Genomic DNA, 52909 nt, shown 5'->3' on the forward strand with positions numbered 1-52909 from the left:
ACATCAACGAATAAACCATCAACTAAAATGAACATCCTCGACAAGATACTAACCGATAAAAAAAAGGAGGTCGCGCTTAAAAAAAGTGTTGTTCCTGTTTCGCAATTAGAGGCATCGGTATTGTTTGGGCAAGAAACCATTTCATTGGCCGAAAAACTAAAAAAAAGCACTACGGGTATTATTGCTGAACACAAACGCAGGTCGCCCTCAAAAGCAGTAATTAACCAAAATCACAATGTACAAGATGTTGTTTTGGGATATGAGAAAGCAGGGGTTTGTGGAATCTCAGTCTTAACAGACGGGAAATACTTTGGTGGTTCTTTGGATGATCTTATCATTGCCAGGGCTGCTTCAAAAACCGCTTTGTTGCGGAAAGAATTCATTATAGACAAATACCAACTGCTGGAGGCAAAAGCCCACGGTGCCGACGTTATCCTGCTTATTGCTGCAGTACTCACAAAAGAAGAAATAAAAAACCTGTCAACCTTTGCAAAAAGTTTGGGACTGGAGGTCTTATTGGAAGTACACAACAAAGAAGAACTAGACAAGTCCCTAATGCCGTCACTTGACATGTTGGGGGTCAATAACCGCAACCTGAAGACCTTTGAGATAAACTTGGATATCAGTAAAACATTGGCGGAACACATCCCTGATGATTTTGTAAAAGTGTCTGAAAGTGGCATCAGCACTATAGAAGCTATCAAAACATTACAAACATTTGGTTACCAAGGGTTTCTTATAGGCGAAAACTTTATGAGAACCGATAATCCCGGAAAAAGCGCGGAGGAATTTATAAAAATAATGGAGAATAAATAATTGAGTAGTTGGCAATATGTAAAAATTAACCAAAAACCGTCACCCTGAGCGCAGTCGAAGGGTATTAACTAAAAACAAATGAAACTCAAAGTCTGTGGAATGAAATATGAAGAGAACATCAAGGAAGTGGCCATGCTGCAACCTGATTACATGGGCTTTATTTTCTGGGAAGGGTCCAAAAGATATCTAGATAACCCCATTCCAAAAGACATTCCATCCACTATTAAAAAAACAGGGGTGTTTGTTGATGCTACCTTAGAGGAAATCATTGAAAAAGTAAAAACATATACCCTTCAGGCAGTACAATTACACGGAAAAGAATCTCCTGAATTATGTAAGCAGTTAAAAACTGAACAGCCCCAAGTAGAGATCATCAAAGTTTTTTCCATTGGAAATAATTTCAGTTTTGAACAGCTTACACCTTACGAAACCATGTGTGATTTTTACCTGTTCGACACCAAAGGAAAGCTCCCCGGAGGAAATGGCGACACTTTTAATTGGGCCGTATTAGAAAACTATCCTTCACAAAAACCTTTTTTTCTCAGCGGTGGCATTGGTCTGGAACAGTTAAACGATATCGCTTCTTTCTGTAAAAAGGAAGCCTCTAAATATTGCTATGCTATAGATGTAAACAGCATGTTTGAAATAAAACCCGGATTAAAAGATGTTGGAAAAATTAAAGATTTAAAATCAAAGATTTGATATTTAAAATTGATTGCTAAAAATAGACAAGAAGAAAATTTTAAACGAATAAACTGTAAACCGTTAACTTAAAACTTTTAGCTAAAAACCGACAACTGTCAACTAAAAAAATAAAAAATGAACACATACCACGTCAATGAAAAAGGGTACTACGGAGCATTTGGAGGCGCATACATCCCTGAAATGCTCTATCCCAATGTGGAAGAACTACGCCAAAAATATCTTGAAATAACAGCAGAATCCTCTTTTCAAAAAGAATTCAGGCAATTATTAAAAGACTATGTCGGCCGCCCTACTCCGCTTTATTTTGCAGAGAGGCTCTCCAAGAAATATAACACCAAAATATATTTAAAACGAGAAGACCTTTGCCACACCGGAGCGCATAAAGTCAATAACACTATTGGGCAAATACTGCTCGCAAAACGTTTGGGAAAAAACCGCATTATTGCCGAAACAGGTGCCGGACAGCATGGTGTGGCCACTGCAACTGTATGTGCGCTCATGGGCATACAATGCATTGTTTATATGGGTGAAGTGGATATAAAAAGGCAAGCTCCCAATGTAGCCCGTATGAAAATGTTGGGTGCCGAAGTGCGCGCTGCAACTTCCGGTAGTAAAACCTTAAAGGATGCTACCAATGAAGCCATCCGCGATTGGATCAACAACCCTGTTGACACCCACTACATCATAGGTTCTGTGGTAGGCCCACACCCCTACCCTGACATGGTAGCGCGGTTTCAATCGGTGATTTCAGAGGAGATACAAGCGCAACTATTGGAAAAAGAAGGAAGAAAAAATCCGGATCATGTGATTGCCTGTGTGGGCGGAGGGAGTAATGCTGCCGGGGCTTACTATCATTTTCTCGATGTCCCTGAAGTGAACCTCATTGCCGTGGAAGCTGCCGGAAAAGGCATTCATTCGGGAGAAAGTGCTGCTACCTCAGCCTTGGGGAAAGAAGGCATTATCCACGGGAGCAAAACATTGCTCATGCAAACACAGGATGGGCAGATTACAGAGCCTTATTCTATTTCTGCCGGATTGGACTATCCGGGTGTTGGCCCTTTACATGCTCATTTGTTCAAAAGCGGGCGGGCAGCGTTTATGTCCATTACAGATGATGAGGCGATGACCTCAGGACTTGAACTGTCCCAACTCGAAGGGATTATCCCTGCTATTGAAACCTCACATGCCCTTGCAGTTTTAAACCATAAAAAATTTGATACGGATGCGATTGTTGTCATCAACCTCTCCGGAAGGGGCGACAAAGATTTGAACACCTATATCGATTATTTTAAACTTTAACCATACCCATCTCATCGCTCAATACTCAATGTTCATATGAACCGGATTAATCAAAAATTAAAAGAAGATAAAAAGCTATTGTCCATTTACTTTACGGCAGGGTTTCCAAAGTTAGAAGACACAGTGCCCATCATTCAAAAACTCCAAGAGACCGGTGTTGATATGATTGAAATAGGATTGCCTTTTAGCGACCCGTTGGCGGATGGACCTACCATTCAGGAAAGCTCCACGGCTGCATTAAGAAATGGCATGACTACTGCTGTGCTTTTTGACCAGTTAAAAGACATCCGGAAAACCGTACATATCCCGCTTATCATCATGGGCTATTTTAATCCCATCATGCAATACGGGGTAGCCGCTTTTTGCAAAAAATGCAAGGAGGTGGGTATTGACGGGCTGATTATCCCCGACCTTCCGGTGGATGTGTATCATCAAGAATTTCAACCGCTTTTTGAATCGTATGGATTGTTGAATATGTTTCTCATTACCCCTCAGACTTCTGAAGAGCGTATCCGTTATATCGATACCGTTTCTAAGGGGTTTATTTATATGGTGAGTTCGGCCAGCGTTACCGGTGCTAAAAACACCTTCGGAACAGCACAATCCGATTATTTTAAAAGAATAGCAGCTATGAACCTCAACGCCCCGCAAATTGTTGGTTTTGGCATTAGCAACGCAGACACGTTTCAACAGGCAACAACAACTACCAAAGGGGCCATTATTGGTTCGGCGTTTATAAAACTGCTGACTGAAAAAGGGTTGAACGGCATGGGAGAGTTTGTTAAGACTATACGTCCAACAACCTAGGGATTTTATACGGAACGTCTCCAGTAGCAAAGGATGCTAGTGGGAGGGCGGGGGGAGCTATAATTTCAGATACATTGTTAGCATTCGTTTTCATTCTACGTTCTATTGATTATTTCTTCAGCTAAACTTTCAAAGTCTGCTCTACAATCTCTTACTTTCCCCATATGTCCGGCATTTATTTCTGGTGGATTAAGATTAAAAATTGGTTTATTATTTGTTTGAGCTGCGGGTACGAGACTATGATAGTTCTTAACAGAAGGTAAATCATTGGTTACTCCGTCTATAATCAAATTATTCGGAAGAACATTAATCATTTTAGTTTGAATTTCATTTGGAATTTGTTGTTCCCAATGTTCGAAAGCTTGTGTCGGTCTGCCTCTACTAATATTAAATTGCTGGGAAATATATCCTATGAATTTTGGTTCACCGTTTTGAATGTTAAAAGTTAAATTGGCAGGCACTCGTTGTTTAGCCGTCTGCCAATCAGTATACCATTTACTAATACTTTTACCAACAGAACCTATTGCCATTAATGAAAATTGATCTGGAACAACTGGCACTACAAAATGATCACTCGATAATATTAACGACCTATTTAAAGGTCCAACATTAGGTCCTAAATCGTAGATTATATAATCAACATTTAAAGATCTTCCTATTTGCTCTGACAATCTATGAATAGCACTATGAGTCCTAAACCCACGTTCTAATCCTGTAAAGCATTCATTCCATGCGGTATTTAACTGAGATTCGTAATCTGTGATTTCAATATGTCCAGGAATTAGTGATATATTGGTTGTCAGCGTAATTGGATCTCCAATTTGAATATCTCCAGCTCCGCTTAATAGTTGCCCCAAAGCATCTTTAAGTGAATATCCTCCATTTTGATAAACATTTTGTAAATCAGCATCTGAAAGAGCTATTGAGGTTAAATTACATTGAGCATCGGCATCAATTAATAGAACTTTTTTACCCTTAGATTCAAGGGCATATGATAGATTATAAGTCAAAGTTGTTTTTCCAACTCCTCCTTTATGATTAAAAATACTTATTCTTTTCATATTACATTTTTTATTTTTTTTAATGAATGTTAACGTAAGGATATATCTACTGGTATATATACCTGTATTGAACATATAGCCACAAATCTAAATTATTTTTAATAAAAATTACATAACCTTACAAAAAAAGTAGTTCATTACGGTAAAATTGTAATTTTATAAAAAAGCGTCATTTCGAATCCCTCGCGGGGAGCGGGGGTGAGAAATCTAACTAAACGATAACGAGACTTTTGCTTTTTGAGATTTCTCCCCAATATGCATTGGGGTCGAAATGACTGCAATTAATTCTTTAACAACATACAGCTGTCTTTTCGAATTGAGCTTTGAGGTAACAAAGCGAACATGAGAAATCTAACCAAACGATAATGGGGTTTTTGCTTTTTTGAGATTTCTCCCCCAATATGCATTGGGGTCGAAATGACTGCGATTAATTCTTTAACAGCATACAGCTGTCTTTTCGAATTGAGCTTTGAGGTAACAAAGCGAACATGAGAAATCTAACCAAACGATAATGGGGTTTTTGCTTTTTTGAGATTTCTCCCCCAATATGCATTGGGGTCGAAATGACTGCGATTAATTCTTTAACAGCATACAGCTGTCTTTTCGAATTGAGCTTTGAGGTAACAAAGCGAACATGAGAAATCTAACCAAACGATAATGGGGTTTTTGCTTTTTTGAGATTTCTCCCCCAATATGCATTGGGGTCGAAATGACTGCGATTAATTCTTTAACAGCATACAGCTGTCTTTTCGAATTGAGCTTTGAGGTAACAAAGCGAACATGAGAAATCTAATTAAAATATGACAGAACTTTTATGTTTTAAGATTTCTCAGTCGCATAGCTCCTTCGAAATGACTCTTCAGATAGCCTTCATATAATATTGCCCGTCTTAAAGAATTCCTTATATTTAAGAAAACACACTAAAATATGGGAAAAGGAGACAAAAAAACCAGAAGAGGTAAGATTATTATGGGATCGTATGGAAAGTTACGGCCTCGTAGAAAAAAGTTTCGTATAACATCGAAACATGTAAAAGGCGAAACGGTAAACCAGAATGGTTAACTTTTAAAGAAAGAGGTGTACTGCAGCACCCTAAAATCGATGGTATTAAATTCAGGGTTCTTGCTTTTTAGTTCTTTGTATAAAGGAAGGCTTCCTACTGCCCTGTTTGCCGAGCCGGAAGGTGCTGTTAACGAAACGGTTTTTATAACGCGTGATTGTTTGTTGTAAGCTAATTGAACTATATGTACCCTAGGGACTTCACCGGAGACCAAATGGAGTGACAGACCGTATTCTTTTAGGTGTTTCCTGAAAAAATATTCAGGGCCATTTTTACTGTTGCCCCCCATAAACAAAAGCGTGTCAATTTTTGGGAAGTTCTTCAGATACCCAATTAAATCCCGCAATTGAACCTGTTGCATACCAAGATCTGTTGCATCTACTTTTTCCCGTTCACAACCTTCCACAATATCACAAATGCCTATTTTTTGCTTTTTTAGAAATGTTTTTCGTTGTTGAATGGCTTTTTCAGTAGTCTCAAAAACTAAATCCAGTTTGAATATTTTATCTAAAATCGGCCATAGCTGCCCATCACGGCTCCCATAACAAAAATTCACATCACCGTCCTTTAATTCGCCTGTCGAAAAACGTGGTGGAGGAAGCGTCCCCACAATTAGTTTTGTAGCATCTTCAGGAATAAAAGGCGGGTATGGATGTTGGTGGGTGAACATTTTGAGGTAACTTATCGTATTGAGCAGTTAGTATTGAGTATTGAGATGTTAGATTCATGGTGAAATAATTAAAAATTCGAAATTCAATATTTAAAATTAATCACATACCCCCCCTTAAACTTTAAACTACTTAACAAATAAACTATAAACTTAGAACTGTAAACCGTAAACTATCAACTACCTCACAAAAACCGGCACATCGTCTTTCGTTGTATATTCTTCACTAAAACGATAATCTTCATAATCAAACCCTTTTATATCCTCCATCGTTTTAGCACCAGTGTCAATAATATAACGGACCATAAGCCCCCGGGCTTTTTTTGCGAAGAAGCTGATCATCTTGAGCTTTCCATCTTTAAAATCTTTAAACTGAGGGGTAATGACCGGCACTTTTAAGTTTTTGGTGTCAATAGCACTAAAATATTCATTGCTTGCCAGGTTTAAAAACAATTCTCCTTCTTCCAGTTCATCATTCAGTGTTTGGGTAATTTTCTTTTTCCAAAATTCATATAAGTTTTTATTACGGCCAACGGTCAATTTCGTTCCCATCTCCAACCGATAGGGCTGTATCAAATCCAACGGTTTTATTATTCCGTACAATCCGGACAGTATCCTTAGTTGTGCCTGTAATTTGTCTAATTTCTCTGTGGGTATTGAATAGGCGTCCAATCCAATATACACGTCGCCACTAAAGGCATAAAGTGCCGGCCGGGCATTTTCTAGCGTAAAGGGCAATTCAAAATCCTGGTTACGTTGCCAATTGAGTTCTCCCAACTTCTCGGAAATACCCATCAATTTGGAAAGTTGTTTGGGCGATTTCTTACGGAGTATTTTATTTAATTTTTCGGACTCTTCCTGAAAAGCCGGCTGGGAATACTGTTTTGTAGGCAATTTGCTTTCAAAATCTAGTGACTTTGCGGGTGAGATAACGATTTTCATTTTCTTAGTTTATAGTTTACAGTTCTAAGTTTACAGTTTCAGGTTTTTGTCTAATGGTTAATTTTAAACCTCAAATTTGTAACCCATAACCCATAATTATTAATTTTCCTTTTTCTGCCACGAATCTACACGAATAAATATTTACTATTTTATGTTTTTCCATTCTCTTTTCGCTATTCGCCCATTCATTTTACTAGTTTAAATTTGAAGGTTTTTTGGTTACATATCCAATTTTAAATATTGAATTTCAAATTTTTAATCATTAAGTATTCTTCTAACTACTCAATACTAAATACTAAATTCTAACTACTCAATACTAAATACTAAATTCTAACTACTCAATACTAAATTCTAACTACTCAATTCTATATCCCCAATCATCCTGAAGAATGTTTTGAATAGTTACGCCACTTTTCAATACAAGCCTGCATATCTTCCGGTATTTCTGAATTAAATTTTATGAATTTCCCGGTAAGAGGATGTTCAAACCCCAATGTTTTGGCATGCAAGGCCTGCCGGGGCAATATTTTAAAACAGTTCTCTACAAATTGCTTGTATTTGGTAAATGTTGTCCCTTTTAAGATTTTATCCCCTCCGTAGCGTTCATCATTAAACAAAGGGTGCCCTATATGTTTCATATGTGCCCGTATTTGGTGGGTCCTTCCCGTTTCCAACCTGCATGCTACCAAAGTGACATAGCCAAACCGCTCGAGTACCTTGTAATGGGTGACAGCTTCTTTCCCGTGATCTCCTTCCTCAAAAACGGCCATCTGTAACCTGTTCTTTGGGTGACGTCCTATATGGCCTTCTATCGTCCCTTCTTTGGCTTCTATATTCCCCCAAACCAAAGCCACATATTCACGTTCACTGGTTTTGTCGAAAAATTGCCGGGCAAGATGGTTCATGGCCTGTTCTGTTTTGGCAACAACCAATAACCCACTGGTATCTTTGTCTATACGGTGTACCAAACCAGGGCGTTCATTACTGTTTTTAGGTAGGTTTTCAAAATGATAGATCAAGGCATTAATAAGTGTCCCGGAATAATTTCCATGGCCCGGATGCACCACCATCCCTGCCGGTTTATTGACTACTAAAAGCACATCGTCTTCGTAAACAATGTCTAACGAAATAGCTTCCGGGGTCAGTAAAAACTCATAGGGGGGATGTTCAAACAATACTTTTACTTCATCCCCTGCTTTTACCTTATAATTCTGCTTTACAGGTTGATCATTTACCCAGATATTCCCATTTTTGGCGGCCTGTTGAATTTTATTTCGGGTAGCATTTTCTATAAAGTTCATCAGGAATTTATCAACTCGTAATGGTTCTTGTCCTTTTCCGGCCTTAAAGCTATAGTGTTCGTAGAGCTCCTCATCTTGTTCTTCTACTTCATTTTTTTTCACGGTATTTATTTTATCAATTTAACCTACCATTTCCATTTCCACAAACGAGCTCTACTTTAGAAGTTTTGGTAAGTTTTGTGCCAGGTGTAATGTTTTTCCCTTCATGCTTTATGTAATATACCATATCTTTCCCTAACTCATTGATATAAGTTACTTTTTCTACCTCTAGCCCAACTGCTAACAACATGGATTCTGCATTTCTAAGCGTTACCTGTATGACATCCGGCACGGTAACTTTTCTGTAACCGGATGGGTTTAAGATAACATATATTTTCCTGTTTTCTTTTACTTTATCTCCTGCGACAGGGTTTTGTTCTACTATTGAAAATCTTGGATATTTCGGGTTATATTCTGATGAATCCTGAAATACTAATTTAAGATCTGCCTTTTTAAGTGCTATGGTTGCTTCCCGCAGTGTTTTTTTAGAAAGGTCAGGGACGGTAACATAATCACCATGGTTTGTAGAATACTTCAACCACTGCATAACAATAAACACTAGTATAAACACTACCAATATTGCTAATCCAACTTGTTTAAGGAATACTTTACTTAAAATGAATTTAATCAAGCCCATACCATTTCTTTACAGTAACAAATATATAAAAACCCAATACTTTTTTCTTTGCATTAAATAAATGATATTTTTGTTTAACGGTTTTTTCTATCGTTTTGTATGATACTATGAAATTAAATATCGCCATTATCATGGGAGGCTACTCTAGTGAATATAAAATTTCACTAAAAAGTGGCAATGTTGTATATCAGCATTTGGACAGAGAAAAATATAATCCTTATCGTATTCATATTCTCAAAGACAAATGGGTTTATGTGAATGAACACGATGATGAATTCCCTGTAAACAGGCATGATTTTTCCATTCAGGTTGATGGTATGCACATTACGTTCGATTGTGTTTTTAATGCCATTCACGGAACCCCCGGAGAAGATGGATACATGCAAGCTTATTTTGCATTGCTAAATATTCCACAAACCGGTTGCGGGTTTTATCAGGCAGCGCTTACGTTTAATAAACGTGATGTATTATCAGTTTTGAAACCTTATGGTATTAAAACTGCTACTTCTTTTTATTTAAATAAAGGTGATACGGTCGACCCTGATGCTATTTTAAAAAAAGTAGGGTTACCATGTTTCGTGAAACCAAACCGGTCGGGAAGTAGTTTTGGCATCTCTAAAGTCAAAAATCCTGAAGAACTTGTTCCTGCTATCCAAAAAGCCTTAAAAGAAGATTTTCAGATTATTATTGAATCTTTTTTAGAGGGTAGGGAAGTTACTGTTGGTGTTATTAAATACAAAGGAAAAATAACCGTTCTACCTGTTACAGAACTTATTACAGAGAATGACTTTTTTGATTATGAAGCAAAATATGAAGGTAAATCGAAAGAGATAACCCCTGCACAAATTCCAGATGCATGGACTGAGAAAGTTTCAACCATAGCCAAAAGGATTTATGAACTATTAGGGATGGAAGGGTTCACAAGATCAGAGTTTATTTTTGTTGACGGAGTGCCTTACCTGCTAGAAATCAACACTGTGCCGGGGCTTACAAATGCGAGTATTCTACCTCAACAAGCTGCTAAAATAGGTGTCCGTATTCCAGATCTGTTTGATAATGCTATTGAAGAAACTCTAAAAAAGTATTAATTCTTACTATCTAAAGTAGAAGTCATATATTTGTTATAGAATCAAACAATGACTGTTATTCTATGAATCGTGCTATTTTCCCTGGGTCATTTGATCCGTTAACATTAGGCCATTATGATATTATAAAAAGAGGGATCCCTCTTTTTGATGAAATTGTTGTTGCTATAGGGATTAATTCCGAAAAGGAATACATGTTTTCATTAGATAATAGAAAACAATTCATTGAAAATGCTTTTATGAATGAGCCTAAAGTAAAAGTGGTTATTTATGAAGGCTTGACTGTTGATTTTTGTAGAAAAATCAACGCTGATTTTATATTGAGGGGGCTTCGAAATCCTGCTGATTTTGAATTTGAAAAAGCTATTGCACATACTAACCGAAAGCTTTCTAAAATAGAAACAGTATTTCTATTGACTTCTGCTGATACTTCCTTTATAAGCAGCAGCATTGTTCGTGATGTTATTAGAAATGGTGGCGATTACACTATCCTTGTTCCTGAAAGTGTAAAAATATCATAAAAGAAAGCTCTCTGGCTTATTTATAACTTGCCTCCATTGTAAAACCTATAAATAAGTAGCTTCATCGAGTTTATTTTTGATATTCCATTATCTCATTTATTTTTAAGAAAGTTTTTCCCAAAACTTAGACGATTTTGCATGCCTACAAGCGATATATTAAAAATATGGTTATACGGCCTCTTGATATGAAGAAAATTGTACTCCTGTTTATAATCAGCTTTTTTTGCTTTTTTCCTGAAAAGGTAAAGTCATCAACAATAGTAAGTTTACCTGTTGTCAATACTGTCGATATTATCAGTACAATTGATAAAGAATCCATAAATACAGGCGATATCTTCAAAGTAACTGTAACAGCAGAAGCAGGGACAACCAACATTAATACTGTTCAAATCCATTTTAATTTTGATCCTTCATTAGTAGAGGTAGTTTCTCTTGATGGGTTTATGAACCTTGAGCTGTTTAACGTTTTTGACAACACCTCAGGAATTATAAAATACACCGGCTCCTTTAGGAGAAACTATTTCAGGAAGCTTTATTATTGCTGAAATTACCTTTAAAGCACTGAATTCTACCTCTGGAACTACAATAGCTCATGTTTTAGAGTCTTTTGATGGCACCAATGTTTTTGATGAAAATGCAACCACTGTTTTAGGTAACACAAATGATATACGTATTGCTATTGATTATCCGCTTTCTGAACTATATGTTGAACAGTTTATTCTTGTTAATGCCGATACCAACACTGATATCCTTACACTCTCGGAAGGGTTGCAAATTGATAACAGCCTTATCAATGGTATCCCACTTAACATTCGTGCTGAAACCAACCCAACCACTGTCGGTAGTGTGTTCTTAACATTATCTGGAACAACAAATGCTTCAAGAACCGAAAGTGTTGCTCCCTATGCACTTTTTGGAGATGTCAGTGGAAACTATAACGGCCAGTCCCTAGTAACCGGAAACTATGCTATCACCGCAACCCCATACTCAAGTTCAGGGGCTACAGAGGAAGCTGGAATACCGCTCAATATAAATTTTGAAATTATTCAGCAACCCATTGGAACACAAGATGAAGTGACTCAGTTTGTTCTTGTCAATGCCAATACCAACACTGATATCCTTACACTCTCGGAAGGGTTGCAAATTGATAACAGCCTTATCAATGGTATCCCACTTAACATTCGTGCTGAAACCAACCCAACCACTGTCGGTAGTGTGTTCTTAACATTATCTGGAACAACAAATGCTTCAAGAACCGAAAGTGTTGCTCCCTATGCACTTTTTGGAGATGTCAGTGGAAACTATAACGGCCAGTCCCTAGTAACCGGAAACTATGCTATCACCGCAACCCCATACTCAAGTTCAGGGGCTACAGGGGAAGCTGGAACACCGCTCAATATAAATTTTGAAATTATTGATACTGCTGTTGGTAATAAAATAATCATAACGCCAACAAAACGAATGATTCCTGATTATAATTCTCCAATACTCAAAAATAATTTTTACATATTTCCGAATCCCATAAAAAATGGAACATTTTCCATAAACCTTCCAAATGTAGAAGGCAAAATACATTGTACCTTATACAGTTCTTTAGGAATACTAATCATAAATAGAACGCTTATAAAGAAAAAAGAAAACCCATATATTCATTTCAATTTGTCTAATGCTTTAATTGAGAGCGGAACATACTATTTAAAAATGGAAGGAGGAAATCTGAACAATCCTATAATATTTACGTTAGTATATAAATAACAAAACAATTTCAAGTTTTATCTGATAATAGACATCCCGGAAAACACCTTACATATGGGTGTTCTTATAATAACTAATAAATATATAGGTATAATATACTACTTTGTTTTATCAGAATTTTCTTTTTTTAACCTTTTTATGCTACTTTTAGCTTTAATAACCACAAAAGCAATGGTATAATATGACTCTAATGCAGCCACCATACAAGTTCGTAATAACACATCATCAAAATGTTTTAGACACAATATATGATGCTGTTTCTTCCTTTCCTCAAGTTTACAATACATATATAGAATCTGGGGATGAATACTTAGATGGAGAAACTGGCCCTATTTGGTATGCTCTCCATGTGTATTGTGATGAGACCGACAGCAAGCATGTAAAAAAGTTTATCCTAAAAGAGCTTGAAAAACATGGATTTAGTAAGGCTATTGTTTTTAGAGAAACTTTTTCATGAAACTATAATAACAATGAAAAACCTACCCTGATATTCCTTCCCCGAGAGGAAAACCCAATAACTTCTTCATATTTTTCATTAAATATATTATCGAAGCTAAAAAATGTTTTCAGTCTATCTTGAATTACTTGATAACTAATATAGGTCCCTACCAAAGAAAAAGCTGTCAACTCATTAGTTTCAAACGTTTCAAAATTAGTATCTAAACGAGTCCCTGTATATCGGTATGATAGGGAAGCATATGCCTTTTTCGAAACTTGATATCCAAAATTGACATTCGCACTATGCTTTGGAAGCCTAAGTGATGCTCTATCTTTCTGCTCTGTAAATGTATAGTTTGCCGTGAATGAAGCCCCTAGAAATGGTTCAGTTACTAGCTCCAACTCAACACCTTCTACAGTGAAATCTTCAATAACATTTTGATACGCCCCGGCAAACGTATTAAAATCAATAACAACAAAGTCAATAAAATTCATTTCCTCACGATTGAAATAAACTGCACTCCATTTCACTTTTTCTGAATGGTACTCAACACCTCCTTCCACTGTTCGGTTTTCTTCCGGTTTCAAATCAGGATTTGGCCCAAAAGGACCAAATAGCTGTGAAAGTGAAGGCGCAATATATGAAGTACTGTATGACGTCAATAATTTTAAATAATCACTTTCTAAACGGAATGTGTATGAAGGGTTAAAATTATAGGTGACATGGCTACCATATTCACTATGGTTATTCAACCGTATCCCGGTATTTAAATTCAACCCAAAATCAGAAATCCATACTACATTAGCATAAGGGCCTACAGACGAATAATTATCATTACCTCCAAAATCTGTTTGGTTATTTATATAGTTTACTCCAAGAATTGTATAAAACTTATCATTGAAATTGTATTTATTGAATACATCTGCCACATAACTTTTACCATTGAAAGTCCCCGGAAAATCCGATTCAAAAACCCTGTCTATTTTATTAAATGCTGCATTTAGATTAATACTCCCATTTTTATAAATATACTTAGAGGCTATTCCAAACCTAAATTGTTCGCTGTCTGATGAAAAATCCGCATCCATCACGGGAAAAGAATTGTCAAAATGGGCCTTAAATGTATCATAATTTCCATACGTTTTTAGTGTAAAATAATCATTAAACGTATACCCTAGTTTCACCTGTGCATTAAGCCTCGAAAAGGGGTCACGTTCATTATTTGTATCAACAACTGCTGAAAGTCCATCGGTATATTGTTGACTAAAACCTGCTACATAATTAAATTTTCCTGTAGTTCCACTCAATGATAAACTGTTTGAAAAATCTGTAGGGGTATATTTTTTTTCTTCTTGAGGTTGATTGGTACCTATACTCGACTGAAGTGTAAGTGCTATTTTTTCCTCAGAGGGATTTTTAGTCTGAATATTGATTACTGCCGTGGCTGCAGCATTCCCATATAAAGTACTGGCTGCTCCTTTGACGATTTCAATAGACTCAATCTGTGACACAGACAGCAACCGAAGATCATAATCATTTGCAATTTGTGAAGGGTCAGAGACTTGAATCCCATCAATCATTATTAACACTTGTCGGTTATTCCCTCCCCTTACAAAGTAACTTAAGTTCTGTCCCGCATTACTTCTACTTCCATTAATCTCAAAACCACTCTTTGTATTGATGATTTCAGCCACACTCTTTCCCTGGTTCCTTTCAAGCTCTTCTGCTGTTATTTTAATAACTGTTTTTCCCGAATGTTCACGTTTCAATTCAAAACGTGAATCAGCCACCACTACCTCATCCAACTCTTCCACTTTCTTATTGTTTTTTGAGGGCTCTTGTGCCGAAGCAAGCTTGCACAGGAATACAAATATTTCCAAAATAATTACTCTTTTGTTCATTTCTAACATTAATTAATGGGAAAAAAGTATGTAGCTATCCATACCCAAACTCTTATCCCGAAAGTTTGACATCGTTTTACAAAATCTGGCAGGTCTCCTGGCTTGCGTCTTACTACTCACCTTCCCGCTATACACTAGCAGTGGTATTAGAAGAAGTAATAAGCCCCCTTTCGGGTAAAGCATACAGTTGCGGGAACAGCTTAGGAATTGCTATCGAGAAGCGCACCTAATTCCCTATTAATTCGCCTCTGTTGGAAACAGATTTGAAACCAAATTTCTCTGCGAAAATAACCTTTTTTAAATCACCTGCTTCAAAAAGTTGAAATAATCTTATTTTTGAATTCTATGAGAAAGCACATTTTATTAGTCAGTATTGTATATGTATTGTTGGGATGTCAAGGCAAAAAACCAAAAGAAGAAGTTCCTCAAGAAAAAATAACTATTAAGCATGCACAAGGGTTTCAAGTAAATGTGTTTGATGGATATAAAGTTATAGAAGTCTTATCGCCATGGCCTGAAGCAACTAACACTTTTAAATATCTTTTGATTGAAGACAGGAAAAAAGCCCCTAAGATTGATACATATGATGCTGTTGTAGAGATCCCTGTTGAACGAATTGTAGTGACTTCTACAACACATATTCCAACCCTGGAAGCTTTGGGAGTAGAAAAAAACCTGGTAGGTTTCCCTGATACAAAATATATTTCTTCTGAAAAAACCAGAAACAATATTAAAAATGGAAAAATAAAAGAATTAGGTGTAAATGAAGGAATCAATACTGAAATACTTATTGACCTACAACCGGATGTTGTAATTGGTTTTTCTATAAATGACCAAAACAAGTCCTATGAAACTATTACAAAGTCAGGTATCCCGGTAATCTATAATGGTGATTGGACAGAGAAAACACCATTAGGAAAAGCAGAATGGATAAAGTTCTTTGCTCCGTTCTTCAATGCAGAACATAAAGCAGATAGCATCTTCAACAGTATTGAATCAGAATATATAAAGACTAAAAAGATTGCTAAAAAAGCCACTAGCAAACCTACCGTTTTAAGTGGTGCATTGTACAAAGATATTTGGTATTTACCTGCGGGAGAAAGTTGGGCTGCTCAGTTTATTACCGATGCCAATGCCGATTACCTTTGGAAAAATTCTAAAGGAACGGGTAGTTTATATCTAAGTTTTGAAAGTGTACTGGAAAAAGGTATAAATGCCAATTTTTGGATAGGCCCTGCTCAATTTACTTCTTATGAAGAAATGATTACTGCCAATAGGCACTATGATCAATTTGATGCATTCAATAAAAAAAGGGTATACACGTTTAGTGCAACAAGAGGCGAGACAGGAGGTGTGCTTTATTATGAGCTGGCACCAAACAGACCGGATATTGTGCTTAAGGATCTCGTGCGTATCTTACATCCTGAACTTTTCCCCGAATACAACCCTTTCTTTTTTAAACCTCTGAAATAATTTTGGATCAAAAAAAAACATATCACTTACCCTTTAGTATCCTTATCATTATTCTGGTTATAGGAATGTTTATAAATATCAGTCTTGGATCAGTATATATTCCTTTTAAAAGCGTTTTTTTATCGCTAATTGGTGGGGAAGTAGAAAAAGAATCATGGGTTTATATCATTCGAAACTACCGTGTTCCTAAAGCAATTACTGCTATAATGGTTGGCGGTGGACTATCACTTAGTGGATTATTAATGCAAACACTGTTCAGAAACCCTTTGGCAGGCCCATTTGTATTAGGTATTAGCTCTGGTGCCAGTTTAGGAGTTGCTTTTCTCCTTTTGGGAAGTGCTTTTATTGGAGGTTGGTTAACTACAAACATCGTTAGTAATGCTTCTATTGCCATTGCAGCAAGCTTTGGGAGTTTTTTAGTGTTAGTAGCGGTAATGATTGTTGCATCCAGAATACGTGATACGATGGCCATACTCATCATTGGGCTTATGTTTGGTAGTATTACTGCTGCTGTAGTAAGCGTACTTTCTTATTTCAGTCATATGAAACAACTGCAGCAATATGTTTTCTGGTCATTCGGAAGCCTTGGTAATTTAAGTTGGAACGAATTGTTCCTTTTTGGGGTCATTTTTATGATAGGTGGGTTTCTCAGTATTCTCTCCTTAAAAGCATTAAATGCGCTATTATTAGGCGAAAATTACGCAAAGAGCTTAGGATTAAATATAAAGCAATCGCGATACCTCATTATCATTGCAACAAGTTTATTGGCAGGAAGTGCTACTGCCTTTGCTGGTCCTATCGCCTTCATTGGATTGGCAGTGCCACACCTTACAAAGCAAATATTCAATACTACCAATCACAAAACACTTATCCCGGCTGTTATTTTATATGGTGCAATATTAATGTTGTTATGTGATAGTATTGCCCAATTACCAGGTAGTCAGTTTACATTACCCATTAATGCTATCACCTCTCTGGTAGGCGCCCCGGTAGTAGTTTGGTTGTTAGTAAAAAAGCAGAAAATGGTATTTTAATCATTAAGAAAATAAAAGAGCAATTATAAAACCTGAAGAAAAAAATACTGTCCTTATTGTTGAAAACCTAAACATTGGGTATAAAACCAAAAAACAGCTTACTGAAGTGGCAAATACCATTAACTTTTCACTTCAGCTAGGAGAACTTGTTGCTATCGTGGGTGCTAATGGAGTAGGCAAATCTACTTTACTACGAACTTTAGCTGCTGTTCAACCCAAATTATCCGGAAAAATACAACTTAATGATAAAGAACTTCAGGCTCACACCCCTACTTCATTGGCCAAAGAACTGAGTATTGTCCTTACCGAACCCATTTCTTCAAAAAACCTAACCGTCAATGAAGTAGTAGCACTAGGAAGGCATCCTTATACCAATTGGATTGGGACATTGACTGAAAATGATCGTATTAAAATCCGGAAAACATTAATGCTTACCAACATGTTGGAATTACAATACAAAAGGTGTTATGAACTGAGTGACGGCCAACTCCAAAAAGCAATGATTACAAGGGCTCTTGCACAAGACACACCACTTATGATATTAGATGAGCCAACTACGCACCTAGACATTTACCATAAAGCGTATATATTAAAGCTGTTGAAAAAAATTGCACATGAAACACAGCGGGCCGTTTTATTTTCATCACATGAAATAGAAATGGCCATCCAATTGTGTGATAAAATATTGGTAATGACGCCTACCGGCAGTATTTTTGGACAACCATTTGAATTGATTGAACAAAATACCTTTTCTAACCTATTCCCGAAAGATTTAATTGACTTTGATGCTGCTTCCGGAACGTTCAAAATTAACAAATAATCTTCCGGTTTTCAATGAAGTTAAAAACCATATAAAATTTTATCTTTACACTAAACTGAAAACAAAAAATGTCAGCAGCTGCTATTACTATTATTATTTCCTTTATAGCTGTCGGGGTTGGTACAATTTTGGGTATGTTTATTCAAAACTTGAGAACACAGGTCAGACAAAGTGCTCTTTTGGAACGTGAATCACAATTACGTACAACCATTGATGAACTAAAGCGTGCCAATCAATTAGATAAAGAAGAAAAAGAAACACTACGACAAGGGAAAGAAGCCATTAATATACAGCTTATCAAAAAGGAAGCTGACCTTGAAAACCTGCTTCATAAAAATAAAGAACAAAAAGAAGAAGTAGAAAAACTTCAAGAAAAATTTACCAAAGAATTTGAAAACCTTGCCAATAAAATCCTTGATGAGAAATCAAACAAATTTACCGAGCAGAACAAAGAGAACATTAAAAATATTTTAACCCCTTTACAAGAACGCATTCAACTTTTTGAAAAAAAGGTAGAAGCAACCCATAAAGAAAGTATTGATTATCATGCTGCCCTCCGTCAACAAATACTTGGATTAAAAGAACTTAACGAACAAATGAGCAAAGAAGCCGTCAATTTGACAAAAGCACTTAAAGGCGATAGCAAAATGCAAGGGAATTGGGGTGAGCTTGTCTTAGAGCGCGTTCTTGAAAAAAGTGGCCTTGAAAAAGGGCGGGAATATGAAATACAGCAAAGTTTCAAGGCTGAAGATGGTTCCCGCATTATGCCCGATGTGATCATTCACTTACCGGACGGTAAAAAAATGGTCATTGATGCCAAAGTTTCTTTAACAGCTTATGAACGGTATGTAAATACTGAGGATGAAGAACAACAAAGATATTTAAAAGAGCACATAAATTCCATTCAGCGGCACATAGCCCAACTCTCAGATAAAAAATATGAAGACATCTATGAGATGGAAAGCCCTGATTTTGTACTTATGTTTATCCCCATAGAACCGGCATTTGCGATTGCCATCAATCAAGACAATACGTTATATAATAAAGCTTTTGAAAAGAATATCGTCATTGTAACACCTTCTACATTATTGGCTACATTACGTACTATTGATTCCATGTGGAACAATGAAAAACAACAACGCAACGCTATTGAAATTGCCCGGCAAGCAGGTGCACTCTATGACAAGTTTGAAGGCTTTATTACTGACCTTACTAAATTGGGTAAAAAAATGGATGAAGCCAAAGATGAGTACAAAGGTGCCATGAATAAACTCTTTGAAGGCCGGGGTAATATCGTTACAACTATTGAAAAGTTAAAAAAGATGGGCGCCAAAGCCAAAAAATCACTTCCTGACCCTATCCTAAAGCGTGCAGAAGAGGAATGATATTATCTTGTTCCTATATAGCTTTTACCCTTTATAAGTATAGAAAATATGAATTTAAATATATCTTCATAACAATACTATTCGTTCTTAGCTTTATATCTTGCCAGAAAAAAGCTGATTCCTACTCTGTCATGAAAGACCCTGTTTTGGGCATGAAATTTATACGAATCCCAAAAGGGAGTTTCCAAATGGGAAGCCATAAATACAATGATACTATAAATGCAGAATTATTGCACAAGGTAATTATATCAAAAGATTATTGGCTAAGCCAAACGGAAGTTACTCAAAACCAATGGCAAAAGATCATGGGAAATGAAGAAATTCACCCTGAAAAACCTTCCCCTTTTCGGAATACAAATCCAAACTATCCAATTGTTAGTATTTCATACTTTGATATAGAAATCTTTCTAAATAAATTAAATGTACTATCTAATGAATATCATTTTCGACTTCCAACAGAAGCTGAATGGGAATATGCTTGTAGGGCAGGAACAAAAACTCCTTTTTCTTATGGTCTGTATCTAACAGACACTTTAGCTAATTACAATGCTGAAATAGCTTCAAAATATTCAGTATCAGGAGCATACCATGGAAGCCCAAAACCTGTTAGAAGCTATCCTCCTAACCAATGGGGGTTATACGATATGCATGGCAATGTTTGGGAATGGGTTAGTGATTGGTATGGACCTTATCCAAAAGAAGAGATTACGGACCCTAAGGGAGCTTCCTACGGAAAAGAAAAGGTATTAAGAGGAGGTAGTTGGTATTTTGGGGCTGAAAATGCAAAATCTTCCCATAGAAAAACACATGAACCAGGATTATGGGGGTTTTCAATTGGATTTAGAATTGTCTGTGAAAAAATTTAATAGAAACATTTATTTTTCTTAGTCCCCACATTCCACAGAAATTATAGCATCATCCCTAAAAAGGGATATACTTATTTACTCAAATACATTTTCCTTCGAGAATAGAGGTTATAAAAATCATCATCCTTTAAACTATCTATAAACAAAATACTCTCTCCGGTACTCTTCATTTCCGGCCCAAGATTTTTGTTGACATTCGGGAATTTATTAAAAGAAAATACCGGTTGTTTAATGGCATAGCCTTCCAGTTGAGGATTAAACGTAAAATCTTTTATTTTTTTATGCCCTAGCATTACCTTAGTCGCATAGTTTACATAGGGTTCTTTATATGCTTTGGCAATAAATGGGACGGTACGGGAAGCTCTTGGATTGGCTTCTATAATATATACCGTATCATCCTTAATGGCAAATTGAATATTGATAAGCCCCACTGTATTTAATGCCAATGCAATTTTCTTGGTGTGGTCTTTTATCTGTTGCATCACGAATTCTCCAAGATTGAACGGTGGCAAGGTGGCATTCGAATCACCGGAGTGGATACCACAAGGCTCAATATGTTCCATAATTCCGATAATATATACATCTTCGCCGTCACAAATGGCATCTGCTTCTGCTTCTATAGCGCCATCCAAGTAATGATCGAGCAATAATTTGTTATTAGGGATTTTTCGGAGCAAATCTACCACATGCTCTTCTAGCTCTTGTTTGTTAATCACAATTTTCATTCCTTGTCCACCTAACACATAGGATGGCCGTACCAATAATGGGAAATGAAGTTCATCAGCAAGCTTTAAAGCTTCTTCAGCTGTTTCGGCCACACCAAATTTTGGATATGGAATATCATTCTCTTTTAAGAGCGTTGAAAAACTTCCCCGGTCTTCTGCCAAATCAAGTGATTTAAAACTTGTCCCAATAATATTGATACCATATTTATCGAGTTTTTCAGCCAATTTCAAAGCAGTCTGTCCACCTAACTGGACAATTACCCCTTCGGGTTTTTCATGCCGGATGATATCATAGATATGTTCCCAGAAAACAGGCTCGAAATACAACTTATCTGCTGTATCAAAATCAGTAGAAACTGTTTCAGGATTACAGTTGATCATAATAGTTTCATAACCACACTCAGCAGCTGCTAGCACACCATGTACACAACAATAATCAAATTCGATTCCTTGCCCGATGCGGTTTGGCCCTGAACCCAATACTAAAATCTTTTTCCGGTCGGTTACATTACTTTCATTATCAATATATCGGCTTCCATCAGCAGTTTCTACTTCTGCTTCAAAAGTTGAATAGTAGTATGGCGTTAACGCTTTAAACTCTGCTGCACAGGTGTCTACTAGTTTGTAAACGCGTTTTACGCCCAATTCATCACGTTTTTTATAAACTTCACTTTCCCAACAGCCTAACATATGGGCAATTTGCCGGTCAGCAAAACCTTTTTGTTTAGCTTCTAACAATAATTCTTTTGGAAGGGTCTCTATAGTGTACGTGCTGATTTCTTTTTCAAGGTGGTGAAGTTCTTCATATTGCTTGAGAAACCACATGTCGATCTTTGTAATTTCATTGATCCTGCTTAATGGAATCCCTATCTGAATGGCGTCATAAATAACAAATACACGGTCCCAACTAGGCTTAGTGAGCTTTTCTATAATCTGATCGTAATTGGTATAGCCTTTTCCATCAGCTCCCAATCCATTCCGTTTGATTTCCAACGACTGTGTAGCTTTATGCAAAGCTTCCTGAAAGGAGCGACCAATGCCCATCACTTCTCCTACAGATTTCATTTGAAGCCCTAACGTACGGTCAGCACCTTCAAACTTATCAAAATTCCAACGTGGTATTTTTACTATGACATAATCGAGGGTGGGTTCAAATAGTGCTGAAGTTGATTTAGTAATTTGATTGTTCAGCTCATCCAATGTATAACCAATCGCCAGTTTTGCGGCAACTTTTGCAATAGGGTAACCAGTTGCTTTTGATGCCAATGCAGATGAGCGTGATACCCTTGGGTTAATCTCGATTGCAATGATATCTTCTTTTTCATCAGGGCTTACAGCAAATTGTACGTTACATCCTCCTGCAAAATCACCAATGCTCCGCATCATTTTTATGGCCATATCCCGCATCCGTTGAAACGTCCTATCAGATAAGGTCATCGCAGGCGCAACAGTAATAGAGTCACCGGTGTGGATTCCCATAGGATCCATATTTTCTACGGTACAGATAATAACTACATTGTCATTCTTGTCCCGGAGCAATTCCAACTCATATTCTTTCCAACCTAACAAGGCTTTGTCAATCAATACTTCATGTATGGGAGATGCTTCCAATCCTCTGGTAAGCAATTCATCAAATTCTTCTTTGTTATGTACAAAAGAAGCTCCTGTGCCTCCTAAAGTAAAGGATGGGCGTATCACTAATGGAAACCCAAATTCTTGTGCAATTTCTTTTCCTTTCAAAAAAGAGGTGGCTATCTTGGCAGGTGCTACAGGGATAGCTATTTTTTTTAACAGCTCTTTGAATTTTTCGCGATCTTCGGTTATTTGAATAGCATCTATATCAACACCAATAATTTCAACATCAAAATCGCCCCATATTCCCTTCTCATCAGCTTCTATACATAGGTTTAGTGCTGTTTGTCCGCCCATAGTAGGTAACACCGCATCAATTTCGGGGTGTTTTTTCAGGATGTCTATAATTGATTTGGTTGTTAACGGTTTTAAATAAATATGGTCGGCCATTACCGGATCGGTCATAATAGTTGCCGGGTTACTATTAATGAGTACTGTTTTTATCCCATCTTCTTTTAATGATCGAAGGGCTTGCGATCCGGAATAATCAAACTCACATGCTTGACCAATAATAATAGGCCCTGAGCCTATAATTAAAATTGTCTTGATGTCTTTTCTTTTTGGCATTTTATTATTGCTGTATTGTTTACAATGATAAGGAACTTATGATATATAAAAAAAGGGTGTTACTTTGAAAGTAACACCCTTAATATGTTTATGCTTCTATTAGTCATTATTTTTTATGCCTTGGCTCTGAAGAAACTGTTAACTTCTTTCTCCCCTTTGCTCTTCTACGAGCTAGCACCTTTCGGCCATTGACTGTAGCCATTCTTTCTCTAAAACCATGTTTGTTTCTTCTCTTTCTTCGTGAGGGCTGAAATGTTCTTTTCATCTTTGAAATGTCTTAATGCTTCTAAAAAATGCTTTCTCCATTTTGCCAGAACTACTCTGTAAAAGCGCGGCGCAAATATACAAAGAGTTTTTACTCTTACAAACCTAAAATTAAAAAATATTTATATATGTTTTCTTACCTTTGCGACCCATAACTAAATATATTTTATATGCGTTTGTTGCATCTTTTTTCAATAGTTGTATTTCTTGTTTTTTCGCATACCATAGCTGCACAGGGTGTTCTTCAATATAATTTGAAAAAAGATGACACCTTCAAAATATATCAACATGCCAATCAACTAATCACTCAGGATATAAATGGTATGATACAGGAAGTAACCAATGATTTTTCAGGAATTATACAACTGGTTGTTTCCGACACCTCTAAAAATGGTTATATAATTGAAATGACATACTTGGACCTGAAGCTTAAAATGAGTTCTAATCTGGAAGGATTATTGATGGATGTGAATGCAAAAGACACTATTCGCAATAGTATAGAAACAAAAATGTTTAATGCTATGCTAAATCATCCTGTTGTTATTAATATGGCTAAAACAGGTGATATTTTATCTGTAACAAAAGCTGATAAATTGATCGATCGCATGCTTGATGCGACTGATATTGAAGATGAATTTACCTTGTCTGTTATGAGGGCTTCCCTAGAAACTAATTATAGTTCTGATTCTTTATCTGAAAGCTTCAAACAGATGACTTATTTTTACTCGGGGCAAACCATCGCGGTTAATGACTCATGGACAAATACATATACCGGAAAGCTGGCTACTGAAAATATATGGCAGCTAAAATCTTGGAATAAAGAAGAAGCCTCTTTAACAGCCAGTGCTGATGCTATCATGAAAACAGAGCAAATGGGTGTTAGCATGCATTTAACAGGGCAACAAAAAACAGCTGTTACTATTGATGCTACAAGTGGTTTCTTAAATGAAATGACTGTAGAAGGGACTTTTAACGGAAATTCTGTAATAGCTTTAATTGGTGATGATGAAATTCCGACAACCATTACATCTAAAACGACATTTCAACGTATTAAATAAAAAATAATGTTCAATAAAATATTTAAACTTATTATTGCGGGATTAATTATTGCAACTGCTGTGTGGCAATTTACAGAAGGGTATATTGGAAATGGTATTGCCCTTATTTTTTTATCACTTGTTTTTATTTTCCTCTATTTTCGGAACGAGCTAATTTTATTAGCTTTCCTAAGGATGCGGAAACAAGATTTTGAAGGCACTAAAAAATGGCTGAACCGGATTTCCAATCCTGAAACTGCACTTACCACCAAACAACAAGGGTACTATAATTACCTGCACGGTATTATGGCATCACAAACCAATTTGACCGAGGCTGAAAAATATTTTAAGAAGGCTTTGAAACTTGGACTCTCTATGAGTTATGATATTGCCATGGCGAAACTAAGCTTGGCAGGAATCGCTATGCAAAAAAGAAGAAAACGGGAAGCTACCATGCTACTGAATGAAGCAAAAAAACTGGATAAGCAAAACATGCTTTCTGAACAGATAAAGATGATGCAACAGCAGATGAAACGAATATAAAATTTCTCTTACAGCAATGGCGCCCATAGGCGACAGAACGATTCTTTTAATTTCTGGCTGAACTTTCTTCCCTGCCAACTATCTAAATTCAACTCTTCACAATATCTAAAATCTTCCTGGAAGGATTGAAAAGTAGATTTGGCAACCTCTTCATCATAAATAAGTGCATTGATTTCAAAATTAGTCGTAAAACTCCTATAGTCCATATTAGCTGTGCCTATGGTAGTAAATATACCATCTACCAAAATTACTTTTGCATGGATGAACCCTTTCTCATATAAATAAACATGTACCCCGGATGCCAATAACTCTTCCACAAAAGAATAGGAAGCATACTTAGATGCCCAGGAATCCGAATCTTTAGGTATAATAAGCTTCACTTCTACCCCTCCCCTCGATGCCGTCGTTAGGGCAGTCAAAATCTCATCATTTGGAATAAAGTAAGGCGTAGCAACATATATATAATCATCCGCTACATTAATAGCTGTAAAAATCGCCTCCATAATATTGGCCCAATCAGAATCAGGGCCACTTGCTGCAATCTGTACAGCAGTTGATTTAGAAACGGCATGTTTGGGAAACAAAGAAGCATCCACTTTAATATCAATATCAGTAACAAAATCCCAATTCAATAAAAAATGCAATTGCAAGGAACCCACTGCCTCACCTTCTATACGTATATGGGTATCGCGCCAAAATAACCCTGAACCATTATTCACATATCTGCTTGCTATATTCATGCCGCCTACATAACCTACCTTACCGTCAATGACTATTATTTTTCTGTGATTCCGATAATTAAGTTTACCGGCAAACCGTGGAAAATAAACCGGCATAAATGCCCGAAATATTATACCGGCTTTTTTCATTTTTTGTTTTGAATGCCTTGATATCCTACTTCCTACATAATCATAACTTAATTTCACTTTTATCCCTGATTTTGCCTTCTCACATAAAAGATCGATAAGCTTACTACCCAACTCATCATCTTCAATAATATAATATTCCATATGGATGGTAGCCGTTGCTCCCTTAATATCTTCAATAAGGCGTGGGAATTTAGCTTCCCCATTGATAAGAACCTCTACATGATTATGCTTTGTTAAGGGAGCATCTTGGTTTTTTTGCAGCAAACGTACTAACCGAATTTTATCCGCCAAAGCATCTTTAGTAAATAATGGAAATTCTTTTTCATGACGGTCCAGTGCCTTTCGCCATTGCTTAATGTTTTGCTGGTCTAGGATGTTTTTTCGTCTGAAAATCTTGTTTTTTCTATATTCCTGCCCAAAAAAGTAGTAAACTACCAACCCCAAAAAAGGAAAGACAACCAATAAGAGTAAATAAGATAAGGCTTTTGTAGGGTTGATATTATTGAGCAGGATAGTAACTGCAGCAAAAAAAGCAATGACATAGTTGAGTGTAATAAAAAGTTCCCATGCATGCTCTTTTATATATATCCACATTATTTACCTACCTGATAATAACCATCTTTAGGAATTTCTATTTGATATTTTCTTCGGGATTTATTGTTCAAAAAAGATTCTCTCAACCAAGGATTATGTATTTTAAGAACCTTGTAACTGATATTGAATCCCTCAGAGAAAGCAGTAAAATCAGAAACTGCAGTATCTACTTCCACTTCATAAGTGGGGACTGATGAATATAAATGCGCTTCATCTACATTAAAACCATATTTCTCGGGGCTGGATATAATTTCTTTAAAAGCCAAAATGCGAAACACATACCTTCCTGTTTCTTCTCCCAATAACAGATCGTAATAACTTTCAGCTGATTGTTTGTTTAACCGCTTATCAACACCATATTGACCGGCATTATATGCAGCCGCCGTTAATGTCCAACTACCAAAGCGTTCTTTTGCATCTTTTAAATATTTGCAAGCAGCCTCCGTTGATTTTTTTAAATGATAACGTTCATCAACATTGCTATTCACTTCCAAACCATACTCTCTGGCGGTTTCACGCATAAACTGCCAATACCCTGTTGCGTTCGCCGGAGAAATAACATTTTGAAGTCCGCTTTCTGCGATGGCCAAATATTTAAAATCATCAGGCACCCCATGTTCTTTCAATATGGGCTCAATAATGGGAAAATATTTTTTTGCCCTTTTTATAAGCAGTAGTGTATTTGATTGCCAATACGTGTTGACCAATAACTCTCTATCTAACCGTTCTCGGATATCCGGATCATTAACCGGAACATCTTCCTCTGCAAAACTTAATGTCTCAGGAATTGATACTGAATATACATTATACTTATCAGCTGTATTCCCTATATTTTTATTATCAGGCATATCTTTATCCGAACGGATTGCGCTTACAGATAAAGAAATAATAAAAACAGCCCCTAAGAGCATCAAGGTATTCTTTATGTAGGTTATCATGACGTAATTTTTGCTTAAAGATACTAAAAATACCAGAAATTGTTATTCTGCGAGCAGTTTTGGGAGGTTTTCATTGAACCATTTATATTTATTGATAATCATAATATGTGTCCCTCCTTTCACTTCTATATACTCTTTTAAATAAACCGTAGGAAATACACCATCTTTTTCTCCATGAATATGTACTATTCCAGGAATAGGCTGTTCCTGTTGCCAATGGACAATTTGATCGATACTCCAATCAATATAATATTTATCCCTGACAGAGAGATATTTTTCATACAAAGACAATCGTTTATTAACAGACTCTCCAAAAGCATATTTTGCCAAAAGTTCTATGTTGTTTACCAGTCCTGTTGGAAGCAGCTTATGCACTTTTGTATATCGGGCAAAAATCATACGTTTAGGTAACTCATAACGTGTTTTGACACTGGAAATAATGATGATTTTTTTTGTTATAATATGTTTGGCCATTTCCTGAACAAGAATACCCCCAAAAGAAACTCCAATCAAAATGGGGTCTTTATGTATTATCTCGTCACACATATGCAGAGCATATGCTTTTAAAGATTCTCCTTTTTCAGGAATAGCCCATTGTAATAAATGCATTTCATATACGTTGACAGGCAATTGTATCTTTTCAAAGATAGAAGGGTTTGCCGCCATACCAGGCATTAAATAAACATGGGTTTTCTTATCCAAATTATAATTGTTTAATCACTGTAAAAGAGACAACTAACAATATTTTTTTGTATCTTTGTTTAGTCAAAAATAAGACATCTTCCTCAACCAATAAATAATAGTAGTATTACCAAATCGTGAATTATGCCTGCGCAGGGGTAGTTTTATGCTTCTGTGTTTTTATTTGACAGATAATTAAACACTATAATAATCACATGACAACGAACGAGTTAACGATTCAAGACAACAATTTTCTTAGGCAATTTGAAGTGAAAATGGATGGGCAATTAGCCAAAATCGAATATTCTTCACAAGAGCGAAAGATATTTTTAACTAAGTTGGTTATACCAGATGGTATTGCTGATGAAAACTTTAAAGAGGATTTTATTAAAGCCGTACTACACGAAATTGAAGAAATGAATACTAAGGTAGTGCCTACTTGTCCCGAAATAGCGAGGTTCCTAAGAAAAAATAAGCAATACAAAGACTTACTCCCCGTCGGAATACGAATTTGATTTTACATCCCGATCACCAATCGGGATTTTTTTATGAAATTACTGCTGCTCCTAAATAATCAAATCGAGCTAGTCCATCTATATCAATCTCAGTAAGTTTTACCTCTTGAAGCGTATTTACTAATTCCGGGTTCCAAGGCGCTTTAACCTTAACATAATTTTCTGTAAAACCATGAATATACCCTTGCTTATTTTCCCCCTCAAAAAGTACTGTATAAACCGTTCCTAGTTGTTTTTCATAAAAAGCCCTACGTTTTTTTACAGAAAGGCCGCGAAGCATTTTGCTTCGCTTCGTCCGTATAGCTTTAGGGACAACCCCATCCATAGTGGCCGCTAACGTATTATCCCGTTCTGAATAGGTGAATACATGTAGATATGAAATATCTAGTTCGTTCAAAAAATGATACGTCTCTAAAAAATGGTCTTCTGTTTCTCCGGGAAACCCTACAATCACATCTACCCCAATACACGCATGTGGCATTGCTTCTTTGATTCTTGAAATGCGGTCTGCATACAACTCACGTTGATAACGCCTTCGCATTTGTTTCAAAATTTCATTACTACCACTCTGTAATGGAATATGAAAATGCGGAACAAATGTGCGGCTTCTTGCAACATAGTCAATAATTTCATTTTTCAGTAGGTTTGGCTCTATAGAAGATATTCGAAGTCGCTCAATCCCTGTTACTTCATCCAACGCAGTGACTAACTCATAAAAAGTATGTGCATGTTTTTTATTACCAAATTCCCCTTTTCCATAATCGCCAATGTTCACTCCGGTAAGTACAATTTCTTTGATCCCTTTATTTGCTATCTCCTGGGCATTTTTTATAACATTTTGTAATGTGTCACTACGCGATATCCCTCTTGCTAAAGGAATGGTGCAATAAGTACATTTATAATCACATCCGTCCTGCACTTTTAGAAAAGCCCGTGTTCGGTCACCAATCGAATAACTACCTACATAAAAATCAGCCTCCTCAATTTCGCAAGCATGTATTTTTCCGAAATCATTTTTAGTAAGATTATTAAGGTAATCTGTAATCTTAAACTTTTCAGTAGCTCCCAGTACTAAATCTACGCCATCTACAGCGACCAGTTCTTCCGGTTTTAACTGGGCATAGCAACCTACGGCAACCACAAAAGCATCAGGGTTGGTATGCAATGCCTGTTTCACGATTTTTTTAAATTGCTTATCTGCATTTTCTGTGACTGAGCAGGTATTAATTACATAAATAGCTGCCTTCTCTGAAAAATCAACCCTATCAAAACCTTCATCTGTAAAATTTCTGGCAATAGTAGATGTTTCTGAAAAATTCAGTTTGCAACCCAATGTATAAAACGCTACTTTTTTTCTCACCTTTATCTGTGGTCCCCGAATTTTTATCAGGTTTTTTTTTAATCTATCTTTATCAAATAAAAGCTCAAAGGCTATTTAAAAAATGCAGTCATTTCGATTCCGTATTTACGGGAGAGAAATCCAATATATTAATCATTAAATATTTCGACTGCGCTCAATATGACAATTAGCTATTTTTAAAATATCCTCATGGCATGTATAGCAGGGCAAATATACCAACAAATATTGTATGATGAAACTGAAATATAATTCTTATAAAAGCATAAAAAGCTATTTATCAATAGGTTATATTGCACTCATCTTTATCTCCTGTGCTAATGAAAATAAAAGTTCCCGCGAACATCTAGTATTTAGGTATAATGAACATTCAAACATAGCTTCGCTCGACCCTGCTTTTGCTAAAAACCAAGCGGATATATGGGCTACCAATCAATTATTTAATGGATTAGTTCAATTAGATGATTCATTAAACATTCAACCGGATATTGCAAAAGATTGGTTTATTTCAGGTGATGCCCTCACATATACATTCACTTTACGGAAAGGTGTCTTTTTTCATAAGCACAATCTTTTTGGGAAAGACAGTACCCGGCAGGTAAATGCCCACGATTTTGAATATAGCTTTGGACGTTTATTAGATCCTCAAGTAGCATCTCCCGGAAGATGGGTAATGAATTATGTGGAAAACTTCAAGGCTTTAAATGATACTGTTTTTTCTATTCAGCTTAAACAACCATTTCCTGCCTTTTTAGGGTTACTTACTACCAAATATTGCTCTGTTGTTCCTAAAGAAATAGTAGAAGCAACTGGAAATAAATTTAGGTCCCACCCGATAGGAACGGGCCCTTTCAAGTTCAAACTATGGGAAGAAAATACCAAACTGGTTTTTAGAAAAAATGAGTTGTATTACGAAAAAGACAGCGAAGGAAATGCATTGCCCTATCTAGAAGCCGTTGCTATTACCTTTTTACCGGATAAGCAGAGTGAATTTTTACAATTTGTTCAGGGAAATATTGATTTCCTTAATTCACTGGATGCTTCATATAAAGATGAACTATTAACCACCGATGGAAAACTACAGGCTAAATACAGAAGCAGATTTAACATGGCGACTACGCCTTTTTTAAACACTGAATACCTTGGTTTTTTTCTAGAGAGCAATATGCCCGAAATACAATCGGGGGCAATTAGAAAGGCTATAAATTATGGTTTTGACAGAAAAAAGATGATCACCTATTTACGCAATGGTATTGGTACTCCTGCCCTAAATGGTTTTATACCAAAGGGGCTGCCCGGATTTACCAATATAGAAGGATATAACTACCAACCGGAAAAAGCAAAAAAGCTTATTGAGCAGTTCAAAAAGGAAACTGGTATCAACCAACCGGAAATTACCATTACTACAGATGCTAACTACTTGGATTTATGTGAATATATTCAACGAGAAATCGAAAAAACAGGGTTGAAAGTCAATATTGATGTAGTCCCTCCTGCTACACTGCGTCAAAGCAAGGCTACCGGAAAGTTAGACGCTTTTCGTGCCAGTTGGATTGCTGATTATCCGGACGCAGAAAACTATTTGTCCCTGTATTACAGTAAAAATTTTGCGCCCAACGGGCCTAATTATACACATTTTAAGAACCTACAATTTGACACTTGGTATGAAACTGCTTCCAGGGAGGTTAATAATGAAAAGCGCTACCGGCTCTATGAAAAAATGGATAGCCTCATTATAAGTCAAGCACCGATAATCCCTTTGTATTATGACCAAGCTATACGATTTACTAAAAAAAACGTGCACGGATTGGAAAGTAACCCTGCAAATATTTTGAGTTTAAAAAGAGTGAAGAAAATAAAAGGACTATAATTTATTAATAGTCATAAAACCTTAGTTTCTCCGCCATTTTTTAGTCAATTCAAAAACATGTTCCAAGATAGCTTTATCTTCTTCGGTAAGTGTTGTATTTCTCCGTTCCATTACTTTTTCGGCTACTTCAAAAGCCTTTTGGGTACGATATGTTGCATAACCCGCTGCGCCTCCCCAGCTAAAACTCGGAACAAAATTACGTGGAAATCCACTTCCGAAAATGTTTGCATTAACTCCTACAACCGTTCCAGTATTAAACATGGTATTGATACCACACTTGCTATGGTCACCCATCATCAATCCACAGAATTGCAGACCAGTTTTGGCAAAATTTTCTGTTTCATAATTCCATAGCCGTACTTCAGAATAGTCATTTTTTAAATTGGAAGTATTGGTATCCGCTCCTAAGTTGCACCATTCACCTATTACCGCATTTCCCATAAAGCCATCATGTCCTTTGTTGGCGTATCCAAAAAATACGGCATTATTGACCTCTCCACCTACTTTGCTATAAGGGCCTACAGTAGTAGCGCCATAAATTTTTGCTCCCATTTTCACAGTCGCCCCTTCACAAAGGGCAAAACCCCCACGGATACTAGTCCCTTCCATCACTTCTGCATCCCTGCCAATATAAATAGGTCCGTTAGTTGCATTCAAAACAGTACATGCTACTTTGGCCCCTTCTTCTAAGAAAATATGTTCAGGAGCAATTACTTGATTGTTTTCAGGAACCGGTTGGCTTTTCCGACCGGAGGTCAACAACTCAAAATCAGCTTGCAAAGCTGCACCATTTTTAGAAAAAATATCCCAGGAGTGTTTAATTTGCAATAACGGTTCTTCGATATATTCAATCACCTTATATTTTTCAAAATCTACAGTCTCTTGAGCTTCGTTGATAAAAAAAGCAACTACCTCTTCCTCATAAAAGACAGCTTCACCCTGTTTTAGGTTTTTAACGATAGCTGCTAGACTTTTATTTGGAAGAAAAGAAGCATTGATGAGTATATTTTCTTCCAACTCTACCATTGGGAATTTGGCAGCTAAATAATCCTCAGTAATTGTAGTGGTGGTATAGCCTAAATATTTTTCCCACTTTTCACGAATTGTAAGAATCCCGATGCGGATATCAGCTACCGGACGAGTATATGTAAAAGGTAAAAGCGCATTTCTTACAGGCCCGTCAAAAAGAATATAATTCATTTAAAACCAGATTTTAAGTAAAGATACTTTTTTTGAGGTTTACAGGAATATTTCACTCATAAAAAAGCCCCTTCCGAAAATAATTCGAAAGAGGTTTTTTCTATTTTTTTTAACAAAAATTACTTTTTGAACTTTGCGTATTTGTTCTTAAACTTATCAATACGACCGGCTGTATCTACCAATTTAGATTTACCGGTATAATATGGATGTGATGTTCTGGAAATCTCCAGTTTTACCAATGGATATTCCGAACCATCTACTTCTATAGTTTCTTTAGTATCTGCTGTAGACTTGGTAAGGAAAATATCATCATTAGACATATCTTTAAAAGCTACCAGTCTATAATTCTCAGGATGTATACCTTTCTTCATCGTAATAATTTTTATACGTCCATTATTTAGGACTGCAAATGTAATGATATTTCAGAATATACCAACCGTATTCCTAAAAAAACGAACAAAAATTTTTACCTTTAGATTTGTAACATTTAATTAAACTGTATTACTAATTAAACAGTATTAACAAATTTTAACATTATAAATATGGAAGAACTACAACCAAAAACAGGAAAATTTGCCCTTACCTATGGGTTACTTTTAGGGGGTATTGGCGTTGTCTTCGGGCTGATGCTCTATTTTATGGATATGCATTACCAAGGAGGCTTTAGCCTTCTAATAGTTAATGTTGTCATCATGCTTGGTGTTATAATCTTTGGAATGCGCCAGTTCAAAAAAGCCAATGGAGGCTTTATGTCTTTTGGGCAAGCTTTAAAAATTGGAGTGGGAATTGCTTTAATTGGTGGCATTATTGGTGTTTTATACCAACAACTAGTAATTCATGTACTTGATCCCGAGTTTATGAATAAAGCTATGGAAATACAGAGAGCCCAATTATCACAGAACTCCTCCCTTACCCCTGAGCAAATAGACCAACAACTTGAAATGGGTAAAAAATTCTCTACCCCTCTAATTCAAGTTGCTTTTGGACTCATTGGAAGCCTGTTTTTTGGGTTTATCCTATCGCTCATTCCGGCATTAGTCATGAAAAAAGCAAAAGATGAATAGGAATTTGTATTTTTGAACTTATTTTTCAGATGCAAATTTCATGGATATATCAGTAGTAATACCACTACTCAACGAAAAAGAATCTTTAAATGAATTATATGATTGGATTGCACAAGTGATGCAATCCAATCATTTTTCATATGAAGTCTTATTTATAGATGATGGCAGCACTGATGGGTCATGGGAGGCTATTGAACAGTTAGCAGGTAAAAATAAACAAGTTAAAGGGCTTCGTTTTTTTCGCAACTTCGGAAAATCACAAGCATTACATGCCGGTTTTGAATTAGCTAATGGCGATGTGATCATTACTATGGATGCAGATCTCCAAGACAATCCGGAAGAAATCCCTGAACTTCACCGCCTCATTACCAAAGAAAATTACGACCTTGTTTCCGGCTGGAAGAAGAAGCGTTACGATGCCATTATAACAAAAAACTTACCCTCAAAACTTTTTAATTGGGCTGCAAGGAAAACATCAGGGTTAAAATTGCACGATTTTAATTGCGGGCTTAAAGCTTATAAAAACCAAGTTATAAAAAACATTGATGTATATGGCGAAATGCACCGTTATATTCCGGTATTAGCTAAAAATGCAGGTTTTACACGAATTGAGGAAAAGATAGTAAAGCATCAAGCTAGAAAATATGGAAAAACCAAATTTGGTGCCGAGCGTTTTATCAATGGTTTTTTAGACCTCATCACCATTTGGTTTATTTCTAAATTCGGCAAACGTCCCATGCATTTATTTGGGGCACTGGGGGTCCTTATGTTTTTTATCGGTTTATGCTTTGCTTTGTATTTAGGTATTGACAAACTATTTGTAAACCCGACAGGGAGACTGCTCACACAACGCCCCCATTTTTATATTTCATTGGTAACCATGATTATAGGTACCCAGTTCTTTTTGGCCGGATTTTTAGGCGAAATCATTATTCGCTCTAAGAGAAGTGATAAACGCTATAAAATTGCTAAAAAAATCAATATATAAACAACACAAAACCTCTGTAATTAATGGAAATAAACCTTGAAAATATATTGGAAAAAGCCCAATCTTGGTTAACCGATATGTTTGACCAAACAACCCAAGACCAAGTAAAACAACTCATAAAAAACAACCCTGACGAACTCAAAGAAAGCTTTTATAAAGATCTTGAATTTGGTACCGGAGGCATGCGTGGGGTTATGGGCATAGGTACTAACCGGATTAACAAATATACCCTCGGAAAAAACACACAAGGCCTTAGCAATTACCTAAAAAAAGTATATCCACAAAAAGCCCTTAAAATTGCCATTGCTTTTGATTGCCGGCATAATAGTGACACACTGGCTAAAGTAGTGGCTGATGTTTTTTCAGCAAACGGAATTACTGTGTACCTGTTTTCAGCATTACGCCCTACACCGGAACTCTCCTTTGCTGTGAAACATTTAGGCTGTCATTGTGGGATCGTATTAACTGCATCGCACAATCCGCCGGAGTATAATGGTTATAAGGTGTATTGGACAGATGGCGGGCAGCTCGTACCTCCTCAAGACAAAGAAATCATTGAAGAGATAAATGCGACTGATTTTACTTCCATTCAATTTAAAGCAAATGAGAAACTTATAAACTATATTGATGATGAAGTTGACGATGCTTTCATAACCGCATCTGTAAAAAATGGAAGTTTCAATACACAGGAGAAAGACAATTTCAGTATTGTGTTTACATCACTTCATGGTACATCCATTACCATCCTACCTGAGGTTTTAAAACGTGCCGGCTATAAAAATGTGCACATTGTTGAAAAACAGGCAACCCCCGATGGGGATTTTCCTACCGTAAAATCTCCCAACCCTGAAGAACCCGAAGCACTGACACTTGCAATGAAAAAAGCTGAAGCAATAAATGCTGACATGGTAATTGGAACTGATCCGGATAGTGACCGCCTTGGTATTGCCGTGAGAGACCTTGACGGAAATATGAAGCTTTTAAATGGCAACCAGACCATGATATTGATGACCCGTTTTTTACTCGACCAATGGAAAAGCAATGGAAAATTAAAAGGAAATGAATTCATAGGCTCTACTATTGTTTCTACCCCTATGATGAGTGCATTGGCAAGTGCCTATGGTATAGAATGCAAAGTGGGGCTTACCGGCTTCAAATGGATTGCAAAAATGATTGTGGATCACCCTAAACAAACCTTTATTGGCGGTGGTGAAGAAAGCTTTGGCTTTATGGTAGGTGATTTTGTACGCGATAAAGATGCTATCACCTCATCATTACTGGCCTGTGAAATTGCCACTCAGGCAAAAGCCAATGGAAGCTCCTTCTATAAAGAATTAATTCAGTGTTACCTCGATTTTGGATTATACAAAGAACGGTTAATCTCCCTCACCAAAAAAGGGATCAGTGGTGCAGCAGAAATTAAACAAATGATGGTAGCCCTTCGAGAAAACCCGTTAAAAAGCATTGATGGTTCAAAAGTTGTAATGATAGAAGATTATAACACCTCCGTAGCAAAAAATATGATTACAGGTGAGGAAGCAACTATCAGTATTCCAAAATCAAATGTACTCATATACACTACGGAAGACGGCACCAAAATAGCGGCAAGACCGAGTGGCACCGAACCCAAAATAAAATTCTATTTTAGTGTAAATACCACACTAGAAACTATTGAAGACTATAAAAAAACGGATGATAGTTTGGAAGAAAAAATAAACCGTATTATTTCCGAAATGAACTTACAACAGCATTAATGAACTATTTTAAAAAAATACTTCGCTTCGCAAACCCTTATAAAAAATATGCTTACCTGAACATATTTTTTAATGTCCTCTATGCACTATTTAGTGCACTTTCGTTTGTGGCATTGATCCCCATGCTCGATGTACTCTTTAAAAAAAGTGAACAGCTACATGTAAAACCTACATATACCGGTATTGGCAATGCCAATGATTATATAAAAGACTACCTTAATTACCAAGTAACCCAATACGCCGGGGAAAGCGAAATGAGAGCTCTTATTATGGTCATTACTTTAGTGATTGTACTTTTCTTCATGAAAAATGCTTTCAACTACCTCGCCATGTACTTTATCACTTTCCTCCGTAATGGTGTGTTAAAAGACATCCGAAATAGTTTGTATGATAAAATTGTGTCACTTCCGATAGCTTATTTCTCTGAGAAGCGAAAAGGGGATATTATCGCAAGGATCACCTCCGACGTATTGGAAATACAACACTCTTTCCTCTCCATTTTAGAATTGATTGTAAGAGAGCCACTTACCATCCTGTTCACTATTGCAGCCATGTTTGTTATTAGTGCTAAGCTCACCATTTTTGTATTCATTTTTATTCCTATTTCAGGAATGCTCATTTCCAGGATTGGGAAGTCATTAAAACGAAAATCAGATAAAGTACAAAAAGAACAAGGTGACTTTCTCTCTATTGTAGAAGAAACCCTAGGAGGTTTGAAAATTGTAAAAGCCTTCAACGCAGAAAAACTGTTTAGTGATAAATTTAGAAATTCTACCGAGCGCTTTTTCCGGTTTTCCAATAGCCTGTTGAACCGGCAAAACCTAGCATCGCCTACCAGCGAATTTTTAGGCATTCTGGTCATAGGCATCCTACTTTGGTTCGGTGGTAAGATGGTGCTTATTGAGCAAACTCTTGATGCATCGTCTTTTATTGCTTATATGGGATTGGCATACAACATATTAACCCCTGCAAAAGCCATCAGTAAAGCTTCCTATAGTGTTAAAAAAGGAAATGCTGCAGCAGAACGGGTCATTGAGGTGCTCGAAACAGAAAATACTATTAACAACGCACCTGATGCCATTGAAAAACCCATTTTTGAGAAAACTATTTCCATCAAAAACAGCTCCTTTAAGTATGAAGATAAATATGTCCTAAAAAATTTCTCCCTCGAAATCCCAAAAGGAAAAACCATTGCCCTAGTAGGGCAATCCGGAAGTGGAAAAAGTACCCTTGCCAATCTTGTAACACGTTTCTATGATGTAAATGAAGGTGCCATAGAAATTGATGGTATCAATATCAAAAATATTTCCATTCAATCATTACGGAACCTGATGGGCTTGGTAAGCCAGGATGCCATCTTATTTAATGATACTGTGGAAAACAACATTAAGTTAGGAAAACAAGACGCTACCCATCAAGAAATTGTAGAGGCCGCAAAAGTAGCTAATGCCCATGAGTTTATTGAAAACCTTCCTGAAGGTTACCAAACCAATATAGGTGATAGTGGTGGAAAACTAAGTGGGGGACAAAAACAACGATTGTCCATTGCGCGCGCCGTATTAAAAAACCCACCCATCATGGTATTGGACGAAGCCACTTCCGCTTTAGATACCGAGAGTGAAAAACTTGTGCAAACAGCTCTTGAAAACATGATGAAAAACCGGACTTCTATCGTGATTGCACACCGTCTATCAACCATTCAAAAAGCTGATCGTATTGTGGTGTTACATCAAGGCAATATTGTCGAAGAAGGCACACACACAGCATTGATAAAGAAAAATGGCACTTATAAAAAGTTGGTAGAAATGCAGTCTTTCGAATAAAATAGCATCCATAAAAAAAGACACCCATAGTTGTTAGGATGTCTGTTTTTAATGTAAGGATTTGGGAATAATAAATCCATTTAAAAGTGGGGCAAAAAAAGAACACCGATGTGTTATTTTGATGATTCAAATGTAGTATAAAAATCTAAATAGTCGATAAAAGGACTAAAATAATCGATGAAATACACAAAATTTTAACATTCAAGTCAAAATATGCCCCATTTTAAACCTTTTAAGGTATAATTAGTCTAATTAGTAAAACTCGATTTTTGATATCTGAGCTTACATTAATCGACCAGCTAAAGGATAAAAAAACGCAAGAAAGCGCGTTTAGGATACTCGTAGGCAATTACAAAGAACAATTGTATTGGCATATACGGCGTATGGTACTAAACCATGATGACACAGATGACGTATTACAAAATACCTTTATAAAAGTGTATCGAAACATTGAAAAGTTTAAAGGAGAAAGTGCCCTGTATAGCTGGATGTACCGCATTGCAACCAATGAAGCGATTAATTTTTTAAATGCCAGGGCAAAAAAACACCATCTCAGTAGTGAAGCGTTACAAGCCAAACTTGTGGAAAATCTAGAAGCAGATGTGTTTTTTGAAGGCGATACCATGCAATTAAAACTTCAAGAAGCCATTGCTACATTACCTGAGAAGCAGCGAATGGTCTTCAATATGAAGTATTTTCAAGAAATGAAATATGAAGAAATATCGACTGTTTTAGATACTTCGGTAGGGGCACTAAAAGCTTCTTACCACCATGCGACAAAAAAAATTGAAGATTACGTAAAAAACCATTAAACCTTTTAAGTCTAAAATAGTCTAATATATATGGGCAGAAAAGATTTGCATAAAAAAAATACCGGTTTTATACTTCCCAAAGGGTACTTTGAGGAGTTTGAAGATAGGCTGTTCCATAAACTGAATGAACAACAGCCCGAACCACTTAATAAAAATGGTTTGCAAGTTCCTGATGGATACTTTGAACATTTCGAGGGCCGGTTATTTGAAAAGCTGGAAAAAGAAACTAAAGTCATCAAACTCAACCCGTATAAAAAATATTACTATGCAGTGGCTTCTATCGCAGCTACTATTTTGTTGGTGGTAAGCCTTAATGTTCTTTTAAACCGAAACTCCCTTTCTATGGAAAGCCTTACCAGTACAGAGATAGAAAACTATATAGACCATACTTCTATAGATGCCTATGACATTGCTCAGTTATATAGCGATGTAAACCTTGAAGACATACAACTGATAACGGAACCACTCGCTGATGAGGAATTAATTGATTATTTAGCTTCCGATATTGAACTGTATGAGGAGCTGATTTTAGAAAATTAAAAATGTACATTATGAAAAAATATATAACCTTCCTTTCTGTAGTACTATTTTTTATCCTTGTTTCAAAAACACAGGCGCAAGAGTATAAACGAGACCGAATTAAATCTTTAAAGATTGCCTTTATTACTGAAAAGCTTTCGCTTACTACTGAAGAAGCAGAGAAGTTTTGGCCGGTCTACAATACCTATGATGATAATGTCTATGATTTGCGGAATGTAAAGTTGCGTGATATAAAAAATAAATTACGGAACGGTAGCTTTCAAACCATGTCTGAAAGTGATGCTAAAAAAGTTCTAGATGAAATAGAGGCTATTGAATCACAAATTCATAACGAACAAAAAAAACTTACGCAAAATCTGCGATCAGTCATTTCTGCAAAAAAGATCATCCTATTAAAAAAAGTAGAGGACGATTTTAACCGGGAGCTTCTTAAACGCCTCCGGGAACGGAAAGGGCAACGGTTTAATAAGAATTAAGGCTTCCAGCATAATGTAATGGAAAAGAAGAAATTAAAAATATAGCAAGGGCTAACTCGCTACTCTTTATCTTTTTTTGATGCATTTATTTTTTGATATACTGAGACAAACCAAAAAATTGCAAAGCTTCCAAGTAAAATACCCAGACCTCCAAAGAAAATACCTATCGTAGTTAAATATTCCATTTTATTATTTACTTTAATTTATTTATAACAATATAGTCGTTCAAATTACTAATTCTTAGTATTCTCAGCAAGGAAAACCTTTCTTTTTATAGCATCAATAGTACCTCTTATTATCTACGAAATCTACGGAGACCAGAATGACAAGTCATTTTTTTAGTTGAAAAACTCCACCCACAATTTGTTATTTCTTTTAAAAAAAGGGATCCCTAAAAATCATCGAAACACCAGCTTCGCTATTCTGTTGTTTCCCGCAGCATATGCTATTGTATCATTTACAAAGCGGAGTGTATAAAAACCTTCTTCTGAGAGTGTTCGCCAACTCGTTCCCGCATCATTTGAAAAAGAAATACCGGTGAAACCAATCGCTACCAATGCCTTTCCGTCAGAATTAGGCACATATTGTACACAACTTTTATAGCCGGGTTCCTTACCATCGCTTACCAATTGCCAAGTTTTGCCTCCATCGCTGGTTACTGCCTTATTTGCAACAGTACCTTCCGGCTTGGTATAATCGCCTCCGATGGCAAACCCATGTTGTTCGTCATAAAAATCAACTGAATAAATCCCTTGTGTATTAATACCTTGTATAATAGGTACATCAAACACCTCCCAGATTTGTCCCTTATCAGGTGTGTGAAATACCCGGCTCTTTTCCCCACCGGAAACCAGCCAAGCATGGTGCCCTACAACAGCAATGTTGGTATTGCTCGCTGCAAAAGCGGCTTCTCCTGCTGTTGTTTTTGGGAGCACATCACATGAAAGCTTTTTCCATGTTTTTCCGCCATCCCTGGTTATAATTACCGACAAGCAGTCGTCTGTAGGATCGCCCATAGCAATCCCTTCCTGATCATTCCAAAACTTCATGGAATCGTAAAATACGTTTTCATGATCTTCACGGTACACCAATTCCATTTTTCCGGTAGCTCCTGTTTTAAAAAGCAGCGCCGGATTCCCGATAGAAAGCATAAAAAAATCATGCTTTGTACTTGCCACAGCCCTAAATTGCAAGTTGAGGGAATCATATTCCATCCGAGATGTCTTCACTTTTCCGATATCAGGGTCATACATCCCATACATGTTCTTACTACCTGCAAAAGCTAGTTTTCCATCCATCACTTCTATAGCTCGAATACTTATCGAATCCTTAAAAACATCTGTAATAATAACATCCGTATAGTTGACAGCCTCTTTTTCTTGGCAAGAAACACAAAACAATATGGCTATCAGAATTATATATTTTTTCATCTTTTGAATATTATTTAATGTGTATCAAGATACATAAATTATATACTATTCAAATCTGCCCTTAAGCTTTAAAATGTTTTTCAGGTCTTATCAACTGAAACCATAAAAAATCAAGTTATGAAATTAATCAAACATCTAGTGTTAGTAACAATCAGTACCACTTAAAAACGCTACCTTTGCCTTTCTATTTTTAAATTTATGCGACTACACAGGAACCTCGTCCTTACTATCATTGACGGTTTACACCTCATCTTTAATGAAAACCAGTATGCCGATAAGGTGGTAGAACAACTTCTTAAACGTGATAAGCGTTGGGGTTCCAGAGACCGATCCTTTATTGCAGAAACCACTTATGAGATTGTAAGATGGAAAAGGCTCTATGCTGAAATAGCAGAAACCAAAGATCATTTTAACAGGGATAACCTATGGCGCATTTTTGCTGTTTGGGCCACCTTAAAAGGTATTAAACTGCCCGATTGGAAACAACTGGAAGGCACACCTGCCAGAAAGATAAAAGGCCGGTTTGACGAGCTGTCAAAAATCAGGAAATATAAAGAGTCTATTCCCGATTGGTTGGATGAACTGGGTAAAAAAGAATTAGGGGATGAACTTTGGACAAAAGAAATACATGTACTCAACCAGCAAGCCGAAGTTATCATTAGGGCCAATAATTTAAAGACCACTAAAGAAAAACTTCAGGATATTCTTTCAAATGAAGGGGTCGAAACTAAATTCATAAATGGTTACCCCAATGCATTGCAACTTAGCCAACGTAGCAATATTTTTAAAACAGAAGCTTTTAAAAATGGTTTTTTTGAAGTTCAGGATGCTTCCTCACAGCTGGTAGCCGAATTCTTAGATGTAGCACCAGGGATGCGCGTGATAGATACCTGTGCAGGAGCAGGGGGTAAAACACTGCATATAGCGACACTTATGCAAAACAAGGGGCAAATTATCGCCATGGATATATATGAAAACAAGCTCAAAGAATTAAAAAGAAGGGCCAAACGAAATGGAGCGCATAATATAGAAACCCGCGTAATCGATTCTACAAAAGTTATTAAAAAATTGTATAGTTCTGCCGATAGGGTATTGATTGATGCCCCTTGCAGTGGACTTGGTGTACTAAGAAGAAATCCGGATGCGAAATGGAAGCTGCAAACAGAGTTTCTTGATACTATAAAACAGACACAACAAGAAATTTTACAGCGTTATTCCAAGATGGTGAAATCCGGAGGAAAGCTTGTGTATGCTACCTGTTCTATCCTTCCTTCAGAAAATCAGGAACAGGTAAGTACATTTCTAAATTCAGAAAACGGTAAAGAATTTAATTTAATTTCCGATAAAAAAATCTTCGTTTCCGAGTCTGGTTTCGATGGTTTTTATATGGCACAACTTGTTCGAAAATAACTCTCTGTTTGTTAAAAACATATCCGTTTACTGGGCTTTAATTTTTGTTTAATTGTGTAAATTTGCCTTTTCTTGTACAAACTGTCTGGCAACAAAGACATAAATTAAACGCCTCGTATGATCCTTTTCTTCGGAAATCCAAAAAGAAAAGTTTTTGCAGTACAAACCGCAAGCCAACTTTCAACTGAAGACCTCAAAAAATTAAACTGGTTATTTGCTTCTCCAGAACTCGATTCAGGAGCTATGCAACAAATACAACAATCCGCCATTGCGGATTTTTTTATTGGACCACGTGCTGCCATGATTACCCCGTGGAGTACTAATGCTGTAGAAATTACGCAAAATATGGGAATTTCCGGCATTGCTAGGATTGAAGAGTTTAAAGCTGTTCAAAAAGACATTGAAGACTACGACTCAATGCTCTTCCAAAAATACAGCAAATTAGATCAGGATATCTTTACCATCAATATCACTCCTGAACCTATCAAAGAAATTGAAGATGTTGCCACATACAATCAACAAGAAGGGCTTGCATTAAATGATGATGAAATAGGTTATTTAAACCAATTAGCTGAAAAAATAGGAAGAAAATTGACTGATTCTGAAGTATTTGGTTTTTCTCAGGTCAATTCAGAGCATTGCCGGCATAAAATATTCAACGGAACCTTTATTATTGATGGCAAAGAAAAACATGCTTCCTTATTTAGATTGATTAAAAAAACATCCGAAGAAAACCCCAATGACATCATTTCTGCCTATAAAGACAATGTAGCATTTATAAAAGGCCCCAAAGTCCAGCAATTTGCTCCTAAAAATCCTGATATACCTGACTTTTATGAAGTAAAAGATTTTGAATCGGTGATTTCCCTGAAAGCAGAAACTCATAATTTCCCCACTACAGTAGAGCCTTTTAATGGCGCTGCAACAGGCTCCGGAGGTGAAATTCGCGATCGGCTTGCAGGAGGAAAAGGAGCGCTTCCTTTGGCCGGAACAGCTGTTTATATGACCTCATATTCCCGGTTGGAAGAAAACCGCCCATGGGAACAACAAATGAAAGAACGTGATTGGCTGTACCAAACGCCCATGGACATCCTTATAAAAGCTTCCAATGGAGCATCCGATTTTGGAAACAAATTTGGACAGCCGCTTATTGCTGGCTCTGTGCTTACTTTTGAACATGAAGAAGAAATGCGAAAACTTGGGTTTGACAAAGTTATTATGCTTGCTGGGGGAATTGGCTATGGAAAAGCAGATCAAGCAAAAAAAGATACTCCAAAGCCCAGCGACAAAATTGTCATTCTAGGAGGTGAAAATTACCGAATTGGCATGGGTGGTGCAGCTGTATCATCTGCAGATACCGGAGAATTTAGTTCGGGTATTGAATTGAATGCAATACAGCGTTCCAATCCGGAAATGCAAAAACGGGCAGCCAATGCCATCCGGGGAATGGTAGAAAGTGATGAAAATGATATTGTTTCCATTCACGACCACGGTGCAGGCGGGCATTTAAACTGTCTTTCTGAACTGGTAGAAGAAACCGGTGGAAAAATTGATTTAGATAAATTACCCGTTGGCGACCCTACGCTTTCTGCCAAAGAAATTATAGGAAATGAATCTCAAGAACGTATGGGATTGGTTATTGCAAAGCACCATCTTGAAAAACTAAAAAGGATTGCAGACAGAGAACGTTCTCCCATGTATGAAGTAGGTGTCGTTACCGGTGACAATCAATTTACATTTGAATCTTCTTCGAAAGGGGATAAACCCATGGATCTGGCACTTAGTGATATGTTTGGCAGTTCACCAAAAACGATTATGAGTGACCGTTCCACCAATAGAAGCTATCAAAAAGTCAACTATTCTTCAGATAAAATATACGAATACCTGGAACAGGTATTACAGTTAGAGGCCGTTGCCTGTAAAGACTGGCTGACCAATAAAGTAGACCGTTGTGTTACCGGACGGGTTGCCAAACAACAATGTGTCGGGCCATTACAACTTCCTTTAAACAATTGTGGGGTAATGGCACTAGACTATCAGGGAAAAGAAGGTGTGGCCACTTCCATAGGGCATTCACCTGTAAGTGCATTGATAGACCCTATAGCAGGAAGTAGAAACTCCATTGCAGAGGCTCTTGCCAACATCATTTGGGCGCCACTAAAAGATCATTTGAAAAGTGTCTCACTATCCGCAAACTGGATGTGGCCATGCAAAAATGAAGGCGAGGATGCACGGTTATACGAAGCCGTAAAAGGATGCTCTGATTTTGCTATTGAGTTAGGTATTAATATCCCAACAGGAAAGGACTCGCTTTCCATGAAACAAAAATATCCAAATGATGAAGTCATAGCCCCTGGGACTGTTATTATTTCCGCTACAGCAAATTGCAACGATGTCACCAAAGTTGTAGAACCCGTTTTACAAACAAACGGCGGTGATATTTATTATATAAACCTTTCGCAAGATCGATATAAATTGGGAGGTTCTTCATTTGCTCAAATACGAAATCAAATAGGAAGTGAAGCACCAACTATTCAAAGTTCCGGTGATTTTAAAAAAGTTTTCAATAGTATTCAAACACTCATAAAAAAAGGCAGTATTGTTGCCGGTCATGATGTTTCAAGCGGTGGATTGATAACAACCCTTCTCGAGATATGTTTTGCTGACACAAACCTTGGGGCAAGCATAAACCTGGCTTCTTTAAATGAAAAAGACAGTATAAAAGTGTTATTTGCCGAAAACAGTGGTATTGTATTCCAAGCTAGCTCGGATGTGGAAACTGAATTAACAACGAATAACATCGAGTTCTTCAACCTTGGAAAAGTAACTGGTTCAGGGATTGTTTCCATCACCAATCATCAAGAACACTATAATTTTGATGTTGCAAAATGGCGAGACGTTTGGTATAAGACATCTTATCTGTTAGACCAAAAACAAAGTGGAACAACAAAAGCAGCGGAACGGTTCACAAACTATAAGAACCAACCGTTACATTATCAATTTCCAACACATTTCTCAGGAAAAAGTCTATTGTCATCCCGAGCGCAATCAAGGGAAACAAAGCCAAAAGCAGCCATTATCCGGGAAAAAGGAAGCAACTCTGAACGCGAAATGGCCTATGCCATGTACTTGGCAGGTTTCGATGTGAAAGATGTGCATATGACCGATCTAATATCAGGCAGGGAAACACTAGAAGATATTCAATTTATAGCTGCTGTGGGAGGGTTTTCAAACTCTGATGTATTAGGCTCTGCAAAAGGTTGGGCCGGTGCGTTTTTATACAACGAAAAAGCAAATACCGCCTTAAAAAACTTTTTTGATAGAGAAGACACCTTATCATTAGGAGTATGCAATGGTTGTCAACTATTCATCGAACTTGGATTAATTAACCCCGATCATAAAGAAAAACCAAAAATGCTGCATAACGAATCCCGTAAGTTTGAATGTATTTTCACTTCTGTAGATATTCAGGAAAATAGTTCGGTAATGTTATCCTCGTTAGCAGGTAGCCGGTTAGGTATTTGGGCAGCACATGGTGAAGGAAAATTTAGTTTTCCATATGCCGAAACAGCGTATAAAATAGTTGGTAAGTATGGCTATGACAGTTATCCTGCTAATCCAAACGGTTCTGATTACAATACAGCTATTTTAACTGATGATACGGGCCGGCATTTAGTAATGATGCCACACCTGGAACGCTCTACTTTCCCATGGAACTGGGCCTATTACCCAAAAGACAGGGACGATGAAGTTTCACCATGGCTAGAAGCTTTTGTAAATGCTAGAAAGTGGCTAGAATCGACAAACTAAAAAAGCTGTCTAAAAAATCACAAAAACTTTAAATATGTCATATTGAGCGTCCCGATAGCTATCGGGACGAAATATTTGATTAGTAATATGGTAGAATTCTCGACTGCGCTCGAATTGACAGAAAAGCATATTTTTTAGATAGCTTTTTTCCAAATTCATAACAAGCAATATCCTTTTTCATGATTCTTTTTGAAAATAGTAGGCAAATTTCATACTTTGCATGATCCTATCGGTTAATCTATCCAACATGACAAAAGTTACACGTCTTTTTGATTTTCCATATTACCAACTGGAAAAATTTAATCTTAATAATGCCCTCGTTACAAAATATGATGGCAAATGGATAGCAACCACTACCCAAGAATACATAAATAAGGCAAATGCCATTAGCCGGGGCCTTTTAAGATTAGGTGTCAAGCCCAATGATAAAATAGCCATTATATCATCTAACAACAGGACCGAATGGAACATTATGGATATTGGTGTTTTACAAACAGGGGCTCAAACAGTTCCTATCTATCCTACCATTTCAGAAGAAGAATACGAATACGTTCTCAACCACTCCGAATCTATCTATTGTTTTGTTTCCGATGAAGAAGTTCTTGAAAAACTAAATACCATAAAAACAAATGTAGCTTCTCTAAAAGAAGTATACTCATTTGATGACATAGCCGGTTGTAAGAATTGGAACGAAGTATTGGAATTAGGAAAAGATGAATCTAACCAAAAAGAAGTCGAGTTTAGAAAAAATGCTGTAAAACCTTCTGACCTTGCTACCATTATATACACTTCCGGAACAACAGGAAAACCAAAGGGTGTAATGCTCTCCCATAATAATATTGTATCTAATGTAATTGATAGTGCCGTACGAGTCCCTGTAAAAATAGGCAATTCAAAAGCACTTAGCTTTTTACCCGTTTGCCACATTTTTGAAAGGATGATTCTTTATCTATATCAATATTGCGGTGTTGCAATTTATTTTGCAGAATCCATTGATACTATAAGTGACAACCTCAAAGAAGTACAGCCCGATGTAATGACAGTAGTCCCGCGATTACTCGAAAAAGTATACGATAAAATCTATGCCAAAGGCACGGAATTAACCGGTATAAAGAAAAAACTGTTTTTCTGGGCTATTGACTTAGGCTTGAAATATGAACCCTATAAAGCCAACGGATGGTGGTACGAATTTAAATTAGGCATTGCCCGTAAACTTATTTTTAGTAAATGGCAAGAAGCCTTAGGAGGAGAGCTAGATGTAATGGTATCGGGAAGCGCTGCACTACAACCTCGCCTAAGCAGAGTGTTTGCTGCCGCAGGTATTCCCGTGATGGAAGGTTATGGGCTTACAGAAACTTCTCCTGTGATCTCAGTAAATGATGAACGTAACAGAGGATGGAAAATTGGTACGGTTGGAAAAGTAATTGATAACGTGATAATAAAATTTGCAGAAGATAGCGAAATCTTGTGCAAAGGGCCAAATGTAATGATGGGATACTATAAAGACCCTGAACGTACTGCCGAAGTAATGACCGGTGATTATTTCCATACAGGAGATATCGGGGAATTGGATGCACAAGGTTTCTTAAAAATAACCGACCGTAAAAAAGAAATGTTTAAAACCTCCGGTGGAAAGTACGTTGCTCCACAATTGATTGAAAATGAAATGAAACAATCGCGTTTCATAGAACAAATTATGGTTATTGGTGAAGGTGAGAAAATGCCGGCTGCCCTCATTCAGCCCAATTTTGAGTTCTTACAAGAATGGGCAAACCGGCATAAAATAGCTATCGGAAACACGCATGAAGAAATAGTTACCCACCCAAAAGTTATAGAACGAATTCAGGAAGAAGTGGATACGCATAACGAAAAATTTGGAAAATGGGAAAAAGTCAAGCGGTTTGAACTCACTCCTGATGTCTGGACTATTGAAGGAGGACACCTTACCCCTACTATGAAACTTCGCCGGAAAATTATCAAAGAAAAATACAAAGAACTTTATGATAAAATATACGAACACTATATATAAAATAGTCAGTTCAAGCGATAGATCAGGAAAATCATTAAACTTTATTGAATTTACTATTTCTAAATGTAAGTGTCTATGATTGTAGAAAAGGAAAATTAGCGTTATTTAAAAAATAAGCAATGGGTTAAGTAGGGTATTTCCATAATTAACTGTTATAAGGGTAGTGTCTAAAATCATAATCCATGAAAAAAGTTTTTTTTATTTCGTTCTTGGCAATTCTTGCCCATTCCTTCAATTATAACAATACTATAACTCCAGCGCTACAGATACTATCTTGTTAGGGCTAGAGCTACATTCTTTTTATAAAAACAAATGACAATCAAATTTTATTCATATGAAAAAATCCCTACTATGCCTTATGTTGCTTATTGTTTTCAAAAATTTTGCGCAACAGACACCTTCCCGTGTCATTACTACGGCCGTTCCTTTTTTAAATATCGCAGCCGATGCCCGTAGTTCGGGGATGGGCGATATAGGTGTCGCTACCGCTCCCGATGTATATTCCCAACAATGGAACCCCGCAAAATATGTTTTTGCAGAAGAAACCTCAGGGATAGGGATAAGTTATACACCCTATCTGTCATCCATTGCTGATAATGTAGCCCTTTTACAGGCCAATTACTACCATCAACTTAATGATCGGAGTGCCTTCTCGGCCGGTATCCGCTACTTTGGATTTGGAGAAGTCCCGCTACGCCTTTCCACAGATGATCCGGGCCGTGTGGTAAAACCTAATGAATTTACCGTAGAAGGTTCCTATTCTCTAAAACTTAGCGATCAGTTTTCGATGGCCGTAGGCGGGAAGTATATAAACTCCAATTTAAAAATTCAGGAAATTGACCCCGATGCCCAATCTGCCGGTACCATAGCAATCGATATCGCAGGGTACTATCAGTCCAAGTTACTCTCTCATAATTCTTTTAATGGCCGTTGGCGATTGGGTTTTAATATATCCAATATAGGGCCTAAAATAAAATACGATGAAGGCGGGCAAAAGAACTTTCTCCCAACAAACCTAAAGTTTGGAGGAGGATATGATTTTATTTTTGATAGAGACAACACACTTGCCTTCAATGTGGAATTCAATAAACTATTAGTTCCCACCCCAAAAGATTTTGATGGTGATGGTGATATAGATGCACAAGACAATGCAGCGTATGCAGATATAGGGTTCTTCAGTGGCATGTTCAAGTCACTTGGCGATGCTCCTGATGGGTTTAGTGAAGAATTAAAGGAAATTACCTGGGCATTGGGGGCCGAATACACCTATCAGGGTACCTTTTCACTAAGGACGGGATATTTTAATGAAAGTGAAGATAAGGGCTCCCGTCAGTTTTTTACCCTAGGGGGCGGTTTCAGGTACAAGGCGGCTATTATTGACCTGTCCTACCTGTTCTCCACCTCATCGGTCAACAATCCATTAGAAGACAGCCTACGGTTTTCTTTGTCATTTAATCTGGGTTCAAAAAGAAGATAGGGAGCTTTCCCTTCCCAAATAACAAACTAAAATAACAAGATCATGAAAAATACACACACTCATAATAAAAAAACGATTTTTCCTCTTTTACTGCTTATAGCTAGCTTCTTTTTGGCTTCACAGACCCTTAACGCACAAGCATGGCTACAAAATGGATTGGATATCGATGGGGAAGCAACAATTAATTTATCCGGTTTCTCTGTAAGCCTGAGTGCCGATGGGAATATCATGGCCATTGGAGCGCCACTTAATGATAATGCAAATGGAAGTGGTTCAGGCCATGTACGGGTGTACCAATTTGATGGCACTAACTGGAACCAGTTAGGTGCCGATATCGATGGGGAAACGGTAGGTGGTGACTTTTCCGGCGAGTCAATAAGCTTGAGCACCGATGGGAATACCCTGGCCATTGGAGCAGAAGGTAATGATGGAAATGGAACTAATTCCGGCCATGTGCGGGTATACCGATTTGATGGTACCACCTGGAATCAGTTAGGTGCAGATATCGATGGGGAAGCGTCAGGTGATGAGTCCGGCAGCTCAGTAAGCATGAGCAGTGATGGGAATACCCTGGCCATTGGAGCAAAAGGTAATGATGGAAATGGAACTGACTCCGGCCATGTGCGGGTCTACCGATTTGATGGTACCACCTGGAATCAGTTAGGTGCAGATATCGATGGGGAAGTGTCAGGTGATAAGTCCGGCAGATCAGTAAGCATGAGCAGTGATGGGAATACCCTGGCCATTGGAGCAGAAGGTAATGATGGAAATGGAACTGACTCCGGCCATGTACGGGTATACCGGTTTGATGGTACCACCTGGAACCAGTTAGGTGCAGATATCGATGGAGAAGCAGCTGATGACCTATTTGGCTGGTCAGTAAGCCTGAGCACCGATGGGAATACCCTGGCCATTGGAGCACCACAAAATGATGGAAATGGAACTCTTTCTGGTCATGTAAGGGTATTCCGATTTGATGGTACCACCTGGAATCAGTTAGGTGCAGATATCGATGGGGAAGTGTCAGGTGATAAGTCCGGCACCTCAGTAAGCCTAAGCAATGATGGAAACATCCTAGCTATTGGAGCTAATCGTAATGATGGAAATGGAGCTAGTTCAGGCCATGTACGAGTGTACCGATTTGATGGTACCACCTGGAATCAGTTAGGCATCGACATCGATGGGGAGGTAGCAGGAGATCTATCCGGCACCTCAGTAAGCCTAAACGCTGATGGGACTATTGTAGCCATTGGAGCACCTGATAATGATGGAAATGGTAATCTCTCCGGCCATGCACGGGTCTACCGGTATGTTGATTTCCCACCCACAGTGACCATTGATGGACCTGCCGGGCCTGTAAATGGATCTTTTGACATTACCATTACCTTTAGTGAACCCGTTACTGGGTTTGTTCAAAGCGGTATTACCATAACAAACGGGACAATAACAGCCTTTAGCGGATCAGGGGCATCCTATACCGCTACCATTGACCCTACAACGGATGGGGAAGTGACCGTACAAGTACCTGCCGGGGTAGCCATAGATGCTGCAAGCAATGACAATCTGGCTTCCAATACCTACAGTGTTACTAATGATGGAACAGCTCCCTCAGTGACCATTGATGGACCTGCCGGGCCTGTAAATGGTAGTTTTGACATTACCATTACCTTTAGTGAGGGCGTTACTGGGTTTGTTCAAAGTGATATTACCATAACAAACGGGACAATAACAGCCTTTAGCGGATCAGGGGCATCCTATACCGCTACCATTGACCCTACAACGGATGGGGAAGTGACCGTACAAGTACCTGCCGGGGTAGCCATAGATGCTGCAAGCAATGACAATCTGGCTTCCAATACCTACAGTGTTACTAATGATGGAACAGCTCCCT

At 37.2% G+C, this 52909-nt stretch carries 46 protein-coding genes and 1 riboswitch; of the genes, 31 read left to right on the plus strand and 15 right to left on the minus strand.

Annotated features, from left to right (window positions below):
* Window positions 1-27: 27 nt before the first annotated feature.
* The 4 genes from trpC to trpA all read left to right on the plus strand — a co-directional run bounded on the left by trpC (window position 28) and on the right by trpA (window position 3627).
* Complete coding sequence (gene trpC, locus WBG21_RS08420) at window positions 28-816, plus strand: indole-3-glycerol phosphate synthase TrpC (RefSeq protein ID WP_340076806.1); 789 nt, start codon at window positions 28-30, stop codon at window positions 814-816.
* A 78-nt stretch (window positions 817-894) separates the two neighbouring features.
* Window positions 895-1518: a phosphoribosylanthranilate isomerase gene (locus WBG21_RS08425; RefSeq protein ID WP_340076808.1), complete on the plus strand. Its 624-nt coding sequence runs from the start codon at window positions 895-897 to the stop codon at window positions 1516-1518.
* Between the two features lie 117 nt (window positions 1519-1635).
* Window positions 1636-2820, plus strand: coding sequence for a tryptophan synthase subunit beta (trpB, locus tag WBG21_RS08430; protein ID WP_340076810.1), 1185 nt, complete (start codon window positions 1636-1638; stop codon window positions 2818-2820).
* A gap of 36 nt (window positions 2821-2856) precedes the next feature.
* Window positions 2857-3627 carry a tryptophan synthase subunit alpha gene (trpA, locus tag WBG21_RS08435; protein WP_340076812.1) on the plus strand — a complete coding sequence of 257 codons (771 nt, stop codon included), beginning with the start codon at window positions 2857-2859 and terminating at the stop codon, window positions 3625-3627.
* A gap of 95 nt (window positions 3628-3722) precedes the next feature.
* Here trpA and WBG21_RS08440 read toward each other — a convergent pair whose 3' ends face one another.
* A complete protein-coding gene (locus WBG21_RS08440; protein WP_340076814.1) occupies window positions 3723-4688 on the minus strand; it encodes a ParA family protein in 966 nt (321 codons plus the stop codon).
* A 927-nt stretch (window positions 4689-5615) separates the two neighbouring features.
* On the opposite strand from WBG21_RS08440, the gene WBG21_RS08445 reads away from it, so the two are divergent.
* Complete coding sequence (locus WBG21_RS08445) at window positions 5616-5750, plus strand: 30S ribosomal protein THX (protein ID WP_340076816.1); 135 nt, start codon at window positions 5616-5618, stop codon at window positions 5748-5750.
* Here WBG21_RS08445 and WBG21_RS08450 read toward each other — a convergent pair.
* The 4 genes from WBG21_RS08450 to WBG21_RS08465 form a co-directional block, all read right to left on the minus strand.
* On the minus strand, window positions 5747-6418 hold the full coding sequence (locus WBG21_RS08450; protein ID WP_340076818.1) for a uracil-DNA glycosylase family protein: 672 nt from the start codon (window positions 6416-6418) through the stop codon (window positions 5747-5749). The genes WBG21_RS08445 and WBG21_RS08450 overlap by 4 nt on opposite strands.
* A gap of 177 nt (window positions 6419-6595) precedes the next feature.
* Complete coding sequence (gene yaaA / locus WBG21_RS08455) at window positions 6596-7357, minus strand: peroxide stress protein YaaA (protein WP_340076820.1); 762 nt, start codon at window positions 7355-7357, stop codon at window positions 6596-6598.
* A gap of 377 nt (window positions 7358-7734) precedes the next feature.
* Window positions 7735-8760, minus strand: coding sequence for an RluA family pseudouridine synthase (locus WBG21_RS08460; RefSeq protein ID WP_340076823.1), 1026 nt, complete (start codon window positions 8758-8760; stop codon window positions 7735-7737).
* A 13-nt stretch (window positions 8761-8773) separates the two neighbouring features.
* A complete protein-coding gene (locus WBG21_RS08465; protein ID WP_340076825.1) occupies window positions 8774-9334 on the minus strand; it encodes a PASTA domain-containing protein in 561 nt (186 codons plus the stop codon).
* 107 nt (window positions 9335-9441) lie between these two features.
* Between WBG21_RS08465 and WBG21_RS08470 the strand changes: the two genes are divergently transcribed.
* From WBG21_RS08470 to WBG21_RS08490, 5 genes are all read left to right on the plus strand, one after another.
* Window positions 9442-10422 (plus strand): D-alanine--D-alanine ligase, encoded by a 981-nt coding sequence (locus tag WBG21_RS08470; RefSeq protein ID WP_340076827.1) that lies wholly within the window; start codon window positions 9442-9444, stop codon window positions 10420-10422.
* A 62-nt stretch (window positions 10423-10484) separates the two neighbouring features.
* Complete coding sequence (gene coaD, locus WBG21_RS08475) at window positions 10485-10940, plus strand: pantetheine-phosphate adenylyltransferase (RefSeq protein ID WP_340076829.1); 456 nt, start codon at window positions 10485-10487, stop codon at window positions 10938-10940.
* Window positions 10941-11104: 164 nt separating this feature from the next.
* Window positions 11105-11485, plus strand: coding sequence for a cohesin domain-containing protein (locus WBG21_RS08480; RefSeq protein WP_340076832.1), 381 nt, complete (start codon window positions 11105-11107; stop codon window positions 11483-11485).
* A gap of 223 nt (window positions 11486-11708) precedes the next feature.
* The gene (locus WBG21_RS08485) at window positions 11709-12695 is read left to right on the plus strand and encodes a T9SS type A sorting domain-containing protein (protein ID WP_340076835.1); all 987 of its coding nucleotides are present in this window, start codon (window positions 11709-11711) and stop codon (window positions 12693-12695) included.
* 190 nt (window positions 12696-12885) lie between these two features.
* On the plus strand, window positions 12886-13152 hold the full coding sequence (locus WBG21_RS08490) for a hypothetical protein (RefSeq protein WP_340076837.1): 267 nt from the start codon (window positions 12886-12888) through the stop codon (window positions 13150-13152).
* Between the two features lie 2 nt (window positions 13153-13154).
* On the opposite strand, the gene WBG21_RS08495 is transcribed toward WBG21_RS08490, so the two are convergent.
* Window positions 13155-15035, minus strand: a complete 1881-nt coding sequence (locus tag WBG21_RS08495) for a TonB-dependent receptor plug domain-containing protein (protein ID WP_340076839.1) — start codon at window positions 15033-15035, stop codon at window positions 13155-13157.
* A gap of 70 nt (window positions 15036-15105) precedes the next feature.
* Window positions 15106-15324, minus strand: a riboswitch (cobalamin riboswitch).
* A gap of 56 nt (window positions 15325-15380) precedes the next feature.
* Between WBG21_RS08495 and WBG21_RS08500 the strand changes: the two genes are divergently transcribed.
* From WBG21_RS08500 to WBG21_RS08520, 5 genes are all read left to right on the plus strand, one after another.
* A complete protein-coding gene (locus tag WBG21_RS08500) occupies window positions 15381-16508 on the plus strand; it encodes an ABC transporter substrate-binding protein (protein WP_340076841.1) in 1128 nt (375 codons plus the stop codon).
* Window positions 16509-16510: 2 nt separating this feature from the next.
* Window positions 16511-17542: a FecCD family ABC transporter permease gene (locus WBG21_RS08505; protein WP_340076843.1), complete on the plus strand. Its 1032-nt coding sequence runs from the start codon at window positions 16511-16513 to the stop codon at window positions 17540-17542.
* Window positions 17543-17648: 106 nt separating this feature from the next.
* A complete protein-coding gene (locus tag WBG21_RS08510) occupies window positions 17649-18362 on the plus strand; it encodes an ABC transporter ATP-binding protein (protein ID WP_340076846.1) in 714 nt (237 codons plus the stop codon).
* Between the two features lie 68 nt (window positions 18363-18430).
* Window positions 18431-19747 (plus strand): DNA recombination protein RmuC, encoded by a 1317-nt coding sequence (locus tag WBG21_RS08515; RefSeq protein ID WP_340076849.1) that lies wholly within the window; start codon window positions 18431-18433, stop codon window positions 19745-19747.
* A 131-nt stretch (window positions 19748-19878) separates the two neighbouring features.
* Window positions 19879-20613, plus strand: a complete 735-nt coding sequence (locus tag WBG21_RS08520) for a formylglycine-generating enzyme family protein (RefSeq protein WP_340076851.1) — start codon at window positions 19879-19881, stop codon at window positions 20611-20613.
* 71 nt (window positions 20614-20684) lie between these two features.
* On the opposite strand, the gene carB is transcribed toward WBG21_RS08520, so the two are convergent.
* Together carB and rpmH are read right to left on the minus strand one after the other, a co-directional pair.
* Entirely contained in the window at window positions 20685-23537 is a 2853-nt protein-coding gene (gene carB / locus WBG21_RS08525; protein ID WP_340076853.1) for a carbamoyl-phosphate synthase large subunit, read from the minus strand.
* A gap of 106 nt (window positions 23538-23643) precedes the next feature.
* Window positions 23644-23802, minus strand: coding sequence for a 50S ribosomal protein L34 (gene rpmH / locus WBG21_RS08530; RefSeq protein WP_340076855.1), 159 nt, complete (start codon window positions 23800-23802; stop codon window positions 23644-23646).
* 169 nt (window positions 23803-23971) lie between these two features.
* Between rpmH and WBG21_RS08535 the strand changes: the two genes are divergently transcribed.
* Window positions 23972-24859: a DUF6263 family protein gene (locus WBG21_RS08535; protein WP_340076858.1), complete on the plus strand. Its 888-nt coding sequence runs from the start codon at window positions 23972-23974 to the stop codon at window positions 24857-24859.
* 6 nt (window positions 24860-24865) lie between these two features.
* Window positions 24866-25381 carry a DUF2892 domain-containing protein gene (locus tag WBG21_RS08540; protein WP_340076860.1) on the plus strand — a complete coding sequence of 172 codons (516 nt, stop codon included), beginning with the start codon at window positions 24866-24868 and terminating at the stop codon, window positions 25379-25381.
* An 8-nt stretch (window positions 25382-25389) separates the two neighbouring features.
* Here the strand turns inward: WBG21_RS08540 and cls are convergent, their stop codons facing one another.
* From cls to WBG21_RS08555, 3 genes are read right to left on the minus strand one after another with little or no spacing between them, the layout of a single operon-like run.
* Window positions 25390-26844: a cardiolipin synthase gene (gene cls, locus WBG21_RS08545; protein WP_340076862.1), complete on the minus strand. Its 1455-nt coding sequence runs from the start codon at window positions 26842-26844 to the stop codon at window positions 25390-25392.
* Window positions 26844-27782, minus strand: coding sequence for a lytic transglycosylase domain-containing protein (locus WBG21_RS08550; protein ID WP_413789399.1), 939 nt, complete (start codon window positions 27780-27782; stop codon window positions 26844-26846). Before WBG21_RS08550 ends, cls begins: the two co-directional genes overlap by 1 nt.
* Before the next feature lie 42 nt (window positions 27783-27824).
* The gene (locus WBG21_RS08555; protein ID WP_340076919.1) at window positions 27825-28457 is read right to left on the minus strand and encodes an alpha/beta hydrolase; all 633 of its coding nucleotides are present in this window, start codon (window positions 28455-28457) and stop codon (window positions 27825-27827) included.
* Between the two features lie 221 nt (window positions 28458-28678).
* Here WBG21_RS08555 and WBG21_RS08560 point away from each other — a divergent pair, with 221 nt between their 5' ends.
* Window positions 28679-28978 (plus strand): GNAT family N-acetyltransferase, encoded by a 300-nt coding sequence (locus WBG21_RS08560; protein ID WP_340076864.1) that lies wholly within the window; start codon window positions 28679-28681, stop codon window positions 28976-28978.
* 31 nt (window positions 28979-29009) lie between these two features.
* Here the strand turns inward: WBG21_RS08560 and mtaB are convergent, their stop codons facing one another.
* Entirely contained in the window at window positions 29010-30338 is a 1329-nt protein-coding gene (gene mtaB / locus WBG21_RS08565; RefSeq protein ID WP_413789400.1) for a tRNA (N(6)-L-threonylcarbamoyladenosine(37)-C(2))-methylthiotransferase MtaB, read from the minus strand.
* Between the two features lie 229 nt (window positions 30339-30567).
* On the opposite strand from mtaB, the gene WBG21_RS08570 reads away from it, so the two are divergent.
* Complete coding sequence (locus tag WBG21_RS08570) at window positions 30568-32205, plus strand: ABC transporter substrate-binding protein (protein ID WP_340076867.1); 1638 nt, start codon at window positions 30568-30570, stop codon at window positions 32203-32205.
* A 21-nt stretch (window positions 32206-32226) separates the two neighbouring features.
* On the opposite strand, the gene WBG21_RS08575 is transcribed toward WBG21_RS08570, so the two are convergent.
* Window positions 32227-33405, minus strand: coding sequence for a GlmU family protein (locus WBG21_RS08575; protein ID WP_340076869.1), 1179 nt, complete (start codon window positions 33403-33405; stop codon window positions 32227-32229).
* A gap of 119 nt (window positions 33406-33524) precedes the next feature.
* Entirely contained in the window at window positions 33525-33776 is a 252-nt protein-coding gene (locus tag WBG21_RS08580; protein WP_340076871.1) for a type B 50S ribosomal protein L31, read from the minus strand.
* A 171-nt stretch (window positions 33777-33947) separates the two neighbouring features.
* On the opposite strand from WBG21_RS08580, the gene WBG21_RS08585 reads away from it, so the two are divergent.
* The 7 genes from WBG21_RS08585 (at window position 33948) to WBG21_RS08615 (ending at window position 40862) form a co-directional block, all read left to right on the plus strand.
* Complete coding sequence (locus tag WBG21_RS08585) at window positions 33948-34469, plus strand: DUF4199 domain-containing protein (protein ID WP_340076873.1); 522 nt, start codon at window positions 33948-33950, stop codon at window positions 34467-34469.
* A gap of 40 nt (window positions 34470-34509) precedes the next feature.
* Window positions 34510-35457 (plus strand): glycosyltransferase family 2 protein, encoded by a 948-nt coding sequence (locus tag WBG21_RS08590; RefSeq protein ID WP_340076876.1) that lies wholly within the window; start codon window positions 34510-34512, stop codon window positions 35455-35457.
* A 23-nt stretch (window positions 35458-35480) separates the two neighbouring features.
* Window positions 35481-37211 carry a phospho-sugar mutase gene (locus tag WBG21_RS08595; protein ID WP_340076878.1) on the plus strand — a complete coding sequence of 577 codons (1731 nt, stop codon included), beginning with the start codon at window positions 35481-35483 and terminating at the stop codon, window positions 37209-37211.
* Window positions 37211-39034, plus strand: a complete 1824-nt coding sequence (locus tag WBG21_RS08600; RefSeq protein WP_340076881.1) for an ABC transporter ATP-binding protein — start codon at window positions 37211-37213, stop codon at window positions 39032-39034. Before WBG21_RS08595 ends, WBG21_RS08600 begins: the two co-directional genes overlap by 1 nt.
* A 269-nt stretch (window positions 39035-39303) precedes the next feature.
* Window positions 39304-39846, plus strand: coding sequence for an RNA polymerase sigma factor (locus WBG21_RS08605; RefSeq protein WP_340076884.1), 543 nt, complete (start codon window positions 39304-39306; stop codon window positions 39844-39846).
* 30 nt (window positions 39847-39876) lie between these two features.
* Complete coding sequence (locus WBG21_RS08610; protein WP_340076886.1) at window positions 39877-40386, plus strand: hypothetical protein; 510 nt, start codon at window positions 39877-39879, stop codon at window positions 40384-40386.
* 11 nt (window positions 40387-40397) lie between these two features.
* Window positions 40398-40862: a sensor of ECF-type sigma factor gene (locus tag WBG21_RS08615; protein WP_340076889.1), complete on the plus strand. Its 465-nt coding sequence runs from the start codon at window positions 40398-40400 to the stop codon at window positions 40860-40862.
* Window positions 40863-41260: 398 nt separating this feature from the next.
* On the opposite strand, the gene WBG21_RS08620 is transcribed toward WBG21_RS08615, so the two are convergent.
* Complete coding sequence (locus tag WBG21_RS08620; protein WP_340076891.1) at window positions 41261-42292, minus strand: WD40/YVTN/BNR-like repeat-containing protein; 1032 nt, start codon at window positions 42290-42292, stop codon at window positions 41261-41263.
* A 198-nt stretch (window positions 42293-42490) separates the two neighbouring features.
* On the opposite strand from WBG21_RS08620, the gene WBG21_RS08625 reads away from it, so the two are divergent.
* The 5 genes from WBG21_RS08625 to WBG21_RS08645 all read left to right on the plus strand — a co-directional run.
* Window positions 42491-43702 (plus strand): RsmB/NOP family class I SAM-dependent RNA methyltransferase, encoded by a 1212-nt coding sequence (locus WBG21_RS08625; protein WP_340076893.1) that lies wholly within the window; start codon window positions 42491-42493, stop codon window positions 43700-43702.
* A 117-nt stretch (window positions 43703-43819) separates the two neighbouring features.
* Window positions 43820-47512: a phosphoribosylformylglycinamidine synthase gene (gene purL, locus WBG21_RS08630; protein ID WP_340076895.1), complete on the plus strand. Its 3693-nt coding sequence runs from the start codon at window positions 43820-43822 to the stop codon at window positions 47510-47512.
* Between the two features lie 247 nt (window positions 47513-47759).
* Window positions 47760-49541: an AMP-dependent synthetase/ligase gene (locus WBG21_RS08635; RefSeq protein WP_340076898.1), complete on the plus strand. Its 1782-nt coding sequence runs from the start codon at window positions 47760-47762 to the stop codon at window positions 49539-49541.
* Window positions 49542-49875: 334 nt separating this feature from the next.
* On the plus strand, window positions 49876-51018 hold the full coding sequence (gene porV, locus WBG21_RS08640; protein WP_340076900.1) for a type IX secretion system outer membrane channel protein PorV: 1143 nt from the start codon (window positions 49876-49878) through the stop codon (window positions 51016-51018).
* 42 nt (window positions 51019-51060) lie between these two features.
* The coding region (locus tag WBG21_RS08645) for an Ig-like domain-containing protein (protein ID WP_340076902.1) at window positions 51061-52909 on the plus strand (1849 nt) is incomplete at its 3' end.

It is taken from the genome of Leptobacterium meishanense (genome assembly GCF_037645805.1).
GTDB classification, from domain to species: domain Bacteria; phylum Bacteroidota; class Bacteroidia; order Flavobacteriales; family Flavobacteriaceae; genus Leptobacterium_A; species Leptobacterium_A meishanense.

Coding starts and splice junctions, on each gene's coding strand:
- rpmH (WP_340076855.1), bottom strand. CDS start 23,802: ATGAAAAGAACATTTCAGCCCTCACGAAGAAAGAGAAGAAACAAACAT.
- carB (WP_340076853.1), bottom strand. CDS start 23,537: ATGCCAAAAAGAAAAGACATCAAGACAATTTTAATTATAGGCTCAGGG.
- trpC (WP_340076806.1), top strand. CDS start 28: ATGAACATCCTCGACAAGATACTAACCGATAAAAAAAAGGAGGTCGCG.
- WBG21_RS08585 (WP_340076873.1), top strand. CDS start 33,948: ATGGAAGAACTACAACCAAAAACAGGAAAATTTGCCCTTACCTATGGG.
- WBG21_RS08575 (WP_340076869.1), bottom strand. CDS start 33,405: ATGAATTATATTCTTTTTGACGGGCCTGTAAGAAATGCGCTTTTACCT.
- WBG21_RS08620 (WP_340076891.1), bottom strand. CDS start 42,292: ATGAAAAAATATATAATTCTGATAGCCATATTGTTTTGTGTTTCTTGC.
- WBG21_RS08515 (WP_340076849.1), top strand. CDS start 18,431: ATGTCAGCAGCTGCTATTACTATTATTATTTCCTTTATAGCTGTCGGG.
- WBG21_RS08570 (WP_340076867.1), top strand. CDS start 30,568: ATGATGAAACTGAAATATAATTCTTATAAAAGCATAAAAAGCTATTTA.
- WBG21_RS08580 (WP_340076871.1), bottom strand. CDS start 33,776: ATGAAGAAAGGTATACATCCTGAGAATTATAGACTGGTAGCTTTTAAA.
- trpB (WP_340076810.1), top strand. CDS start 1,636: ATGAACACATACCACGTCAATGAAAAAGGGTACTACGGAGCATTTGGA.
- WBG21_RS08555 (WP_340076919.1), bottom strand. CDS start 28,457: ATGCCTGGTATGGCGGCAAACCCTTCTATCTTTGAAAAGATACAATTG.
- WBG21_RS08500 (WP_340076841.1), top strand. CDS start 15,381: ATGAGAAAGCACATTTTATTAGTCAGTATTGTATATGTATTGTTGGGA.
- WBG21_RS08615 (WP_340076889.1), top strand. CDS start 40,398: ATGAAAAAATATATAACCTTCCTTTCTGTAGTACTATTTTTTATCCTT.
- WBG21_RS08440 (WP_340076814.1), bottom strand. CDS start 4,688: ATGAAAAGAATAAGTATTTTTAATCATAAAGGAGGAGTTGGAAAAACA.
- WBG21_RS08540 (WP_340076860.1), top strand. CDS start 24,866: ATGTTCAATAAAATATTTAAACTTATTATTGCGGGATTAATTATTGCA.
- WBG21_RS08425 (WP_340076808.1), top strand. CDS start 895: ATGAAACTCAAAGTCTGTGGAATGAAATATGAAGAGAACATCAAGGAA.
- WBG21_RS08560 (WP_340076864.1), top strand. CDS start 28,679: ATGACAACGAACGAGTTAACGATTCAAGACAACAATTTTCTTAGGCAA.
- yaaA (WP_340076820.1), bottom strand. CDS start 7,357: ATGAAAATCGTTATCTCACCCGCAAAGTCACTAGATTTTGAAAGCAAA.
- WBG21_RS08495 (WP_340076839.1), bottom strand. CDS start 15,035: ATGAACAAAAGAGTAATTATTTTGGAAATATTTGTATTCCTGTGCAAG.
- cls (WP_340076862.1), bottom strand. CDS start 26,844: ATGTGGATATATATAAAAGAGCATGCATGGGAACTTTTTATTACACTC.
- WBG21_RS08520 (WP_340076851.1), top strand. CDS start 19,879: ATGAAAGACCCTGTTTTGGGCATGAAATTTATACGAATCCCAAAAGGG.
- WBG21_RS08445 (WP_340076816.1), top strand. CDS start 5,616: ATGGGAAAAGGAGACAAAAAAACCAGAAGAGGTAAGATTATTATGGGA.
- trpA (WP_340076812.1), top strand. CDS start 2,857: ATGAACCGGATTAATCAAAAATTAAAAGAAGATAAAAAGCTATTGTCC.
- WBG21_RS08550 (WP_413789399.1), bottom strand. CDS start 27,782: ATGATAACCTACATAAAGAATACCTTGATGCTCTTAGGGGCTGTTTTT.
- WBG21_RS08595 (WP_340076878.1), top strand. CDS start 35,481: ATGGAAATAAACCTTGAAAATATATTGGAAAAAGCCCAATCTTGGTTA.
- WBG21_RS08470 (WP_340076827.1), top strand. CDS start 9,442: ATGAAATTAAATATCGCCATTATCATGGGAGGCTACTCTAGTGAATAT.
- porV (WP_340076900.1), top strand. CDS start 49,876: ATGAAAAAATCCCTACTATGCCTTATGTTGCTTATTGTTTTCAAAAAT.
- WBG21_RS08490 (WP_340076837.1), top strand. CDS start 12,886: ATGCAGCCACCATACAAGTTCGTAATAACACATCATCAAAATGTTTTA.
- WBG21_RS08610 (WP_340076886.1), top strand. CDS start 39,877: ATGGGCAGAAAAGATTTGCATAAAAAAAATACCGGTTTTATACTTCCC.
- WBG21_RS08590 (WP_340076876.1), top strand. CDS start 34,510: ATGGATATATCAGTAGTAATACCACTACTCAACGAAAAAGAATCTTTA.
- WBG21_RS08635 (WP_340076898.1), top strand. CDS start 47,760: ATGACAAAAGTTACACGTCTTTTTGATTTTCCATATTACCAACTGGAA.
- coaD (WP_340076829.1), top strand. CDS start 10,485: ATGAATCGTGCTATTTTCCCTGGGTCATTTGATCCGTTAACATTAGGC.
- purL (WP_340076895.1), top strand. CDS start 43,820: ATGATCCTTTTCTTCGGAAATCCAAAAAGAAAAGTTTTTGCAGTACAA.
- WBG21_RS08535 (WP_340076858.1), top strand. CDS start 23,972: ATGCGTTTGTTGCATCTTTTTTCAATAGTTGTATTTCTTGTTTTTTCG.
- WBG21_RS08465 (WP_340076825.1), bottom strand. CDS start 9,334: ATGGGCTTGATTAAATTCATTTTAAGTAAAGTATTCCTTAAACAAGTT.
- WBG21_RS08450 (WP_340076818.1), bottom strand. CDS start 6,418: ATGTTCACCCACCAACATCCATACCCGCCTTTTATTCCTGAAGATGCT.
- WBG21_RS08600 (WP_340076881.1), top strand. CDS start 37,211: ATGAACTATTTTAAAAAAATACTTCGCTTCGCAAACCCTTATAAAAAA.
- WBG21_RS08625 (WP_340076893.1), top strand. CDS start 42,491: ATGCGACTACACAGGAACCTCGTCCTTACTATCATTGACGGTTTACAC.
- WBG21_RS08480 (WP_340076832.1), top strand. CDS start 11,105: ATGGTTATACGGCCTCTTGATATGAAGAAAATTGTACTCCTGTTTATA.